Origin of the sequence: Streptomyces sp. NPDC003720 (assembly GCF_042875075.1) — a bacterium.
Classification (GTDB): domain Bacteria; phylum Actinomycetota; class Actinomycetes; order Streptomycetales; family Streptomycetaceae; genus Streptomyces.
Genome location: NZ_JBIANZ010000006.1, coordinates 1 through 55,954, shown reverse-complemented (window position 1 = coordinate 55,954; position 55,954 = coordinate 1). Strand labels below are relative to the sequence as shown.

Annotated in this window: 52 protein-coding genes and 1 pseudogene (1 of these 53 cut by a window edge); 32 read left to right on the top strand and 21 right to left on the bottom strand. The window is 73.0% G+C overall.

The features are described 5' to 3' along the window. The 10 genes from ACFYU0_RS17690 to ACFYU0_RS17645 form a co-directional block, all read right to left on the bottom strand. Positions 1–444, bottom strand: partial view of an alpha/beta fold hydrolase gene (locus ACFYU0_RS17690; RefSeq protein ID WP_351673508.1) — the 5' portion only. The gene continues 789 nt to the left of window position 1, outside the view; the window shows 444 of its 1,233 coding nt (coding positions 1–444); the start codon lies at positions 442–444; its stop codon lies off the left edge, out of view. 207 nt (positions 445–651) lie between these two features. Further along, positions 652–1,470, bottom strand: coding sequence for a CDP-diacylglycerol--serine O-phosphatidyltransferase (gene pssA, locus ACFYU0_RS17685; RefSeq protein WP_250400422.1), 819 nt, complete (start codon positions 1,468–1,470; stop codon positions 652–654). Positions 1,471–1,492: 22 nt separating this feature from the next. Next, the gene (locus ACFYU0_RS17680; protein WP_389302043.1) at positions 1,493–2,149 is read right to left on the bottom strand and encodes a phosphatidylserine decarboxylase; all 657 of its coding nucleotides are present in this window, start codon (positions 2,147–2,149) and stop codon (positions 1,493–1,495) included. A gap of 170 nt (positions 2,150–2,319) precedes the next feature. Continuing rightward, positions 2,320–3,525, bottom strand: coding sequence for an acyl-CoA dehydrogenase family protein (locus ACFYU0_RS17675; RefSeq protein ID WP_351669075.1), 1,206 nt, complete (start codon positions 3,523–3,525; stop codon positions 2,320–2,322). Positions 3,526–3,527: 2 nt separating this feature from the next. Beyond that, entirely contained in the window at positions 3,528–4,052 is a 525-nt protein-coding gene (locus ACFYU0_RS17670) for a MaoC family dehydratase (RefSeq protein WP_351669072.1), read from the bottom strand. 5 nt (positions 4,053–4,057) lie between these two features. Continuing rightward, on the bottom strand, positions 4,058–5,020 hold the full coding sequence (locus tag ACFYU0_RS17665) for a CoA ester lyase (protein ID WP_161291613.1): 963 nt from the start codon (positions 5,018–5,020) through the stop codon (positions 4,058–4,060). Then, positions 5,017–7,065 (bottom strand): protein meaA, encoded by a 2,049-nt coding sequence (locus ACFYU0_RS17660; RefSeq protein WP_351669069.1) that lies wholly within the window; start codon positions 7,063–7,065, stop codon positions 5,017–5,019. The genes ACFYU0_RS17665 and ACFYU0_RS17660 overlap by 4 nt, the downstream gene beginning before the upstream one ends. A gap of 16 nt (positions 7,066–7,081) precedes the next feature. Next, positions 7,082–8,419: a crotonyl-CoA carboxylase/reductase gene (gene ccrA / locus ACFYU0_RS17655; protein ID WP_351669093.1), complete on the bottom strand. Its 1,338-nt coding sequence runs from the start codon at positions 8,417–8,419 to the stop codon at positions 7,082–7,084. Positions 8,420–8,851: 432 nt separating this feature from the next. Further along, positions 8,852–9,673, bottom strand: a complete 822-nt coding sequence (locus ACFYU0_RS17650; RefSeq protein ID WP_351669067.1) for a TetR family transcriptional regulator — start codon at positions 9,671–9,673, stop codon at positions 8,852–8,854. Between the two features lie 136 nt (positions 9,674–9,809). Further along, positions 9,810–11,615, bottom strand: a complete 1,806-nt coding sequence (locus ACFYU0_RS17645; protein ID WP_351669065.1) for a 3-hydroxybutyryl-CoA dehydrogenase — start codon at positions 11,613–11,615, stop codon at positions 9,810–9,812. A gap of 375 nt (positions 11,616–11,990) precedes the next feature. Here ACFYU0_RS17645 and ACFYU0_RS17640 point away from each other — a divergent pair, with 375 nt between their 5' ends. Continuing rightward, on the top strand, positions 11,991–12,572 hold the full coding sequence (locus tag ACFYU0_RS17640; RefSeq protein WP_389302037.1) for an adenylosuccinate lyase: 582 nt from the start codon (positions 11,991–11,993) through the stop codon (positions 12,570–12,572). Positions 12,573–12,579: 7 nt separating this feature from the next. Here the strand turns inward: ACFYU0_RS17640 and ACFYU0_RS17635 are convergent, their stop codons facing one another. From ACFYU0_RS17635 to ACFYU0_RS17625, 3 genes are all read right to left on the bottom strand, one after another. Continuing rightward, positions 12,580–13,104 carry a GNAT family N-acetyltransferase gene (locus ACFYU0_RS17635; protein WP_389302034.1) on the bottom strand — a complete coding sequence of 175 codons (525 nt, stop codon included), beginning with the start codon at positions 13,102–13,104 and terminating at the stop codon, positions 12,580–12,582. A gap of 79 nt (positions 13,105–13,183) precedes the next feature. Continuing rightward, a complete protein-coding gene (locus ACFYU0_RS17630; protein WP_389302032.1) occupies positions 13,184–14,755 on the bottom strand; it encodes an alpha/beta hydrolase in 1,572 nt (523 codons plus the stop codon). Positions 14,756–14,942: 187 nt separating this feature from the next. Further along, positions 14,943–15,983 (bottom strand): Rv2578c family radical SAM protein, encoded by a 1,041-nt coding sequence (locus ACFYU0_RS17625; RefSeq protein WP_389302028.1) that lies wholly within the window; start codon positions 15,981–15,983, stop codon positions 14,943–14,945. Between the two features lie 134 nt (positions 15,984–16,117). On the opposite strand from ACFYU0_RS17625, the gene ACFYU0_RS17620 reads away from it, so the two are divergent. The 11 genes from ACFYU0_RS17620 (at position 16,118) to ACFYU0_RS17570 (ending at position 31,390) form a co-directional block, all read left to right on the top strand. Beyond that, positions 16,118–16,561, top strand: a complete 444-nt coding sequence (locus ACFYU0_RS17620) for an SRPBCC family protein (RefSeq protein ID WP_351669055.1) — start codon at positions 16,118–16,120, stop codon at positions 16,559–16,561. A gap of 217 nt (positions 16,562–16,778) precedes the next feature. Continuing rightward, positions 16,779–19,190, top strand: a complete 2,412-nt coding sequence (locus ACFYU0_RS17615; protein ID WP_389302024.1) for an MFS transporter — start codon at positions 16,779–16,781, stop codon at positions 19,188–19,190. A gap of 155 nt (positions 19,191–19,345) precedes the next feature. After that, entirely contained in the window at positions 19,346–21,811 is a 2,466-nt protein-coding gene (locus tag ACFYU0_RS17610; RefSeq protein ID WP_389302021.1) for a SpoIIE family protein phosphatase, read from the top strand. 140 nt (positions 21,812–21,951) lie between these two features. Then, positions 21,952–22,671 (top strand): class I SAM-dependent methyltransferase, encoded by a 720-nt coding sequence (locus tag ACFYU0_RS17605; protein WP_389302018.1) that lies wholly within the window; start codon positions 21,952–21,954, stop codon positions 22,669–22,671. Between the two features lie 75 nt (positions 22,672–22,746). After that, on the top strand, positions 22,747–23,580 hold the full coding sequence (locus ACFYU0_RS17600; RefSeq protein WP_389302015.1) for a M55 family metallopeptidase: 834 nt from the start codon (positions 22,747–22,749) through the stop codon (positions 23,578–23,580). Further along, positions 23,573–24,877, top strand: coding sequence for a M20/M25/M40 family metallo-hydrolase (locus tag ACFYU0_RS17595; protein ID WP_351669045.1), 1,305 nt, complete (start codon positions 23,573–23,575; stop codon positions 24,875–24,877). The genes ACFYU0_RS17600 and ACFYU0_RS17595 overlap by 8 nt, the downstream gene beginning before the upstream one ends. A gap of 3 nt (positions 24,878–24,880) precedes the next feature. Beyond that, complete coding sequence (locus ACFYU0_RS17590; protein ID WP_389302012.1) at positions 24,881–26,845, top strand: prolyl oligopeptidase family serine peptidase; 1,965 nt, start codon at positions 24,881–24,883, stop codon at positions 26,843–26,845. Positions 26,846–26,847: 2 nt separating this feature from the next. Next, positions 26,848–27,771 (top strand): LD-carboxypeptidase, encoded by a 924-nt coding sequence (locus ACFYU0_RS17585; RefSeq protein WP_389302774.1) that lies wholly within the window; start codon positions 26,848–26,850, stop codon positions 27,769–27,771. A 103-nt stretch (positions 27,772–27,874) separates the two neighbouring features. Further along, positions 27,875–28,426 carry a GNAT family N-acetyltransferase gene (locus tag ACFYU0_RS17580; RefSeq protein ID WP_351669040.1) on the top strand — a complete coding sequence of 184 codons (552 nt, stop codon included), beginning with the start codon at positions 27,875–27,877 and terminating at the stop codon, positions 28,424–28,426. A gap of 26 nt (positions 28,427–28,452) precedes the next feature. Next, the gene (locus tag ACFYU0_RS17575; protein WP_351669038.1) at positions 28,453–29,352 is read left to right on the top strand and encodes an arginase family protein; all 900 of its coding nucleotides are present in this window, start codon (positions 28,453–28,455) and stop codon (positions 29,350–29,352) included. A 40-nt stretch (positions 29,353–29,392) separates the two neighbouring features. Beyond that, positions 29,393–31,390 (top strand): DUF5107 domain-containing protein, encoded by a 1,998-nt coding sequence (locus tag ACFYU0_RS17570; protein WP_389302008.1) that lies wholly within the window; start codon positions 29,393–29,395, stop codon positions 31,388–31,390. A 9-nt stretch (positions 31,391–31,399) separates the two neighbouring features. Here the strand turns inward: ACFYU0_RS17570 and ACFYU0_RS17565 are convergent, their stop codons facing one another. Further along, a complete protein-coding gene (locus tag ACFYU0_RS17565) occupies positions 31,400–31,747 on the bottom strand; it encodes a VOC family protein (protein ID WP_389302004.1) in 348 nt (115 codons plus the stop codon). Between the two features lie 101 nt (positions 31,748–31,848). Here ACFYU0_RS17565 and ACFYU0_RS17560 point away from each other — a divergent pair, with 101 nt between their 5' ends. After that, positions 31,849–32,214, top strand: coding sequence for a phage holin family protein (locus tag ACFYU0_RS17560; protein ID WP_389302001.1), 366 nt, complete (start codon positions 31,849–31,851; stop codon positions 32,212–32,214). A gap of 180 nt (positions 32,215–32,394) precedes the next feature. On the opposite strand, the gene ACFYU0_RS17555 is transcribed toward ACFYU0_RS17560, so the two are convergent. After that, positions 32,395–33,348 carry an LLM class F420-dependent oxidoreductase gene (locus ACFYU0_RS17555; RefSeq protein ID WP_389301999.1) on the bottom strand — a complete coding sequence of 318 codons (954 nt, stop codon included), beginning with the start codon at positions 33,346–33,348 and terminating at the stop codon, positions 32,395–32,397. 194 nt (positions 33,349–33,542) lie between these two features. On the opposite strand from ACFYU0_RS17555, the gene ACFYU0_RS17550 reads away from it, so the two are divergent. The 13 genes from ACFYU0_RS17550 to ACFYU0_RS17490 all read left to right on the top strand — a co-directional run bounded on the left by ACFYU0_RS17550 (position 33,543) and on the right by ACFYU0_RS17490 (position 43,280). Then, positions 33,543–35,036 (top strand): NAD(P)/FAD-dependent oxidoreductase, encoded by a 1,494-nt coding sequence (locus ACFYU0_RS17550; protein WP_389301998.1) that lies wholly within the window; start codon positions 33,543–33,545, stop codon positions 35,034–35,036. After that, positions 35,033–36,880 (top strand): transketolase, encoded by a 1,848-nt coding sequence (locus ACFYU0_RS17545; RefSeq protein WP_351669027.1) that lies wholly within the window; start codon positions 35,033–35,035, stop codon positions 36,878–36,880. Before ACFYU0_RS17550 ends, ACFYU0_RS17545 begins: the two co-directional genes overlap by 4 nt. After that, positions 36,877–37,836 carry a non-homologous end-joining DNA ligase gene (gene ligD / locus ACFYU0_RS17540; protein ID WP_389301994.1) on the top strand — a complete coding sequence of 320 codons (960 nt, stop codon included), beginning with the start codon at positions 36,877–36,879 and terminating at the stop codon, positions 37,834–37,836. The genes ACFYU0_RS17545 and ligD overlap by 4 nt, the downstream gene beginning before the upstream one ends. Before the next feature lie 123 nt (positions 37,837–37,959). Then, entirely contained in the window at positions 37,960–38,334 is a 375-nt protein-coding gene (locus ACFYU0_RS17535; RefSeq protein ID WP_351669023.1) for a gas vesicle protein, read from the top strand. A gap of 71 nt (positions 38,335–38,405) precedes the next feature. After that, a complete protein-coding gene (locus ACFYU0_RS17530) occupies positions 38,406–38,837 on the top strand; it encodes a gas vesicle structural protein GvpA (RefSeq protein WP_389301991.1) in 432 nt (143 codons plus the stop codon). Continuing rightward, positions 38,834–39,604 (top strand): GvpL/GvpF family gas vesicle protein, encoded by a 771-nt coding sequence (locus ACFYU0_RS17525; RefSeq protein ID WP_351669019.1) that lies wholly within the window; start codon positions 38,834–38,836, stop codon positions 39,602–39,604. Before ACFYU0_RS17530 ends, ACFYU0_RS17525 begins: the two co-directional genes overlap by 4 nt. 34 nt (positions 39,605–39,638) lie before the next feature. Next, the gene (locus ACFYU0_RS17520; protein ID WP_351669017.1) at positions 39,639–39,899 is read left to right on the top strand and encodes a gas vesicle protein GvpG; all 261 of its coding nucleotides are present in this window, start codon (positions 39,639–39,641) and stop codon (positions 39,897–39,899) included. Continuing rightward, entirely contained in the window at positions 39,899–40,501 is a 603-nt protein-coding gene (locus ACFYU0_RS17515) for a DNA primase (RefSeq protein ID WP_389301988.1), read from the top strand. The genes ACFYU0_RS17520 and ACFYU0_RS17515 overlap by 1 nt, the downstream gene beginning before the upstream one ends. Further along, positions 40,498–41,715 (top strand): SRPBCC family protein, encoded by a 1,218-nt coding sequence (locus ACFYU0_RS17510; RefSeq protein WP_389301985.1) that lies wholly within the window; start codon positions 40,498–40,500, stop codon positions 41,713–41,715. Before ACFYU0_RS17515 ends, ACFYU0_RS17510 begins: the two co-directional genes overlap by 4 nt. Continuing rightward, positions 41,712–42,056, top strand: a complete 345-nt coding sequence (locus ACFYU0_RS17505) for a gas vesicle protein GvpJ (RefSeq protein ID WP_199212706.1) — start codon at positions 41,712–41,714, stop codon at positions 42,054–42,056. Before ACFYU0_RS17510 ends, ACFYU0_RS17505 begins: the two co-directional genes overlap by 4 nt. Further along, positions 42,053–42,811, top strand: coding sequence for a GvpL/GvpF family gas vesicle protein (locus tag ACFYU0_RS17500; protein WP_389301981.1), 759 nt, complete (start codon positions 42,053–42,055; stop codon positions 42,809–42,811). Before ACFYU0_RS17505 ends, ACFYU0_RS17500 begins: the two co-directional genes overlap by 4 nt. Beyond that, positions 42,808–42,996: a gas vesicle protein gene (locus ACFYU0_RS17495; RefSeq protein ID WP_143638825.1), complete on the top strand. Its 189-nt coding sequence runs from the start codon at positions 42,808–42,810 to the stop codon at positions 42,994–42,996. The genes ACFYU0_RS17500 and ACFYU0_RS17495 overlap by 4 nt, the downstream gene beginning before the upstream one ends. Next, a complete protein-coding gene (locus ACFYU0_RS17490) occupies positions 42,993–43,280 on the top strand; it encodes a gas vesicle protein K (protein ID WP_351669008.1) in 288 nt (95 codons plus the stop codon). The genes ACFYU0_RS17495 and ACFYU0_RS17490 overlap by 4 nt, the downstream gene beginning before the upstream one ends. A 34-nt stretch (positions 43,281–43,314) precedes the next feature. Here the strand turns inward: ACFYU0_RS17490 and ACFYU0_RS17485 are convergent, their stop codons facing one another. Both ACFYU0_RS17485 and ACFYU0_RS17480 read right to left on the bottom strand, forming a co-directional pair. After that, the gene (locus ACFYU0_RS17485) at positions 43,315–44,136 is read right to left on the bottom strand and encodes a class I SAM-dependent methyltransferase (protein ID WP_389301977.1); all 822 of its coding nucleotides are present in this window, start codon (positions 44,134–44,136) and stop codon (positions 43,315–43,317) included. 154 nt (positions 44,137–44,290) lie between these two features. After that, positions 44,291–45,775 carry a phosphatase PAP2 family protein gene (locus ACFYU0_RS17480; RefSeq protein WP_351669004.1) on the bottom strand — a complete coding sequence of 495 codons (1,485 nt, stop codon included), beginning with the start codon at positions 45,773–45,775 and terminating at the stop codon, positions 44,291–44,293. A 104-nt stretch (positions 45,776–45,879) separates the two neighbouring features. On the opposite strand from ACFYU0_RS17480, the gene ACFYU0_RS17475 reads away from it, so the two are divergent. From ACFYU0_RS17475 to ACFYU0_RS17465, 3 genes and pseudogenes are all read left to right on the top strand, one after another. Further along, entirely contained in the window at positions 45,880–46,533 is a 654-nt protein-coding gene (locus ACFYU0_RS17475) for a histidine phosphatase family protein (RefSeq protein WP_389301974.1), read from the top strand. 44 nt (positions 46,534–46,577) lie between these two features. Next, a pseudogene (locus ACFYU0_RS17470) lies at positions 46,578–48,195 on the top strand (ABC-F family ATP-binding cassette domain-containing protein). A 149-nt stretch (positions 48,196–48,344) separates the two neighbouring features. Next, positions 48,345–48,602: a DUF6158 family protein gene (locus ACFYU0_RS17465; protein WP_351669089.1), complete on the top strand. Its 258-nt coding sequence runs from the start codon at positions 48,345–48,347 to the stop codon at positions 48,600–48,602. Positions 48,603–48,671: 69 nt separating this feature from the next. Here ACFYU0_RS17465 and ACFYU0_RS17460 read toward each other — a convergent pair whose 3' ends face one another. The 4 genes from ACFYU0_RS17460 to ACFYU0_RS17445 form a co-directional block, all read right to left on the bottom strand. Next, positions 48,672–49,214 carry a type 1 glutamine amidotransferase domain-containing protein gene (locus tag ACFYU0_RS17460; protein ID WP_351668998.1) on the bottom strand — a complete coding sequence of 181 codons (543 nt, stop codon included), beginning with the start codon at positions 49,212–49,214 and terminating at the stop codon, positions 48,672–48,674. A 6-nt stretch (positions 49,215–49,220) separates the two neighbouring features. Further along, entirely contained in the window at positions 49,221–49,877 is a 657-nt protein-coding gene (locus tag ACFYU0_RS17455; RefSeq protein WP_389301971.1) for a diguanylate cyclase, read from the bottom strand. Then, on the bottom strand, positions 49,874–50,251 hold the full coding sequence (locus ACFYU0_RS17450; protein ID WP_351668994.1) for a DUF2795 domain-containing protein: 378 nt from the start codon (positions 50,249–50,251) through the stop codon (positions 49,874–49,876). The genes ACFYU0_RS17455 and ACFYU0_RS17450 overlap by 4 nt, the downstream gene beginning before the upstream one ends. Before the next feature lie 93 nt (positions 50,252–50,344). Then, a complete protein-coding gene (locus ACFYU0_RS17445; protein WP_351668992.1) occupies positions 50,345–52,138 on the bottom strand; it encodes a thiamine pyrophosphate-requiring protein in 1,794 nt (597 codons plus the stop codon). Between the two features lie 254 nt (positions 52,139–52,392). Between ACFYU0_RS17445 and ACFYU0_RS17440 the strand changes: the two genes are divergently transcribed. The 3 genes from ACFYU0_RS17440 (at position 52,393) to ACFYU0_RS17430 (ending at position 55,832) form a co-directional block, all read left to right on the top strand. Then, positions 52,393–53,085: a hypothetical protein gene (locus ACFYU0_RS17440; RefSeq protein ID WP_389301966.1), complete on the top strand. Its 693-nt coding sequence runs from the start codon at positions 52,393–52,395 to the stop codon at positions 53,083–53,085. 216 nt (positions 53,086–53,301) lie between these two features. After that, entirely contained in the window at positions 53,302–54,558 is a 1,257-nt protein-coding gene (locus tag ACFYU0_RS17435) for an aminotransferase class I/II-fold pyridoxal phosphate-dependent enzyme (protein WP_389301963.1), read from the top strand. Beyond that, positions 54,555–55,832 (top strand): MBL fold metallo-hydrolase, encoded by a 1,278-nt coding sequence (locus ACFYU0_RS17430; protein ID WP_389301960.1) that lies wholly within the window; start codon positions 54,555–54,557, stop codon positions 55,830–55,832. Before ACFYU0_RS17435 ends, ACFYU0_RS17430 begins: the two co-directional genes overlap by 4 nt. Positions 55,833–55,954 lie beyond the last annotated feature (122 nt).

Here is a 55,954-nt window from a genome sequence, read left to right as displayed (position 1 = left end):
CACCTTGTCCAGCTCCGCCCAGTCGCTCTCGGAGTTGCCCAGCTCGTGCGCGTAGGGCGGCGGGGGAGGGCACGGCTCCGTGAGGGGGTGCGGGACGAGGACCTGTTGCTGCTGGGCCGGGTTCGCGTTGCAGGCTTCGTCCATCACCTTGGGGCGGGTGGAACGTCCGGATCCCTGCAGGTCCATGATGAACACGTCGTAGCCGTCGTCTGCGAGTTCCTGCGCCCAGCTGTACCGGGTGGCGGAACCGCCGGGTACCGGCGCCAGGTCGAACCCCGGCAGCGCGGGCACGCTTCTGCCGTGCAGCATCAGCACGGGCAGGGGTGGTTTGTTGGTCTTGGTGCCGTTGTACTCCCGGACGAACAGCTCCACCGGGTCGCCGTAGTTCGCCGGGACCTTCGAGGCGAGCGGCACCTTGTACTCGTTGAGGGTGGGTGCGGGCATGGCCGTCTCCCTGGGCCAGTGAAATCAGACGTTTCAGGTAGAATGCTCCCTTTTCCACCCTCCTCTGCTGTCCGATCTGCTGCAACTCGGCCACGACAGCTGGTACTTGACGGGTCAACGGGTGAGCCGCTTCCTCCCTTGAAGCCGAAACGGGTGTGGCCCGAGTCCTCAGGACTCGGGCCACACCCGTCGATGCCGGCGAGGGCGTCAGGGCAGCTGGGCCGCCCGCGACTCGCGGCGGTTGTCGCGGAAGTTGTTCACCCGGCGGGCCGTGGCGAACAGCGGGATCACCGCGCCCATGACGAGCTGCAGCGCGCAGCCGGTCTGCAGCAGCAGCTGCCCGCTCGGGGCGTCGAACGCCCAGGCGGCCAGCAGGCCCATCGACAGGACGATCCACGAGAGCATCGCCCCGGCGAGGCGGCCGCGCGGCTTCGGGTACTCCACCCGGCTCACCATCAGCCACGCGGTGCCGAGGATCGCCAGCAGGGTGGCCACGAAGGGCAGCTCCAGCAGGACGATCGAGACGACCGTGAGCGCGCCGAACGGCGAGGGCATGCCCTGGAAGGTGCCGTCCTTCACCGTCACGCAGCTGAACCGCGCCAGCCTGAGCACCACCGCGAGGAGCACCACGATCGCCCCCAGCGCCGCCACTCTCTGGTGCGCGTCGTCCGCGACCATGCCGTAGACGAGGACGAAGTACGCGGGCGCCAGGCCGAAGCTGATCAGGTCCGACAGGTTGTCCAGCTCCGCGCCCATCGGGGAGGAGCGCAGCTTCCGCGCGACCAGGCCGTCGAACAGGTCGAAGACCGCCGCGCAGAGCATCAGGATGACCGCCGTGGCCGCGCTGTGGCGGGCCATGCCGGACTCCTGGCTGCCGGTGAGGTGCGGGATCAGGATGCCGGTGGTGGTGAAGTACACCGCCATGAAGCCGCACGTGGCGTTGCCCAGCGTCAGGGTGTCCGCTATCGACAGGCGGAGAGAAAGGGGCATCTCCTCCTCGTCGTCCACGTCGTCGGCCTCGGGCACCCAGCCCGCCTGGGTCTCCGGATCAATCACGGTCAATGCGAGTCACCCCAGCCACGGTCTTCTGTCCGACCTCGACCGCGACCTCCACGCCCTCGGGCAGGTAGAGGTCGACACGCGAGCCGAAGCGGATCAGACCGATGCGGTCGCCCTGCTCGACCTTCGTGCCCTCGGGGATGTACGGCACGATGCGGCGGGCCACCGCGCCGGCGATCTGGATCATCTCGATGTCGCCGAGTTCGGTGTCGAAATGCCAGACTACGCGCTCGTTGTTCTCGCTCTCCTTGTTGAACGCGGGAACGAAGCCGCCGGGGATGTGCTCGACCGACGTCACGGTGCCGGCGAGCGGCGCGCGGTTCACGTGCACGTTGAGCGGGCTCATGAAGATCGCGACGCGGGTGCGGCCGTCCTTCCAGGGCATGATGCTCTGCACCACGCCGTCGGCGGGCGAGATGACCCGGCCGGGGGCGATCTCGCGCTCGGGGTCGCGGAAGAACCACAGCATGCCCGCCGCGAGCGCGGTGGCGGGCACGGCGACGGCCTTGGCCGCGCCCGAGCGGCGGGCGCGGACCAGGCTGAGGGCTGCGGTGGCGACGGTCGGGAGAAGCCACGGCGATGCTCCGCGCGCGAGGCGTGCGCCTACCAGGCTGTCGCGGTGTGCAGAGGTTTGGCTGTGGGGCATGGATGACCTTCGTAGCGGATGATGCCGCGCTCTGACGGGGGACGGCGGCTTTCCCGGGATCGTACCGGTCGCAGGTCACAACTGGGCAAGCCAGGAAGCCGAGTCGGCGGCTGAGGGGTATCGACGGGGTGTGATCTTCTTCTCGAAGAAAACACCCCGTTTCCGGACAATCAGCCCTGGAATCGATACTCTTCGAGCAGCCTGCGCCCGATGATCATTTTCTGGATCTCGGCGGTACCCTCGCCGATCAGCAGCATCGGGGCCTCCCGGTAGAGGCGCTCGATCTCGTACTCCTTGGAGAAGCCGTAGCCGCCGTGGATCCGGAAGGCGTCCTCCACGACCTCCTTGCAGTACTCGGAGGCGAGGTACTTCGCCATGCCTGCCTCGAGGTCGTTTCGCTCCCCGGAGTCCTTTTTGCGTGCCGCGTTCACCATCATGGCATGCGCGGCCTCGACCTTGGTGGCCATTTCGGCCAGCTTGAACTGGATGGCCTGGTGCTGGGCGATGGGCCGGCCGAAGGTGTGCCGCTGCTGGGCGTACTGAACGCCCAGCTCGAAGGCGCGCTGCGCCACTCCGCAGCCGCGGGCCGCCACGTTCACGCGGCCGACCTCCACTCCGTCCATCATTTGGTAAAAACCTCGGCCGGTGACGCCGCCGAGCACCCGATCGGCCGGAACGCGCAGGCCGTCCATGATCAGCTCGGTGGTGTCGACGCCCTTGTAGCCCATCTTGTCGATCTTGCCCGGAATGGTCAGGCCGGGGCGGACCTCACCGAAGCCGGGCTCCTTCTCGACCAGGAAGGTGGTCATCGACTTGTGCGGGGCCGTGCCCTCGGGGTGACCTTCGTCACTTCGGACCAGAACGGCCACCAGCGACGAGGTTCCGCCGTTCGTGAGCCACATCTTCTGGCCGTTCAGGACGTACTCGTCGCCGTCCTTGACCGCCTTCGACGTGATCGCCGATACGTCGGAGCCGAGGCCCGGCTCCGACATCGAGAAGGCGCCGCGGATGTCGCCGGCCGCCATGCGGGGCAGGAAGTGCTCCTTCTGCTCCTGCGTGCCGTGCTGCTTGAGCATGTACGCGACGATGAAGTGCGTGTTGATGATGCCGGACACCGACATCCAGCCGCGGGCGATCTCCTCCACGCACAGCGCGTACGTCAGGAGCGACTCGCCCAGACCCCCGTACTCCTCGGGGATCATCAGACCGAACAGGCCGAGTTCCTTCAGGCCGTCCACGATCGCTTGCGGGTACTCGTCGCGGTGCTCCAGCCCGGTCGCGACCGGGATGATCTCCTTGTCCACGAAGTCGCGGACGGTGGAGAGGATCTCCTGCTGGACGTCGTTCAGACCGGCGGTCTGGGCGAGGCGCGCCATGGCTACTTCTCCGTCTTTTCCGAAGGGGCGTTCAGCTCCGGGCGGCCGGGCTGCTCGCCGCCGCGCTCCTTGATGTACGTCTCGGTGGGCACCATGACCTTGCGGCGGAAGACGCACACCAGGGTGCCGTCCTGCTTGTAGCCCTTGGTCTCCACGTAGACGATGCCGCGGTCGTCCTTCGACTTCGACGGCCACTTGTCCAGCACGGTCGTCTGGCCGTAGATCGTGTCGCCGTGGAACGTCGGCGCCACGTGCTTGAGCGACTCGATCTCCAGGTTGGCGATCGCCTTGCCGGAGACGTCCGGCACCGACATGCCGAGCAGCAGCGAGTAGATGTAGTTGCCCACCACGACGTTCTTGCCGAAGTCCGTCGTCTTCTCGGCGTAGTTGACGTCCATGTGGAGCGGGTGGTGGTTCATGGTGAGGAGACAGAACAGGTGGTCGTCGTACTCCGTGACCGTCTTGCCCGGCCAGTGCTTGTACGTCGCCCCGACCTCGAACTCCTCGTAGGTGCGTCCGAACTGCATCGCGCTCAGGCCTCCGGGATCTCGAACTTGCTGGTGCGCTGCATGCCGGCGGCGCGGCCCTTGCCCGAGATCACCAGGGCCATCTTGCGGCTGGCCTCGTCGATCATCTCGTCGCCGAGCATCGCGGAGCCCTTCTTGCCGCCCGCCTCGGACGTGTAGTAGTCGTACGCGTCCAGGATCAGCTCGGCGTGGTCGTAGTCCTCCTGCGACGGCGAGAAGATCTCGTTGGACGCCTCGACCTGGCCCGGGTGCAGCACCCACTTGCCGTCGAAGCCGAGGGCGGCGGCGCGCTGCGCGACCGCGCGGTAGCCCTCGACGTTGCGGATCTGCAGGTAGGGGCCGTCGATCGCCTGGAGGTTGTTGGCGCGGGCGGCCATCAGGATCTTCATCAGGATGTAGTGGTAGGCGTCCGCCGGGTAGCCGGGCGGCTGCTCGCCCACGACCAGCGACTTCATGTTGATGGAGGCCATGAAGTCGGCCGGGCCGAAGATGATCGTCTCCACGCGCGGGCTGGCCTGCGCGATCTCGTTGACGTTGTTCAGGCCCTGCGCGTTCTCGATCTGCGCCTCGATGCCGATCTTGCCGACCTCGAAGCCCATCGTCTTCTCGATCTGGGTCAGCAGCAGGTCGAGCGCCACGACCTGCTGGGCCGTCTGGACCTTCGGCAGCATGATGCAGTCGAGGTTCTGGCCGGCGCCCTCGACGACCGTGACGACGTCCCGGTACGTCCACTCGGTCGTCCAGTCGTTCACCCGTACGACGCGCGTCTTGCCCGTCCAGTCGCCCTCGTTGAGGAACTTGACGATGGTGTGCCGCGCCTCCGGCTTGGCGAGCGGCGCGCACGCGTCCTCCAGGTCGAGGAAGACCTGGTCGGCGGGGAGGCCCTGGGCCTTCTCCAGGAAGCGCGGGTTGCTTCCCGGTACCGCCAGGCAGGAGCGGCGGGGGCGAAGGCGGTTGACTGTCGTCATGCGGGGACCTCCAGGGGGTCGAGCTTGTTCGCTTTCCGGATCTCGTCGGCGATGCGGCCGATGATCCCGGTGATGTCGAAGTCCTTCGGGGTGAATACCGCGGCCACTCCGGCGGCCCGGAGATCCTCGGCGTCCCCGTTCGGGATGATGCCACCTGCGATCACCGGTATATCTGTGGCACCGGCCACACGCAGGCGCTCCAGCACGTCCGGCACGAGCTGGGCGTGCGAGCCGGACAGGATCGACAGGCCCACGGCGTGGACGTCCTCCGCCAGGGCGGCGTCCACTATCTGCTCGGGGGTGAGCCGGATGCCCTGGTAGACCACCTCGAAGCCGGCGTCGCGCGCGCGGACGGCGATCTGCTCGGCGCCGTTGGAGTGACCGTCGAGGCCGGGCTTGCCCACCAGGAAGCGGAGCTTGCCGACGCCCAGGTCGCGGGCGGTGGCGTCGACCTTGGCGCGGACCTCGGCCATGGCCGAGCCGGCCTCGGCGGTGACGGCCACCGGTGCGGAGGACACCCCGGTGGGCGCCCGGAACTCGCCGAACACCTCGCGCAGGGCGCCCGCCCACTCGCCGGTCGTGACCCCGGCGCGGGCGCACTCCAGCGTGGCCTCCATCAGGTTGCCGGTGCCCTTGGCGGCCTCCTTCAGCCGCTCCAGCGCCTTGCAGGGGCGCGGGTGGTTGAAGGGCGGCTGGTAGCGGGTGTCCCGCCAGGTCTCCAGCGAGGCGACGACCCGGGCCTCGACCGCCGGGTCGACCGTCATGATCGCGGTGTCCAGGTCGGCCGTGAGCGGGTTCGGCTCGGTCGTCTCGAAGATGTTGACGCCGACGATCTTCTCCTGGCCGGACTCGATCCGCGCCCGCCGCTCGGCGTGCGAGGAGACGAGCTGCGCCTTGAGGTAGCCGGACTCGACGGCGGCCATCGCGCCGCCCATCTCCTGGATCCGGTCCATCTCGGCGAGGGACTCCTCCACCAGGGCGTTCACCTTCGCCTCGACGACGTGCGAGCCCTCGAAGATGTCCTCGTACTCCAGCAGGTCGCTCTCGTGGGCGAGCACCTGCTGGATGCGCAGGCTCCACTGCTGGTCCCACGGCCGGGGCAGGCCCAGGGCCTCGTTCCAGGCGGGGAGCTGCACGGCACGCGCGCGGGCGTCCTTGGAGAGGGTGACCGCCAGCATCTCGAGCACGATCCGCTGGACGTTGTTCTCCGGCTGCGCCTCGGTCAGGCCGAGCGAGTTGACCTGGACGCCGTACCGGAAGCGGCGCTGCTTGGGGTTCTCGATGCCGTACCGCTCGCGGGTGACCTTGTCCCAGATGCGGCCGAACGCCCGCATCTTGCACATCTCCTCGACGAAGCGGACGCCCGCGTTGACGAAGAAGGAGATGCGGGCGACCACGTCGCCCATGCGCTCCTCGGGCACCTGGCCGGAGTCGCGCACGGCGTCGAGCACGGCGATCGCGGTGGACATCGCGTACGCGATCTCCTGCACCGGCGTGGCCCCGGCCTCCTGCAGGTGGTAGCTGCAGATGTTGATCGGGTTCCACTTCGGGATGTGGGAGACCGTGTACGCGATCATGTCCGTCGTCAGGCGGAGCGAGGGCCCGGGCGGGAAGACGTGCGTCCCGCGGGACAGGTACTCCTTGACGATGTCGTTCTGGGTCGTGCCCTGGAGCTTGGTGATGTCCGCGCCCTGCTCCTCGGCGACGACCTGGTAGAGCGCCAGCAGCCACATGGCGGTGGCGTTGATCGTCATCGAGGTGTTCATCTGCTCCAGGGGGATGTCCTGGAACAGCCGGCGCATGTCACCGAGGTGCGAGACGGGCACGCCGACCCGGCCGACCTCGCCGCGGGCGAGGATGTGGTCGGGGTCGTAGCCGGTCTGGGTCGGCAGGTCGAACGCCACCGACAGACCGGTCTGGCCCTTGGCGAGGTTGCGCCGGTACAGCTCGTTGGACGCCTCCGCCGTGGAGTGACCGGCGTACGTGCGCATGAGCCACGGCCGGTCCTTCTCCCTCCGCGATCCGGAGGGCTGACGCTCAGTCATCTGGACCTCCGGGTCCTCAGATGTTCCGGAAGCGGTTGATGGCGTCGATGTGCTTGGCGCGCATCTCCTCGTCGCGCACGCCCAGGCCCTCCTCGGGGGACAGGCACAGCACGCCGACCTTGCCCTGGTGCAGGTTGCGGTGCACGTCGTAGGCCGCCTGGCCGGTGTCCTCCAGGGAGTACACCTTCGACAGGGTGGGGTGGATCTTGCCCTTCGCGATGAGGCGGTTGGCCTCCCAGGCCTCGCGGTAGTTGGCGAAGTGCGAGCCGATGATCCGCTTGAGCGACATCCACAGGTAGCGGTTGTCGTACTCGTGCATGTAGCCCGAGGTCGAGGCGCAGGTGGTGATGGTGCCGCCCTTGCGGGTGACGAACACGGAGGCGCCGAAGGTCTCGCGGCCCGGGTGCTCGAAGACGATGTCGATGTCCTCGCCGCCGGTCAGCTCACGGATGCGCTTGCCGAAGCGCTTCCACTCCTTCGGGTCCTGGGTGTTCTCGTCCTTCCAGAACTTGTAGCCCTCGGCGTTGCGGTCGATGATCGACTCGGCGCCCATGGAGCGGCAGATCTCCGCCTTCTGCTCGCTGGAGACGACGCAGATCGGGTTGGCGCCGCCGGCGAGGGCGAACTGGGTGGCGTAGGAGCCGAGGCCGCCGCTGGCGCCCCAGATGAGGACGTTGTCGCCCTGCTTCATGCCGGCGCCGTTGCGGGAGACGAGCTGGCGGTAGGCGGTGGAGTTCACCAGGCCCGGGGCCGCCGCCTCCTCCCAGCTCAGGTGGTCCGGCTTCGGCATGAGCTGGTTGGACTTGACCAGCGCGATCTCGGCGAGGCCGCCGAAGTTGGTCTCGAAGCCCCAGATGCGCTGCTCGGGGTCGAGCATCGTGTCGTTGTGGCCGTCCGAGGACTCCAGCTCGACGGAGAGGCAGTGGGCGACGACCTCGTCACCGGGCTTCCAGGCGTTGACGCCTGGGCCGGTGCGCAGGACGACGCCGGCGAGGTCGGAGCCGATGATGTGGTACGGCAGGTCGTGGCGCTTGGCCAGCTCGTTGGTGCGGCCGTAGCGCTCCAGGAACCCGAAGGTGGACAGCGGCTCGAAGATCGAGGTCCACACCGAGTTGTAGTTGACCGAGGAGGCCATCACGGCCACCAGGGCCTCGCCCGGACCCAGTTCGGGCAGCGGCACGTCGTCCAGGTGGATCGACTTGCGCGGGTCCTTGTCGCGGGTCTGCAGGCCCGCGAACATCTCCGTCTCGTCCTTGTGGACGGTGATCGCGCGGTACGACTCGGGGAGCGGCAGGGCGGCGAAGTCGGCGGACGTGGCGTCCTTCGACTGGATCGCGTCCAGGATGTCCTTCACGGTCACGGTGTTGCCTCCGGCGGTGAGCGCCCTGAGGGAGGGGCGCTGGGGGATCGTCGGTGCTGCTGGGAGTGCTGCTGAGGGTTTTGAGGGTGTGCCGTCGGTTCGGCGGGGGTGGAGCTTCGGCAGCGCTTTGTGGCGCGGGAGGGTGCCTGTGACGCAGGCGTCCGGGCGCGCAGGCCGTCCGGCTTGCGGGGACAGCCGGCGCACGAATGGTCTCTGCGCGCCGGCCGCCCGGACTTCCTTCAACGTATGACACCGCGTGTCATGCCGCAAGGCACTGAGTGCCAGAAGCTGCTCTCAGATGAAATCTTTACGCAACATATGAGCGATGATCGATCGAACGGGCTCCGGAATGCCCCCGAAAAGGGCCCCTGACATGCCAAAACGGCCACCCCGAAGGGTGGCCGTCATCACAGGGCGCGTGGCGTCTCAGCGCTCCTTGAGCGCCTCCTCGATGGTGCGCATGACCTCGTCGAGCGGCGCGTCGGTGCGGGCGACCGTCACCAGGACCTCGCCGTGCGCGGAGACCGCCGCCGGCGCCATGGTGGCCGCCGGCCCGGGCGCCGGGCCGCGTCCGGCGCCGATCCCGGTGCCGAACGTCTTGCGCACGATGGCGAAGGCGTGGTCGAGCTGCGCCTCCACGTCGCCCTGCCCGCCGGCCCGCAGCCAGCGCCTGAGGACGTGGTTGTGGGCGGTGACGACGGCGGAGGCGGCCACCTCGGCGAGCAGCGGGTCGTCGTTGGCGTCGTCGGCGTGCGCGTGCTCGTCGAAGTGGCCGAGCAGGTAGCGGGTGAACAGGCGCTCGTAGCGGGCCACCGAGGCGATCTCGGCCTCGCGCAGGGTGGGCACCTCGCGCGTGAGCTTGTAGCGGGCGACCGAGATCTCCGGCCGGGCCGCGTACATCCTCATGACTTCCTTGATGCCGCGGCACACCGTGTCGAGCGGATGCTCGTGCGCGGGGGCGGCGTTGAGGACCGCCTCGGCGCGGATCAGCGTGTCGTCGTGGTCCGGGAAGATCGCCTCTTCCTTGGAGCGGAAGTGGCGGAAGAAGGTGCGGCGCGCGACCCCGGCCGCGGCCGCGATCTCGTCGACGGTGGTCGCCTCGTACCCCTTGGTCGCGAACAGCTCCATCGCTGCGGCCGCCAGTTCCCGGCGCATCTTCAGCCGCTGGGCGGCGGCGCGACTGCCTGCGGCACTTTCCGGCGCGTCGGGCGTGGCTGGTGTACGTGAGGACTTGGCGGGCTGGGGCATGACCCGAACGTACTGCATGTGCGCGGCAGAATGCGCAGGTCCGGGGGATCCCCCGCCCGCGAGGGGCGGGGGGCTGCCCGCCGGATCGAGCAGTCCGCCCCAGTCCGTCTCCGTGCGGGACCAGTCGCCGACGCCGTCAGCGGCGGGCATACTCGCGGAAGCCGCGGCCGGTCTTGCGGCCCAGGCAGCCCGCGGCCACCAGGTGCTCCAGCAGCGGCGCCGGGGCCAGGCCCGGGTCGCGGAACTCGCGGTGCAGCACCTTCTCGATCGCCAGCGAGACGTCCAGGCCCACCACGTCCAGCAGCTCGAACGGGCCCATCGGGTAGCCGCCGCCGAGCTTCATCGCCGCGTCGATGTCGTCCAGCGTCGCGTAGTGCTCCTGGACCATCTTGATCGCGTTGTTGAGGTACGGGAACAGCAGCGCGTTCACGATGAAGCCGGCCCGGTCGCCGCAGTCCACGGCGTGCTTGCGGATCCGCCCGCAGACCTCGCGGACGGTGGCGTGCACGTCGTCGGCCGTCAGGACCGTGCGCACGACCTCGACCAGCTTCATGGCCGGGGCCGGGTTGAAGAAGTGCATCCCGATCACGTCCTGCGGGCGCGAGGTGGCGCGGGCGCAGGCGACGACGGGCAGCGAGGAGGTGGTGGTGGCGAGCACCGCGCCCGGCTTGCAGACCTTGTCCAGCGCGGCGAAGAGCTGCCGCTTGACCTCCAGGTCCTCGGCGACCGCCTCGACCGCCAGGTCGACGTCGGCGAAGGCGTCGTAGGAACCCGCAGGGGTGATCCGGTCCAGGGTCTCGGCGGCCGCCTCGGCGGTCATCCGGCCCTTGTCGACAGAGCGCGAAAGCGACTTGCCGATACGGGCCTTCGCGGTCTGCGCCTTCTCCTCGCTGCGGGCGGCGAGGACGACCTCGTAGCCCGCCTTGGCGAACACCTCGGCGATACCGGAGGCCATCGTGCCCGAGCCCGCGACGCCCACGGACCGGACCGGGCGCCCCTCGGCCCCGGCGCCGCCGGCGGCCGGCGTCAGCGGGTCCGGCACGACCGCGGCGCTGCCCGGCGCCTCGTAGGTGTAGAAGCCGCGCCCGGACTTGCGGCCGGTCAGGCCCGCCTCGCTGAGCTGCTTGAGGATCGGGGCGGGGGCGTGCAGCCGGTCGCGGGACTCGGCGTACATGGCGTCCAGCACCGTGCGCGCGGTGTCGATGCCGATCAGGTCCAGCAGGGCGAGGGGGCCCATGGGCAGGCCGCAGCCGAGCCGCATCGCGGCGTCGATGTCCTCGCGGGAGGCGTACTTCGCCTCGTACATGGCGGCGGCCTGGTTGAGGTAGCCGAACAGCAGCCCGTCCGCGACGAACCCGGGGCGGTCGCCGACCGCGACCGGCTCCTTGCCCAGCTCGATCGCGAGGTCCGTGACCGCGGCGACCGCGGCCGGCGCGGTCAGCACCGAGGAGACGACCTCGACCAGCTTCATCGCCGGGGCCGGGTTGAAGAAGTGCAGGCCCAGCACCCGCTCGGGGCGCGCGGAGTCGGCGGCGAGCCGGGTGACGGACAGCGCGTTGGTGCCGGTCGCCAGGATGGTCTCCGGACGCACGATGCCGTCCAGCTCGCGGAAGATCTGGTGCTTGACCTCGTACGACTCCGGGACCACCTCGATGACCAGGTCGGCGTCGGCCGCCGCGCGCAGGTCGGTGGAGAGGCGGACCCGGGCCAGCAGGCCGGCGCGGTCCTCCTCGGTCAGCCGGCCGCGCTCGACGGCACGGGCGGCGGCGGACTCCAGGGCGGCGAGCGCCCGCGCGGTCTGGGCCTCGGCGACGTCGATGCCGATCACCTCGCGGCCCGCCTTCGCGAGAACCTCGGTGATGCCGGTGCCCATGGTGCCGAGACCGACGACGGCGATCGTCTTGAGCGGGGACAGATTGGTGTCGGACAGGGGAGTGGCCATCGCGGGACTCCAGGAATGAGGGTGACGACTGGGAACGCGCCGGGTGCGCCCGAAGGCGCACACCGGGGCGGGAAGGAGTGCGGGTGTTGCCGGGCTGCTGGCGCACACGCCCGGTGCCGGCACCGCGGGCGTGCACACGCCCGGGAGCGGCGGAATTCCGACCGGCTCTGTCCCGGAGCCGGGTCGTACTGCGGTACCGAGGTACCGAACCGACCGGCGCACGACGGCTGCGTCACCAAACCGTCGTGAGCGAACGCGAGTGGGTAACTCGCTCTTCTGAGCTTAACCGGCCGGTAACGAGCGCGCCAGCCCCGCGCCGAAGCCGACTTTGTGATGTAGCTCCCTCCACCCGGGAGACCCGCCTACGCTGGCACCGTGGACGAAGAGTTGCGATCGCTCACGGAACGCTTACGGCAGGAGTCGCACGGCTCACCCGGCTACGAGCGGCTGCTGACGACCGGGGACCACGACGAACTCGCCGAGGTGCTCACCGCGCCCGGACAGCCGCTGTGGGCCCGGGAACTGGCGGCGTTCCGGCTGGGCCGGGCCGGCGACCGGCGCGCCTTCGAGGCGCTCGTGCTGCTGCTCAACCACCGCGACCCGCCCCGCTGCGCCTCGGCCGCCCACGCCCTCGCCCGGCTCGGCGACCCGCGCACGGCCCGCGCCGCGGCGGCCCTCGCCACCAACGAACTGCGCGTCGCCTACGCCCTGCACCCGGTACGGCTCCTGGTCGAGCTGCGCGCCCCGGAGTCCGTGCCCACGCTGATCACCACCCTGGAGCGCCGGCTGCGCCCGCACGACCCCTACCGGCGGGTGGCCCTCGCCTGCGTGGACGGTCTCGGTGCGCTCGGCGACGCCCGCGCCCGGCGGGTGCTGGGCGAGGCCCTGGCGCACCCGGCGCTCGCCGAGGCGGCGGTACGCGCGCTGGCGCGCATCCCGCGCCAGGAGCGGAAGTGACGCCGGCTCAGCCGCCCAGCGCCCGCGCGTACCGCACCTCGGGCACGAGTTCGCCGCCCGCCTCGAAGGGCTCCTCGGCGCCGTCCCAGCGGAACCCGGCGCGCTCGTAGAAGCGGCGGGCCCGCGTGTTCTCCTTCAGCACCCACAGCAACATGCGCGGGTGCCCGGCGCACCGCTCGACCGACTCCGCGAGCAGCGCCCGGCCCACGCCCGTGCCCAGATGGTCCGGGTCGAGGTAGACGGCGTACAACTCGGCGTCCCCGGTGCGCACTTCACCGTCGCGGTACGGCCCGTACGCGGCCCAGCCGACCACCTCGCCGCCCCGCTCGGCGACCAGGTTCACCACCGCGCCGTTCCCCTGCTCGAACCAGGTACGGCGCCGCTCGGCGTCCCGCGCCACGCTCAGCGCGTCGAGATACGGCTGCGGCATGAGCCCGCGGTAGGCGTGCCGCCAGCCCCGGATCCGGATCTCCGAGACACGGTCGCAGTCGCCGAGGACCATCGGGCGGATGCGGAGGGAGGGGTCGTCCATGACCGCACCCTAGGGAACCGGTCCGCCCGGCGCCCCTGAATATCCGGCGGACCGGCCCTCGCGCGGCCGGGCCGGCCGGTCAGCGGCGGAAACCCAGCAGCTGGTGCAGCTCCGCGCCGCGCGAGGCCGTCGGGGCCGCCTTGCCGGACGGGGGTACGGGGTCCGGCGACCTCTGGCAGACCGCGTCGGCCGCCCCCGCCACGCCGGCCTGGCGCGGGAGTCTGCCGTCGGACAGGTAGTCGGCCAGGTAGCGGTCCAGGCACGCGTTGCCGCTGAGGCTGATGCCGTGGTTGCCGCCGCCCTGCTCGACCACGAGCCGGGAGCCCGCCAGCAGCCGGTGGGCCGTCGCCCCGCCCGCGTACGGCGTGGCCGCGTCGTCGGTCGCCTGGAACAGCAGTGCCGGGGGCAGCTTCCTGTTGGCGACGTCGACCGGCCGCAGCGTCCCGGTCGGCCAGAACGCGCACGGCGCGTTGTACCAGGCGTTGTTCCAGGCCATGAAGGGCGCCTTCGCGTACACCCCCCAGGTCTCCGTCCGCCAGCGGTTCCAGTCGCGCGGCCAGGACACGTCACGGCACTGCACCGCCGCGTAGACGCTGTACCCGTTGTCGCCCGGGCCGTCCACCGCGCCGTAGTCCTGGTACGCCTTCACCAGCGGCCCGGTCCTGCCCTCGTTGGCGTAGGCCGCGAACGCCGCCGCGAGGTGCGGCCAGTAGCCGTTGTAGTAGCCGCCGGGGATGAAGGCGTCCTCCAGTTCGGCGGCGCCCACCTTGCCGCCGGCCGGCTTCTTCGCCAGGGCCGCGCGCATCGCGTACCACCGGGCCTCGACCTTCGCCGGGTCCTTGCCGAGCCGGTACGTGGCGTCGTGCCGGGCGATCCACGCCATCAGGGCGCGATGGCGGGCGTCGAAGGCGTAGTCCTGGCCGATGTTGTCCTCGTACCAGACGCCCGTCGGGTCCACGACCGAGTCCAGCACCAGGCGCCGCACCCGCTCGGGGTAGAGCTTGGCGTACACCGCGCCCAGGTAGGTGCCGTACGAGTACCCGAAGTAGCTGATGCGCGGCGCGCCGAGGGCCCGGCGGACGGCGTCCATGTCCCGGACGGCGTCGACGGTGTCGATGTACGGCAGCACGTCCGCGTACTTGCGGCCGCAGGCGGCGGCGAAGGACAGGGCGCGCTCCAGGTTCGCCCGCTCCAGCGCGGGCGTCGCGGGCACGGTGTCGGGCCGCACCGGCTTGAAGCGGCCGGCCGAGCAGTCCAGCGCCGGCGTGCTCTTCCCGACGCCCCGCGGGTCGAAGCCGATGACGTCGTACTGGGCCGCCACCGCCTTCGGCAGCGCCGACGCGACGTAGCCGGCGAGCTTGAGACCGCTGCCGCCGGGGCCGCCGGGGTTGACCAGCAGCGGTCCCTGGGAGGCCGGGGCGGTGTGCGGGACGCGGGACAGGGCGAGCGTGATCTGCCGGCCGGCCGGCCGCGCGTGGTCCAGCGGCACCTTCAGCGACGCGCACTGCAGGGTCGGGTAGTCGTCGGTGCCGCACTTCTTCCAGACGAGCTTCGGCGCCGGAGCGGCGGGGGCCGCCTGCGCGGGGACGGCCGTGACCGAGCCCGCCACCATGGCGGCGGCTGCGCACAGCACGGCTGCGCGTGTCCTCATGGGTCCTCCCGGGACGGAGGGTGACGCGAACCGTGTGATCACGGTCCTCGCCGGATCGTCCCGGAATCAGCCCCCCGCAGAACCCTTTCTGCCCATACTTGACCCAATTGGTCCGAGGGATGCCCTCCAACGCTCCCAGCGGCGCTCCCGGAGTCGGGCGCGCTCGGAGCCGCTCCGATCCGGCGCCTCAGAGCAGGGTGAGCTGGGTCGGCTCGGCGGGAGCGGGCGCCTCGGCGGCTCCGGCCGGGCGGATCCGCCGGGCCGCTCCCGCGCGCGCGGGGCCGATGCCGTACTCCTGGGCCAGTTCGTGCACCTGACGGGTGATCCGGCGCTGGTACCACTTGGGCGCGTAGGCGCCCTCCGCGTACAGCCGCTCGTAGCGGCGCACCAGGTGCGGGTGGTGCTGCCCGAGCCAGGTCATGAACCACTCCCGCGCGCCCGGCCGCAGATGCAGCACCAGGGGTGTGACCGAGGTGGCCCCGGACGCCGCGATAGCCCGGACCGTCTCCCGGAGCCGGTCCGGGTGGTCGCTCAGGAAGGGGATGACCGGCGCCATCAGCACCCCGCAGCCGATGCCGTGCTCGCCGAGGACGCGGACCACGTCCAGCCGGCGCTCGGGCGCGGGCGTGCCCGGCTCCACGGTGCGCCACAGCGCGTTGTCCGTGAAGCCCACCGAGACCGAGATGCCGACGTCCGTCACCCGGGCGGCCCGGGTCAGCAGTTCCAGGTCGCGCAGAATCAGGGTGCCCTTGGTCAGGATGGAGAAGGGGTTCGCGCGCTCGGTGAGGGCCGAGATGATGCCCGGCATCAGCCGGTAGCGGCCCTCGGCGCGCTGGTAGCAGTCGACGTTGGTGCCCATCGCCACGTGGTCGCCCAGCCAGCGGCGCGAGGCGAGCTGGCGGCGCAGCAGCTCGGGTGCGTTCACCTTCACCACGATCTGGGTGTCGAAGCCGATGCCCGTGTCGAGGTCCAGATAGCCGTGCGTCTTGCGGGCGAAGCAGTAGACGCACGCGTGCGTGCAGCCGCGGTACGGGTTCACCGTCCACTCGAACGGCATCCGGGAGGCGCCCGGCACCCGGTTCAGGATCGAGCGCGCCCGGACCTCGTGGAAGGTCATCCCCGCGAACTCGGGCGTGTCGAAGGTGCGGGTGGTCACCGCGTCCGCGCCGAACAGGGCGGGGTCGGCCCGGCGGTGTTCGGTCTCGCCCGTGAGGTTCTCCCAGCGCATGACGCCTCCTCGGTAGCATTGCCGCACACAATAGAACATCTGTTCCCATGATCGTGCGACCCCGATTTGGGCGGCCGGGCGCCGGGGTGGTTGGCTTGAGCCCTCTTCGAGAAAACTGGTCCTGGAGGAACGCAATGGCGCAGGTCGAGGCCACTACGGAGCGGGTCGTCGCGGCGGACGCGGAGAAGGTGTTCGACGCCCTCGCCGACTACAGCGGCACGCGGCAGCGGCTGCTGCCCGAGCACTTCAGCGAGTACGAGGTCCGCGAGGGCGGCGACGGCGAGGGCACCCTCGTGCACTGGAAGCTCCAGGCCACCAGCAAGCGGGTGCGCGACTGCCTGCTGGAGGTCAGCGAGCCGACCGACGGCGAGCTGGTCGAGAAGGACCGCAACTCCTCCATGGTCACCACCTGGCGCGTCACCCCGGCCGGCGAGGGCGGCTCCCGGGTCGTCGTCACCACCACCTGGCAGGGCGCCGGCGGCGTCGGCGGCTTCTTCGAGCGGACCTTCGCGCCCAAGGGCCTCGGCCGGATCTACGACGCCGTCCTCGCCAACCTGGCGCGCGAGGTCGAGAAGTGACCGGGCGCGTCCGCGCCTGACCTCGGCCCGGCCTCCGTCTGAGCCGCGTCTGATCTCCGCCCGATCCCAAAGACCGCCCCGCGCCGGGGTGTTGTGCTCCTCACCGGTTCGAGTGGATTCGCATCCCGTCCGAGCTTGTGCCGTAACTCGCCGTACTTGTCCGCAGTTGTCGTCTTGCGCGGGAATTGTGTGACAGGTGCGACGAGGGGAGCGGTACGTGGGTGGGACGACTCTGGTGCGGGACGAGCCGGTCACGGCACCCCCCGGGACGGCCGCGCCCCCACTGCCCCGGACCGCCGAACTCGACGCGAGGCGCGTGCGGTTGGTGTTCCTCGGGCTCATGCTCGCGCTGCTGCTCGCCGCCCTGGAGCAGATGATCGTCGCCACCGCGCTGCCGAAGATCGTCGGCGAGCTGCACGGCCTGGACAAGATGTCCTGGGCGATCACCGCCTACCTGCTCACCGCCACCATCGGGCTGCCGCTGTACGGCAAGCTCGGCGACCTCTTCGGCCGCAAGGGCGTCTTCCAGTTCGCGATCGTCGTCTTCGTGGCCGGTTCCGCGCTCGCCGGGCGGGCACAGAGCATGGACCAGCTCATCGCCTTCCGCGCCGTCCAGGGCGTCGGCGCGGGCGGGCTGATGATCGGGGTGCAGGCGATCATCGCCGACATCGTGCCGCCCCGGCAGCGCGGCCGCTACATGGGCCTGATCGGCGCCGCGTTCGGCGTCGCCTCCGTCGCCGGCCCGCTGCTCGGCGGCTACTTCACCGACCACCTGTCCTGGCGCTGGTGCTTCTACATCAACGTCCCCTTCGGCCTGCTCACCCTCGTCGTCGTCTCGGCGGTGCTCAAACTGCCCAGGCCCCGCGTCCGCGCCCGCCTCGACGTGCCCGGCGCGCTGCTGCTCGCCGCCGCCTCCACCTGCCTGGTGCTGCTCACGAGCTGGGGCGGCACCGAGTACGCCTGGGGCTCGCGGGAGATCATCGGCCTCGGCGCGGGCGCCCTGGCGGCCACCGTCCTCTTCGTCGTCGCCGAGCGCTTCGCCGCCGAACCCCTCATCCCGCTCCGCCTGTTCCGGGACTCCGTCTTCAACGTCACCGGTCTGGTCGGCCTGGTGATCGGCGTGGCGCTGTTCGGCGCCGCCAGCTACCTGCCGACCTTCCTGCAGATGGTCGACGGGGCCAGCGCCACCGAGTCCGGGCTGCTGATGCTGCCCATGATGGGCGGCATCGTCGGCGCCTCGATCGCCGGCGGACAGCTCATCAGCCACACCGGGCGGTACAAGCTCTACCCCGTCCTCGGCGGCGCCCTGTCCGCCGTGGGCATGTGGCTGCTGTCCCGGCTCGAGGTGGCCACGCCCCGGCTGTACTACAGCGTCTGGATGGCCGTCCTCGGCGCCGGCATCGGCCTGGTGATGCCGGTCCTGGTGCTCGCCGTGCAGAACTCCGTGCGCCCCGCCGACCTCGGCACCGCCACCAGCGCCAACAACTACTTCCGGCAGATCGGCGGCAGCGTCGGCGCCGCCGTCTTCGGCACGCTGTTCGCCGGCCGGCTCACCGACGCCCTGCGGCGCGAACTGCCGCCGAGCGCGGGCGCCGGGCTGCCCGACCCCGAGTCCCTGACCCCGCAGCTCGTGCACGCGCTGCCACCGGCGCTGCGCGACGCCTACATCCGCGCCTACGCCGACGCGATGCCCCGGATCTTCCTCTACCTGGTCCCGGTGCTCGTCCTCGGCCTGATCATCGCCTTCTTCCTCAAGGAGAAACCGCTGGTGTCCCACAACGCCGCCGAAACCGAGCCCGTGTCCGCGACCAGCCCCATCCCGCAGGCCCGCCACCAGCCCCCGGCCGGGGCGCCGCGCTCGCCGTACGCGGCCGGGATTCCCGTCTGCGGCACGGTGCAGCACCCCGACGGGACCGTGGTGCCCCGCGCGGCGCTCACCCTCATCGACGTCGCCGGACAGCAGATCGGACGCGGTGCGAGCGGCGACGACGGGCGCTACGCGCTCGCCACGCCCGGCGTCGGCTCGTACGTGCTGATCGCCGCCGCCGGCGGCCACCAGCCGCAGGCCGTCTCCGTCACCGTCGGCGAGCGGCCCGTGGAGCTCGACGTCGTCCTCGGCGGCGCGGGACGCCTCGCCGGCAGCGTGCTCACCGCCGACGGCAGCCCCGTCCGGGACGCCACCGTCACCCTCACCAACGTGCACGGCGAGGTCGTCGCCAGCACCCGCAGCGGGCGGGAGGGCGGCTACGTCATCACCGAGCTGGTGGCGGGCGAGTACACCCTCGCGGCCAGCGCGCCCGCCTTCCGGCCCGCCGCGCTCCCGGTCACCGTGCAGGCCGCCCGGGAGACCCGGCAGGACGTCGAGCTCGCGGGCGGCGCCGTACTGCGGGGCACCGTCCGGGCGAGCGGCGGCCGCGCGGTGGAGGACGCCCGCGTCACGCTCCTGGACGCCGCCGGGAACGTGGTGGACACCCTCACCACCGGAGCCGACGGAGCGTTCCGGTTCGTGGACCTGTCCTCCGGCGAGTACACGGTGATCGCCGCAGGCTACCCGCCGGTCGCGACCGTCCTGCAGGTCGCGGGCGGCGGCCGCACGGAACGCGATCTGCAACTGGGGCACGAGGACTGACGGGACGGCGCCCGCAGGCCGACCGGCCGCGCGCCGGTGCGCGAGGCGGAGACCAATTCGGGGATTGCCGCACATCGCGCCCGGCCGCCGCCGTACCGTAGTGGCGGGCGGCACAGATCGTTTGCGAACAGCCGTGGGGAGAGAGGGCCTGGGCCATGGACCGTGGCAGCGAGCGGGACACACCTCCCGGCCGCGGCGCCGGCGAGGCCGCGGCGGGCCGGATTCCGCTTGCCGTGGTGGTCGTCGACCGCGACGGTCTCGTGTCCCACTGGAGCAGCGGCGCGGGCCGCCTGTTCGGCGTCGGGCGGCAGGAGGCGGTCGGGCGTCCCGCGGTGGATCTGCTGCCGGTCTCCGGCGCGCTCTCCGACGACCCGCATGACGACCCGATGCCGGACGCCTACGAGGCGTACGACGAGCTCGGTCCCGACCTGGAGGCCTCCCTCGGCGGCCGCACCGCCTACCCGACCGCCGGCCGGGCCCGCCAGTTCCCGCACAAGGAGGGGCGGTCCGGCGCCGGGGCGACCGACGACGAGCGGATCGACGTCCTCTGGTGGGCCTACCCGCTGGTCGGCCCCGGCCCGTTCCGGCTGCTGGTGCTCGCCGCCGACGCCGTCCGGCTGCGCGAGGAGCGCGGCTACGACGACGAGACGGCCGAGCACATCTCACCCGGCTTCGCCCGCCACACCGAACTCCCCGCCTCCGACGAACTGGAACGCCGGCTCCCCGAGATCCTGCCCAACATGGGCCCCGACCTCAGCGGCCGCATCGTCTCCCAGATCCTCGAACTCGGCTATCCCGTGCTGGAGTTCAGCCAGTTCGACCGGGTGCCCGTGACCCCGTACTGGGGTGTGCCGCGCCGCCCCGGCCGCAACCGCGCCGAGGCGGTCGTGCCGCAGCAGCGGACCGCGCCCGTGATCCCGGCCGGAGCGGAGCTGGACCTGGAGTACGCCGCCGTGCGCGAGCGGCTGGAGTTCCTCAACGAGGTCAGCTCCGGCATCGGCACCTCGCTCGACCTCGGCGAGACCATCCGCGAGGTCACCAGCGCCGCCGTGCCCCGCTTCGCGGACTTCGCCGGCACCCACCTGCGCTCGGCGGTGCTGGCGGGCGAGGGCTTCCCGGACGGCCCGCCGGACGCCAGCACGGTGATGCACCGGGTCTGGGTCGAGCACAACGACGAACCGGGCCGCTGGGACGACACCGTGCCGGTCGGCGAGACGTTCGCCTTCCCCGAGCACACCCCGTTCTACCGGTGCATGGTGACGGGCGAGCCGGTGCTGATCCCGAGGGTCACCGAGGAGCTGTCCAACCGCATCTCCGGCGAGTTCGAGAAGCGCGATCTCAGGCCGCTCATCGGCGGCCGCTCGCTGCTGATCGTGCCGCTCAAGGCGCGCAACGTCGTCCTCGGCTTCATGGTGCTGATGCGCCGCCCGGACCGCGCCGCGTTCGACGACATGGATCGCACCACGGGCGCCGAACTCGCCGCACGCGCGGGCCTGGTGCTCGACAACGCCCGTATGTACACCTACCAGGAGAACGTCGCCGACACCCTGCAGGACAGCATGCTGCCGCAGGTCACCCCGCGGATGGCCGGCTGCGACGTGGCGACCCGCTATCTGCCCGGCACCCGGCTCGGCCGGATCGGCGGCGACTGGTTCGACACCATCAAACTGCCCGGCTGCCGCACCGCCCTCGTCGTCGGTGACGTGATGGGCCACGGGCTGAACTCGGCCGCGATGATGGGCCAGTTGCGCACGGCCGTGCAGACCATGGCCACCATGGAGACGCCGCCCGCCCAACTGCTGCGCAACCTCGACGACCTCGCCCGCCGGCTCGGCGAGAACTACCTCGCCACCTGCCTCTACGCGGTCTACGACCCGATCCGCGGCGAACTGCACCTCGCCAACGCCGGGCACATCCCGCCCGTGCTGGTGCGGGCCGAGGACGGCCGCAGCGAACTGCTCGACCTGCCGACCGGCGCGCCCATAGGCGTGGGCGGTGTCCCCTTCGAGGCCACCGTCGTCCGGGTCGCGCCCGGCGACCGGCTGGTGCTGTGCACCGACGGCCTGGTCGAGGTGCGCGGCTCCGACATCGGCGAGGGCCTGGCCGCGCTCTGCGAGTCCGCCGCCCACCCCGCGGCCTCGATGGACGACGCCTGCGACACCATCATCCGGGCCCTCAACACCCACGGCGGCCGCAAGGACGACGTGGCCCTGCTCATGGCCCGGCTCAACGGCATCCCCGGCGACCACGTCGCCGAGTGGCACTTCGAAGCCGACCCGCGCGAGGTCGGCCGGGTCCGCGGCCTGGTGTGCGAGCGGCTGCTGGACTGGGACCTGCCGCAGGCCGTGGAGACGGCGCGGCTGCTGGTCAGCGAGGTCGTCACCAACGCCGTACGGCACGGCGGCGGCCGGGTCGGACTCCGGGTGGTCCGCACCGACGCCCTGCTGTTCGAGGTCACGGACGACGAGCCGGCCCTGCCCTCCATGCTCGCCGCGGGGCCGTACGACGAGGCCGGGCGCGGTCTGCGGGTGGTCAGCCGGCTGGCCCGCGAGTGGGGCGCCAGCGCCACCGGGCACCACAAGACCGTCTGGTTCGAACAGGGCCTCGCCGAAGGGCGCTGAGCCGGGGGCGCGCCGCCTGCTCAGCGCGCCCCCCGCGGTGGCCACGGCCCGTACATCCGGTGAAGGTGGCCTCCGGACCCTTGCCCCGCACACGGCGATCGCGATATCCCGATCACGCAACCGACCGTGGGGAGATCGCCGTGAACGTCTCGGACAACTATCGCGACAACTGGGAGAGTTACTGGCGGGAGACCGCCGACGGGACGGGAGAGGCGATCTGGGACTCCGACCCGTCCCTGAGTGCCGAGCCGCACAGCGCGCTGCTCCTGCCGTACGCGGACACCGGCCGCCCCATAGTGGACCTGGGCTGCGGCAACGGCACCCAGACCCGCTTCCTCGCCACCCGGTTCGCCCGCGCCGTCGGCGTCGACCTCTCGCACGCCGCAGTCGAGCACGCCCGGCGCGCGGCGAACGGCGGCCCGGTCGAGTTCCAGCAGCTCGACCTGACGGACGGCGGCGCCGTACGGGAACTGCACGAGCGGCTCGGCGACAGCAACGTGTACATGCGCGCCGTCATCCACCAGAGCGAGCCGCACGCCCGCGCCGCGGTGGCCGCCGCGGTCGCCGAGCTCCTCGGCTCCGAGGGGCGCGCGTTCGTCGTCGAGCTGACGTCCGGGTCCCGCGACGTCCTCAAGCAGGCCGCCGGCGGCCCCGAGGGGCCGGGGCCCAAGCTGCGCCGGGTCTTCGACCACGGCCTCAAGCCCGCCGACGCCGACGACGAGGAGATCCCGCGCCTGCTCGGCGAGGCCGGCCTGGAGATACTGGCCACCGGTGAGACCACCGTGCCGCAGACCGAGCACCTGGCCGACGGCACCCGCATCGACCTGCCCGCCCGCTGGTTCGTGCTCGCCCGCAGGTGACGGGGTCCCGGGGCCGGCGGTCACACGTACGGGGGTCGTAGCCGCCGCCCCGGGACACCGCGTAACGTGCGGTGCATGAAGATCCTCATCAGTGCGGACATGGAGGGTGCCACCGGCGTCACCTGGCCGGCCGACGTGCTCCCGGGGACACCGCAGTGGGAGCGGTGCCGTGCCATGTTCACCTCCGACGTGAACGCCGCGGTGCTCGGCTTCTTCGACGGCGGCGCCGACCAGGTGCTCGTCAACGAGGCCCACTGGACCATGCGCAACCTGCTCCTGGAGCGGCTCGACGAGCGGGTCGAGATGCTCACCGGGCGGCACAAGTCGCTCTCCATGGTGGAGGGCGTCCAGCACGGCGACGTCGACGGCATCGCGTTCATCGGCTACCACGCGGGCGCCGGCATGGAGGGCGTCCTCGCCCACACCTACCTCGCGAACCAGATCACCGGGGTGTGGGTGAACGACGTCCGCGCGAGCGAGGGTCTGCTCAACGCGCACGTCGTCGCCGAGTACGGCGTCCCCGTCGTGCTCGTCACCGGCGACGACCTGGCGTGCGAGGACGCCCTCGGGTACGCGCCCGAGGCGCGCAAGGTCGCGGTCAAGGACCATGTGTCCCGGTACGCGGCGGTGTGCCGCACTCCCACCCGCACCGCCGCCGACATCCGCGCCGCGGCCAAGGAGGCCGCCCAGCTCGCCGTCCGGTACGAGCCGGTCGCGGCCGGTCCGTTCACGGTCGCCGTCGAGTTCGACGCCGAGCATCTGGCGATGGCCGCGACCGTCGTGCCCGGCGTGGCACGCGTCGGCGAGCGCAAGGTGGCGTACACCAGCGGGACCATGTACGAGGGAATCCGGACCTTCAAGGCGGTCACCACGATCGTCTCGGCCGCAGTGGAGGAGCAGTATGGCTGACCAGCAGGCCCTGGACGAGGTGGTGGAGTTCACCTCCGGTCTGATCCGCATCGACACCACCAACCGGGGCGGCGGCGACTGCCAGGAGCGGCCGGCCGCCGAGTACGCGGCCGAGCGCCTCGCCGGGGCGGGCCTGGAACCCGTGATGCTGGAGCGGACCCGGGGGCGGACCAACGTCGTCGCCCGGATCGAGGGCACCGACCCGTCCGCCGACGCGCTGCTGGTGCACGGCCATCTCGACGTGGTGCCGGCCGAGGCCGCCGACTGGAGCGTCGACCCGTTCTCGGGCGAGATCCGCGACGGCGTGGTGTGGGGGCGCGGCGCCGTCGACATGAAGAACATGGACGCGATGATCCTCGCGGTCGTCCGCTCCTGGGCCCGGCAGGGCGTACGGCCCCGCCGGGACGTCGTCGTCGCGTTCACCGCCGACGAGGAGGCCAGCGCCGAGGACGGCTCCGGGTTCCTCGCCGACGAGCACCCGGAGCTGTTCGAGGGCTGCACCGAGGGCGTCAGCGAGTCGGGCGCCTTCACCTTCCACGACGGCTCCGGGCGGCAGCTCTACCCGATCGCCGCGGGGGAGCGGGGCACCGGCTGGCTGAAGCTGACCGCACGCGGCCGGGCCGGACACGGCTCCAAGGTGAACAAGGAGAACGCGGTCACCCGGCTCGCCGCCGCCGTCACCCGCATCGGCGAGCACGAGTGGCCGCTCAGGCTGACCCCGACCGTGCGGGCCGCGCTCGGCGAACTGGCCGCTTTGTACGGCGTCGACGCCGACTTCGAGGACGTGGACGGGCTGCTGAGGAAGCTGGGCCCGGCCGCCAAGCTGGTCGAGGCCACCGTCCGCAACAGCGCCAACCCGACGATGCTGGACGCCGGTTACAAGGTCAACGTCATCCCGGGGGAGGCCGTCGCCTACGTGGACGGGCGGTACCTCGCGGGCGGCGAGGAGGAGTTCCGCGACACCCTCGACCGGCTCACCGGACCGGACGTGGACTGGGAGTTCGCCCACCACGAGGTCGCCCTGCAGGCCCCCCTGGACTCGCCCACCTACGCGAGGATGCGGGCGGCCGTCGAGGAGTTCGCGCCCGAGGGGCACGTCGTGCCGTACTGCATGTCCGGCGGGACGGACGCCAAGCAGTTCTCGCGGCTCGGCATCACCGGCTACGGCTTCGCGCCGCTGAAGCTCCCCGAGGACCTCGACTACCAGGCGCTCTTCCACGGCGTCGACGAGCGGGTGCCCGTGGAGGCGCTGCACTTCGGCGTCCGGGTCCTCGACCGGTTCCTGCGGACGGCCTAGGCGATGGGGGAGAACATGCAGCAGCCGTACGGGTCCTGGCCCTCGCCGATCGACGCGGCGCTGGCGGCGGCGCACGACGGGCAGCCGGAGTGGGTGGGCTTCGTCGGCGACGAGGTCTGGTGGACCGAGCCCCGGCCCGCCGAGGGCGGCCGCCGGGCGCTGGTGCGGCGCACGGCCGAGGGCGCCGAGGAGTCGGTGCTGCCCGCGCCGTGGAACGTGCGCACCCGGGTCATCGAGTACGGCGGCCGGCCGTGGACCGGTACGGTCCAGGACGGCGCGCCGCTCGTGGTGTTCGCCAACTTCGCCGACCAGCGGCTGTACCGGTGGGAGCCCGGCACCGAACCCCGCCCGCTCACCCCGCTGTCACCGGTGGGGGGCGGACTGCGCTGGGCGGAGCCGCAGGTGGACCTCGCGCGCGGCGAGGTGTGGTGCGTGCTGGAGGAGTTCACCGGGGACGGCCCGGACGACGTACGGCGCGTCCCGGCCGCCGTCCCGCTGGACGGCTCGGCCGCCGCCGACCGGGCCGCCGTCCGCGAACTCGTGGAGCAGCGGCACCGGTTCGTCACCGGGCCCCGGCTCTCGCCCGACGGCCGCCGGGCCGCCTGGCTGGCCTGGGACCATCCGCGGATGCCGTGGGACGGCACCGAGCTGCTCGTCGGCGAGGTCGGTGACGACGGCACCCTGCACTCGGTCCGCACCGTCGCCGGCGGCCCCGAGGAGTCCGTCGCCCAGGTGGACTGGGCCGCCGACGGCGCCCTGCTGTACGCGAGCGACCGCGGCGGCTGGTGGAACCTCTACCGCGACGGCGCCCCGCTATGCCCGCGCGAGGAGGAGTTCGCCGGGCCGCTGTGGAAGCTCGGCCTGAACTGGTTCGCGCCGCTGGACAACGGCCTGATCGCGGTCGTGCACGGCCGCGGCGTCGCCGTGCTGGGGATACTCGACCCCGAGTCCGGCGAGGTCGTCGACGCCGCCGGGCCCTGGACCGAGTTCGGATCCACCCTCGCCGTCCACGGCGAGCGGGTCGTCGCGGTCGGGGCCGGTACGCGCACCGGGCCCGAGGTGGTGGAACTCGACACCCGGATCGGCCGCGCCCGGGCCATCGGCGCCCGCCACCGGGACGCCGTGGACCCCGCCTACTACCCGCGGCCGGAGACCCGGGTCTTCACCGGGCCCGGCGGCCGCGAGGTGCACGCCCACGTCTACCCGCCGCACCACCCCGGCCGCACCGCCCCCGACGGCGAACTGCCGCCGTACGTCATCTGGGCGCACGGCGGTCCCACCGGCCGGGTGCCGTGCGTACTCGACCTGGAGATCGCCTACTTCACCTCGCGCGGCATCGGAGTCGCCGAGGTCAACTACGGCGGCTCCACCGGATACGGCCGCGCCTACCGGGAGCGGCTGCGCGAGCAGTGGGGCGTGGTGGACGTCGAGGACTGCGCGGCCGTCGCCCGCGCCCTCGCCGACGAGGGCACCGCCGACCGCGGCCGGCTCGCCATCCGGGGCGGCAGCGCGGGCGGCTGGACCACGGCCGCCTCGCTGACCGGGACGGACGTGTACGCCTGCGGCACGATCATCTACCCCGTGCTGGACCTCGCCACCTGGGGGCCGGGGGAGACCCACGACTTCGAGTCGCGCTATCTCGAGTCGCTGATCGGCCCGCTCGCCGAGGTCCCCGAGCGGTACGCCGAGCGTTCGCCCACCACCCACGCCGACCGGCTCACCGCGCCGTTCCTGCTGCTCCAGGGCCTGGACGACGTGATCTGCCCGCCCGCCCAGAGCGAGCGCCTGCTCGCCGGCATCGAGGGCCGGGGCGTGCCGCACGCCTACCTCACCTTCGAGGGGGAGGGGCACGGCTTCCGGCGCGCCGACACCATGGTGCGCGCCCTTGAGGCCGAACTCTCCCTGTACTCCCAGGTGTTCGGCCTCGACCCGACACCGGCCGTGCCGAAGCTGGAGCTGGGCACATGACCATGAGGGAACTGCGCCGGCCGCACCGGCTGGCCCCCGGCGCGCGGGTGGCCGTCGTCGCCCCCAGCGGCCCGGTGCCCGAGGAACGCCTCCAGGCCGGTCTCGACGTGCTGCGCGGCTGGGACCTCGACCCGGTGGTCGCGCCCCATGTGCTGGACCGGCACAGGGAGCTGGGCTATCTGGCGGGCGCCGACGCCGACCGGGCGGCCGATCTGCAGCGCGCCTGGTGCGACCCCGCCGTGGACGCGGTGCTCTGCGCCCGCGGCGGGTACGGCGCCCAGCGCATGGCCGACCTCCTCGACTGGGAGGCGATGCGCGCCGCCGGGCCCAAGGTGTTCGCCGGTTTCAGCGACATCACCGTGCTGCACCAGGCGTTCGCCGCCCGGCTCGGCCTGGTCACCCTGCACGGGCCGGCCGCCGCGGGCGTCGACTTCATCAAGAACGCCCGGGCGCAGGAGCACCTGCGGGCCACCCTGTTCGCACCGGAGACGGTCCGCACCCTCGCCTCGGGCCGCCCCGCCCTGGCCGCGGGACGGGCCCGCGGAGTGACCCTCGGCGGCTGCCTCAGCATGCTCGCCAGTGACCTCGGCACACCCCTGGCCCACCCCGGCGCCCGAGGCGGACTGCTGCTGCTGGAGGACGTGGGAGAGCAGCCGTACCGCGTGGACCGGCTGCTGACCCAGCTCCTGCGCTCCGGCTGGCTCGACGGCGTCGCCGGGATCGGGCTCGGCTCCTGGCGGGACTGCGGCCCGTACGGCGAACTCCGCGCCGTCCTCGCCGACCGGCTCGGCGGGCTCGGGGTGCCGGTCGTCGAGGACATCGGATTCGGGCACTGCGACGGGGCGCTGACGGTGCCGTTCGGAGTGACGGCCGAACTCGACGCCGACGCGGGAACCCTGACGCTGGACGAGCCCGCGCTGCGCTGACCCGCGGCCCCGGCCGGCCCCGGCCCGGCTCGCCGCGCCGGGGCCGGCCGGGGCCGGGAAAACACGGTGGGGTGCCCGGGCCGGTGACGCGTAGGCTGGCCGGATGCCGCACACCGCAGCCCACTACCTCGCCACCGGCCCCCGGGTGGGCATCCGCGCCTTCACCCCCGGGGACGGCCCCGAGTTCACCGCCCGGGCCAGGGAGAGCAAGGACCTGCACCGGCCCTGGCTGTTCCCGCCGGACGACGACGAGGGGTACGCGAGCTACGCCGGGGCGCTCATCAAGGACCCGGCCCGGGCCGGGTTCCTCGTGTGCGAGAAGGACACCGGCGGCATCGCCGGCTTCATCAACATCAACAATATCGTCCGGGGCGGCTTCCAATGCGGCGCCCTCGGCTACGGCGTCTTCGCCCACGCGGCCGGCCGGGGGCTGATGCGCGAGGGCCTCGACCTGGTGATCGGGTACGCGTTCGGGCCGCTCGGACTGCACCGGCTGGAGATCAACGTCCAGCCGGACAACGCCGCCTCGGTCGCCCTGGCCCGCGGCGCCGGCTTCCGGCTGGAGGGCTTCTCACCGGCCATGATCTTCATCGACGGCGCCTGGCGCGACCACGAACGCTGGGCGCTGACCGCCGAGATGCGCACCGCCGACTGAACCTCCGTCCGGCCGAAGGAGAGCCCATGCGAACGCTCGTCGTGCTCGACGCCCCCTCGAACCTGGGTCTGCGCCCGCCGGCCCCCGGCACCGTCCCGGGCTGCTACAAGCTCGCGGGAGCCCTCCGGGAGCAGGGCCTGCCGCGGCGGCTCGGCGCGCGGGAGGGCGGAGTCGTCGTACCGCCCCGCTACGACCGCGGCGACTGGCGGGAGGGCGACGGGGTGTTCAACGCGGCCGCCCTCGCCGGGTACACCGTGCGGCTCGCCGACCGCGTCGAACGCCACCTGCGGGCCGGGGAGTTCCCCGTCGTGCTCGGCGGCGACTGCTCCATCCAGCTCGGCGCCTCCCTCGCCATGCGCCGCCTCGGCCGGTACGGGCTCGCCGCGGTGGACGCCTCGCCCGACTTCCGGCACCCCGGGAACTCCGGCCGGATCGGCGCCGCGGGCGGTGAGGAGGTCGCGCTCGGCACCGGACGCGGCCAGGCGGACCTGACGGACATAGAGGGGCTCCGTCCCTATCTCAGGGACGAGGACGTGCGGTTCTTCGGCATCCGCGACGCATGCACGGACGACCTGGCCGAACTCGCCTCGCTGAAGATGCCGGCCGCCACCGTCGCCGGTATCCGCGCCGAGGGCCCCGGGCCGGTCGCCCGTGCCGCCGCCGAGGCCTTCCGGGCACCCGGACTCGACGGCTTCTGGGTCCACCTGGACGCCGACGTACTGGACCCGTCCGTGATGCCGGCCGTCGACAGCCCCGACCCCGACGGCCTGCTGCCGGCCGAACTGGAGGAGCTGCTCCGCCCGTTGCTCGCCTCCCCGCGCTGCGTGGGCCTCAACGTCACCATCTACGACCCCGACCTCGACCCCGAGGGCACGGCGGCAGCCCTGCTGGCGGACCTGGTCGTGGCCGCCTTTGCGCAATCCTGACCGGCAGATCCCCTGGCCGACTCGGCGCACGCCGGGTTCCATGGTCATCGTGACGAGGATCCGACGTGAGGTCATCACCCTGCCCGCCGCGCGGTTGGGCCCCGACAACCCCCTGCCCCCGCTCCGCCCCCTCGACGAGATGCACCGCGTCGACGACCGGGACCGCGGGGACATGCCCCGGGACATGACCCGGCAGCTCGACTACGAGCCGCTGCGCAGCCTCCTGCCGGTGCGGGTGCGCGACGGGTACGGCAGAACCCGCGAACCCCGCGCCCTGCAGGCCCTGGTGATCGAGAACGACCGGCTGCGCGCCACCGTGCTGCCCGGCCTCGGCGGCCGCATCGCCTCCCTGGTCCACCTGCCCACCGGACGCGAACTCCTCTACCGCAACCCGGTGTTCCAGCCCGCCAACTTCGCGCTCAACGGCGCCTGGTACTCCGGCGGCATCGAGTGGAACATCGGCGCCACCGGCCACACCACCCTGTCCTGCGCACCTCTGCACGCCGCCCCCGTCCCCGCTCCCGACGGCGGCGCCATGCTGCGCCTGTGGGAGTGGGAGCGGCTGCGCGACCTGCCGTTCCAGGTCGACCTGTGGCTCCCGCCGGGCTCCGACTTCCTGTACGTGGGCGTCCGTGTCCGCAACCCGCACGAGCACCCGGCGCCCGTCTACTGGTGGTCCAACATCGCCGTCCCCGAGGACCGCCGGGTCCTCGCCCCCGCCGACGAGGCCTGGCAGTTCGGCTACGAGCGCCGGCTCCGCCGGGTGCCGGTCCCCAGCCATGACGGCGTCGACCGCACCCACCCCCTCAACAGCCCTTACGCCGCCGACTACTTCTACGAGGTCCCGGACGGCCGGCGCCGCTGGATCGCCGCGCTGGACACCGACGGGCACGGCCTCGTGCAGACCTCCACCGACGCGCTGCGCGGCCGGAAGCTGTTCGTGTGGGGCAGCGGCCCCGGCGGCCGGCGCTGGCAGGAGTGGCTGACCGAGCCCGGCACCGCCGGCTACTGCGAGATCCAGGCCGGTCTCGCCCGCACCCAGCTCGAGCACGTCCGGCTGGAACCCGGGAGCGAGCTGTCCTGGCTGGAGGCGTACGGCCCGCTGGACGCCGACCCCGACGGCCCCTCGTGGTCCGCGGTCGTGCGGGGCGCCGAGGACCGGCTGGCGGCGGTCCTGCCGCGGGCCCGCGTCGAGCAGGCGTACGCGGACTGGCAGCCGTACGCCGACACCGAACCCGGCGAGCGGCTGGCCACCGGCTCCGGCTGGGGCGCGCTCGAGGTCCGGCGCGCCGGCTGGAAACTGCCCGGCACGCCGTTCCCCGAGTCGACCCTCGGCGAGGCGCAGGAGCCCTGGCTGGAGCTGCTGCGCACCGGATCGCTGCCGGAACCGCGCCGGGTCCGCCCGCCCGGCGAGACGCTGGTCGCCCCGCACTGGCGGGACATGCTGGAGACCGCGCCCGCCACCCCGCACACCGAGTACCACCTCGGCGTCGCCCAGTGGCACGCCGGCGACCGCGCCCAGGCGGTACGGAGCTGGGAGCGGGCCCTGCCGCTCGCCCCTTCCCAGTGGCCGCTGCTGCGCTGCCTGGCCGTCGCCGACCAGGAGTCCGGCCACCACGAGCGGGCCGCCGACCGGTACGCGGAGGCCTTCGACGACCTGTGCCGCGAACGGCTCCCCCACTGCCTGAACGGCGTGGGAGGTGCCCCCACCGACGGCGAGGCCTGGACCGCCGCCGTGGCCGCGCTCGGCCGGGAGGCGCTCGACGCGCTGCTGCGGGCCGGGCGCACGGCGCAGGCCCGCGCGGTGTGGGACCGGCTGCTGCCCGCCGTGCGGAGCCGCGGCGCGTTCCGGCTGCTGGAGGCCGGGCTGCTGCTCGCCGAGGGGCGGCGGGCGGACGCCCGGGCCGTCCTCGACGACGGCTTCGAGGTGGCGGACCTGCGGGAGGGCGCGGACGTGATCGAGCGGCTGTGGGCCCGGGTCACCGACGAGCCGCTGCCAGCCCGCCTCGACTTCCGGATGCGGCCGGACGCCGGCTGAGCGGGCGGCTCAGCCGCTCTGGTCCACGTACTCGAAGACCGAGCCGTCCGGGTGCATCGCCAGCAGGTTCCGGCCCGCCGGGGTCGGCACCGGCCCGGCGATGACCCGGGCGCCCAGGTCGGTCAGCAGCCGGTGCGCCTCGGTCACGTCCTTGACGGCGATCGTCGCCGTCACCTTGCGCAGCACCTCCAGCTCCGCCTCCGGGCCGCTCATCAGGAGGAAGGAGCCGATCGCGGCCACCTCGACCCCGCCGCGCTCGAACCGGAGCGCCCGGCCGCCCGCCAGCCGCTCGTAGAAGGGGACCGCGGTGTCGAGGTCGTCGACGCAGATGCGCAGTGTGGCGCCCAGAATCTCCATGCGCACGAGCCTAGTTGGGACGTCGGGGCCGGCGCAGGCGAGTCCCGGGCGGGCGCCGGGCGACGCCGTTACCGCGCGAGGCCGGCGGGTAGGCGTAGGACATGGACCGTTTGGATCACCTGGAACATCTGGACAAGCACCTCGTCGAAGAGCTGGCACAGGTGGCACGCGAGACGGTACGCGACGAACTGCGCGAGCAGAGCCGCAAGCAGCGCCGCACCGCCATGCTCTACGCCGCCTCGGGCGCCGTCGCCCTGTACGCGGGCGGCGCCCTGGCGCTCGCGGTGGGCCTCGCCCTGGCCGTGGGCCTGCCGGGCTGGGCGGCGGCACTGATCACCGCCGCGATCCTGGGCGCCCTCGCCTACGTGCTGCGCGGCGCCGCCCACCCGAAACCCGGCCACGCCCCCACCCCCTACCCCCCGATGCCCACCGTCCCCCCGGACGAAGTCCCCCACCGCAGGGCCTGACCCCACCCCCGCGCCCATCAGGGGCGCGGGGAACTGCGCGACCAGCCACAACAGACCCGCACCCGACAACGCACCACGCCGCCCCCGACACCGGAGCCGAATAAGCAAGCGGCAACCAGGTCAGGGGCGCGGGGAACCGCGCACCCAGCCAAAACGCACCCGCACCGGAAAACGCACCGCTCACCCGAGCCGCGGCAGCACCTTCGTGCGGTAGAAGTCGAAGAACCCCTTCTGATCAGCCCCGATCTGGTTCACGTACACCCGGTCGAACCCCGCGTCACCGAACGCCCGCAGCGCCGCGACATGCTCGTCGACGTCGTCCCCGCACACCGACTTCTCCCGCACCATGTCCTCGGTGACCAGCTCCGCGAGCTGCTCGAAGTGCCGCGGCGAGGGCAGCACCTGCCCCATCTCGCCCGGCAGCAGCTCGTTGTACCAGAGCCTGCGCACCGTCCGCACGCACTCGTCGCGGTCGGTCCCGTAACAGACCTTCGTACCGCCGCTGACCGGCTTGGCCCCGCCGCCGCCCTTGCGGAACTGGGTGACCATCTCCTCGTCCGGCATCATCGTGATGTAGCCGTCGCCCACCCGCGCGGCCAGTGAGGTGGCCTTCGGGCCGAAGCCGGAGATGTCGATCGGGACGGGCTCGTCCGGGATCGTGTACAGCCGGGCGTTCTCCACCGTGTAGTGCGTGCCGTGGTGGTTGACCTCCTCGCCGGTGAACAGCCGGCGCATCACCTGGATCGACTCCTCCAGCATCTCCAGCCGCACATGCGCCGGGGGCCAGCGATCGCCGAGGATGTGCTCGTTCAGCGCCTCGCCGGTGCCGACCCCGAGCCGGAAGCGGCCGCCGGTCAGCACCGCGCTGGTCGCCGCGGCCTGCGCCAGCACCGCGGGGTGGATCCGTACCGTCGGGCAGGTCACGGCCGTCTCGATGGGCAGCGAAACGGCCTCCGACAGCGCGCCGATCATCGACCAGACGAACGGGCTCTGGCCCTGCTCGCCGTTCCACGGGTGGTAGTGGTCGGAGATCCACAGCGCCTGGAATCCGGCCTGCTCGGCCATGCGGGCCTGTTCGATCAGCTCGGCCGGCCCGTGCTCCTCGCAGGCCAGGAAATAACCGTATTCGGGCATGACGGACACCTCCGCGCGACCGGACGGCCGGATTCGCGACTGGTGGGGGGCTTCGGGACCCGGGCCGGGTAACCGCCGCCGTCCGGGCGAAACGCGGGCGCGACCGGCGTCCGGGTGAGCCGGGCGGCGTTTGGGTGCGACGGCCCCGGCTACGCGGAATGCCTGGAGGGAGCCACACCGCCGGAAGGACACCCGTGAGTCGACCACGTGTCGTGATCGTCGGCGCCGGCTTCGCCGGGTACCGGGCTGCCCGCACCCTCGCCCGGATCACCCGCGGCCGCGCCCTGATCACCCTGCTCAACCCGACCGACTACTTCCTGTACCTGCCGCTGCTGCCCCAGGTGTCCGCCGGGATCCTGGACGCCCGCAGGGTCACCGTCTCGCTGCCCGGCACCCTGCGCGGGGTGCGTCTGGTGCTCGGCGAGGCCGGCCGGGTCGACTTCGACCGGCGCACCGTCCACTACCGGGACCCCGAGGACCGCGCCGGGACCCTCGGCTACGACCGGCTGGTGCTGGCCGTGGGCAGCGTCAACAAGCTGTTGCCGATCCCCGGCGTCGCCGAGCACGCGCACGGGTTCCGCGGGCTGCCCGAGGCCCTGTACCTGCGCGACCACGTCACCCGGCAGGTGGAACTCGCCGCGACGGAGGACGACCCGGAGGTCCGCGCCGCGCGGTGCACCTTCGTCGTGGTCGGCGCCGGCTACACCGGCACCGAGGTGGCCGCGCAGATGCGGATGCTCACCGACCACCTGGCCCGCCGCGACCTGCCCGGTGGGGCCCGGCCCCGCTGGATCCTGCTGGACACCGCGCCGCGCGTGCTGCCGGAGATGGACGAACGGCTCTCCCGCACCGCGGACCGGGTGCTGCGGGCGCGCGGCGTGGACGTCCGCACGGGCACCTCCGTGAAGGAGGCCACGCACGACGGCGTCCTGCTCACCGACGGCGAGTTCGTGCCGTCGCGGACCCTGGTCTGGTGCGTCGGGGTCCGGCCCGATCCGCTGATCGAGGACGTCGGGCAGCCGCTGGAGCGGGGCCGGCTCATCGTCGATCCGTACCTCCAGGTGCCGGGCCGCACCGAGGTGTTCGCCTGCGGTGACGCGGCGGCCGTGCCGGACCTGGAGCGTCCCGGCGAGTTCACCCCGATGACCGCCCAGCACGCCTGGCGGCAGGGCAGGGTGGCCGGCGAGAACGTGGCCGCCTCGCTCGGCCTCGGCCGCCGCCGGCGCGCCTACCGCCACCGCGACCTCGGCTTCGCCGTGGACCTCGGCGGCGTACGGGCCGCGGCGAACCCGTTCGGCGTCCCGCTGTCCGGCCCGCCGGCCGCCGCGGTCACCCGCGGCTACCACCTGGCCGCACTGCCCGGCAACCGCCTGCGCGTCGCCGCCGACTGGCTGCTGGACTCCGTACTTCCGCGCCAGACCGTGCAGTTGGGTCTCGTGCGGTCCTGGTCGGTCCCCCTCGACACGGCATCCCCCGAGCTGGCCCGGGTACCCGGCGGCCCCGGACGTCCGGGCGGCGGCGCACACGGCGACGACGGCGAACCGTCCGCCGGCCGGCAGGCGGACCCCCGCGCGGCGGACCGGCCCGCATCCGCACCGCCCACCGGCCGTCCCGCCCCCGGTCCCGTCCGGCGCACCGACTCCGCGGCCCCCGCGGACCCACCCGAAGCAGCAGAAGGAGATTCATGAACACCGCCGAACTCGCCGAACTCGGCCAGCAGTTGCGCGTGGACAGCGTGCGGGCCGCCGCCGCGGCGGGATCCGGGCATCCCACCTCGTCGATGTCCGCAGCCGACCTGATGGCCGTGCTGCTCGCCAACCACCTGCGCTACGACTTCGAGCGCCCCGAGCACCCCGCCAACGACCGCTTCGTGCTCTCCAAGGGCCATGCCTCGCCGCTGCTGTACGCCGCCTACAAGGCGGCCGGCGCCATCGAGGACGGCGAGCTGCTGACCTTCCGCAAGCTCGGCAGCCGCCTGGAGGGGCACCCGACCCCGCGCCGGCTGCCCTGGGTGGAGACCGCCACCGGCTCGCTCGGCCAGGGCCTGCCCGTCGGCGTGGGCATCGCGCTCGCCGGACAGCGGCTGGACCGCACCGGCTACCGCGTGTGGGTGCTGTGCGGGGACAGCGAACTGGCCGAGGGCTCCGTCTGGGAGGCCGCCGAGCACGCCGCGTACGAGAACCTGGACAACCTCGTGGCCGTCGTGGACGTCAACCGGCTGGGCCAGCGCGGCCCGACCCGGCACGGCCACGACCTGGACGCCTACGCCCGCCGTTTCCAGGCCTTCGGCTGGCACACCGTCGAGATCGACGGCCATGACGTCGACGCCATCGACCGCGCGTACGGCGAGGCACTGTCGACGACCGGACAGCCCACCGTGATCCTCGCCCGCACCCTCAAGGGCAAGGGCGTCGCCGCCGTCGAGGACCGCGAGGGCCTGCACGGCAAGCCGCTGCCCGAGGCCGAGGAGGCCATCGCCGAGCTGGGCGGACCGCGCGAGCTGAAGGTCCGGGTCAGCGAGCCGGCCGCCGCGGCCGCCCTCCGCTCCCTCAGCACCGACGCGGTCCGGCTGCCGCAGTACGACAAGGGCGAGGAGGTGGCCACCCGGGACGCCTTCGGCAAGGCCCTCGCCGCGCTCGGCGCCGCCCGCGGCGACGTAGTCGCGCTGGACGGCGAGGTGGGCGACTCCACCCGTACCGAGGTGTTCGCGAAGGAGCACCCCGACCGCTTCTTCGAGTGCTACATCGCCGAACAGCAGCTCGTCGCCACCGCCGTCGGCATGGCGGCCCGCGGCTGGGTGCCGTACGCCTCGACGTTCGCGGCCTTCCTCAGCCGCGCCCACGACTTCGTCCGCATGGCCTCCATCAGCGGCAGCGGGATCAACCTGGTCGGCTCGCACGCCGGCGTGGCGATCGGGCAGGACGGGCCCTCGCAGATGGGCCTGGAGGACCTGGCGCTGTTCCGGTCCGTGTACGGCTCGACCGTGCTGTACCCGTGCGACGCCAACCAGACGGCCAGGCTGATCGCCACCATGGCCGGCCTCGACGGCGTCCGCTACCTGCGCACCTCGCGTGGCAAGAGCCCGGTGATCTACGGCCCCGAGGAGGAGTTCCCGGTCGGCGGCAGCAAGGTGCTGCGCTCCGGTGAGCAGGACCGGCTGACCGTCGTCGCGGCCGGCGTCACCGTGCACGAGGCCCTGGCGGCCGCCGACCGGCTCGCCCAGGACGGCATCCAGATCCGCGTGATCGACCTGTACTCCGTCAAGCCCGTCGACGGCGAGACCCTGCGCCGGGCCGGCGAGGAGACCGGCTGCCTGCTCACCGTCGAGGACCACCACGAGGAGGGCGGTCTCGGCGACGCCGTCGCCGAGGCGTTCGCCGACGGGCGGCCCGTGCCCCGCCTGGTCCGGCTCGCGGTGCGCACCATGCCGGGCTCGGCCGCGCCCGACGAGCAGCTGCACGCCGCCGGCATCGACGCCACGGGCATCGCGGCCGCGGCCAAGCTGCTGGTCGAGGAGGCGGTCGTGGGATGAGCGACGACGACACGCGGACGATACGGGTGGGCGGCCGCACGGTGCGCGTCCGGCGGCCCGGGAAGGTCCTCCTCCCGGGCGGCGCCGAGGGCTTCACCAAGAACGATCTCGCCGAGTACCTCCGGTCTGTCGCGCCGTATCTGCTGCCGCACCTGCGGGGCCGTCCGCTGATGCTGGAACGGTATCCGGACGGCCTCGACGGCCCCCGCTTCATGCAGAAGAACACCCCCGACCACTACCCGGACTGGATCACCCGGGCCGAGGTCGCCAAGGAGGGCGGCACGGTGACGCACGTCGTCTGCGACGACACCGCCACCCTGCTGTACCTCGCCGACCAGGCCTGCCTCACCCTGCACCGCTGGCTCTCCCGCACCGACCGGGCCGGCGGTCCGGACCACCCCGACCGGCTGGTCTTCGACCTCGACCCGGCCCCGGCACCCGCGGGGACCAGCGCCGCCCCCGAGGAGACCTTCGCCCCGGTCCGGGAGGCGGCCGGCGTGCTCCGTGAGCTGCTGGACGAGCTGGGTCTGCCCGCGGCGCCGATGACCACGGGCTCGCGGGGGCTGCACCTGGTCGTCCCGCTCGACGGCCGCCACGACTTCGACGAGGTACGCCGGTTCGCCCATGACGTGGCCGAGTTCGCGGCAGCCGAGCACCCCGGCCGGCTCACCACCGCCGCCCGCAAGCGCGACCGAGGCGATCGCCTCTACCTGGACGTGCAGCGCAACGGCTACGCGCAGACCGCCGTGGCCCCCTACACCGTCCGCGCTCTGCCCGGCGCGCCCGTCGCGGTGCCCCTAAGCTGGGAACAGGTGGCCGATCCGGGCGTACACGCCCGCCGCTGGACCATCGCCGACGCCGCCGACCAGGCCCGCACGGACCCGTGGGCCGCACTGCCGGGCCGGGGACGCGCACTCGGGCCCGCCCAGCGCCGCCTCGCGGGACTGAAGGGCTGACGACGGCCGGTCCTGACCGGTTCCGGGCCCGCGTTCACCGTCTGTCACCTGCGGCTTCGAGAACCCGCGTCCCCGGAATGTTTGGCCAAGGGATGAGCGGCCACACGCAGGGGAGAGGTGGCCATGACGAACACAAAGAACACTCAACAGTCACAGGACTCACAGGATTCACAGGAAAAGCAGAACTCGTCCCAGACGGACGACGACGCGCCGCAGGGCGCGGCCACCGGCCGGCGGCCGCGTCCCATGGAAGTGCTGCGCGAGGCACGCGCCCAGCTCGCCGAGCTGACCGGGCTCCAGCCGGAGTCGGTGTCCTCCTTCGAGCAGACCGAGGACGGATGGTCGCTCGACGTGGAGGTCCTGGAGCTCGAGCGGGTCCCGGACACCATGAGCCTGATGGCGAGTTACCAGGTGGAGCTGGACGCGGAGGGGCAGCTCACGGGCTATCGCCGCGTCCGCCGCTACGAACGCGGACGGGCGGACGCGCGCGGCCGCTGAGCCCCCGTCCTCCGCGCCCGGCACCACCGGCGCACCGCTTGTCCGATCACCGAGAAGGAGGAATGGCCGGCATGACCGTTGTACCGGCACAACAGAGCGGCGGCGGAGGCGGCAGCAGCGGCCTCTACGACGTGCTGGAACTGGTTCTGGACAGGGGGCTCGTGATCGACGCGTTCGTCCGTGTCTCCCTGGTCGGCATCGAGATCCTGAAGATCGACGTCCGCGTCGTCGTGGCCAGCGTCGACACGTACCTGCGCTTCGCCGAGGCGTGCAACCGCCTCGACCTGGAGTCGGGTCCGAACAAGAGCCCCGGCCTGCCCGAGATCGTCGGCGAGGTCACCGAGTCCGGTGCCCGCGGCAAGAGCAAGGGCGCCCTGTCCGGCGCCGCCGAGACCATATCCGGCGCCTTCCAGCAGGCCCGTGACGAGGGCCAGGAGGGGCAGCGGGAGTCCCGGCCGCGCGCCCGCAAGACCGCGACCCGGCGTAAGGAGGAGTCGGAGTGAGCACCTACGTCTACGGCATCACCGCCCGTTCGCACCCGGCGCTCCCCGAAGGCATGTCCGGCGTGGGCGAGCCGCCGATGCCGGTGCGCGTGCTGACGGCCGGCGACCTGGCGGCCGTGGTGAGCGACGCGCCCGAGGGGCTGCGGCCCAAGCGCAGGGACCTGCTCGCGCACCAGAACGTGCTCGCCGAGACCGGCGCGGCCGGCTGCATCCTGCCGATGCGGTTCGGCAGCGTCGCCCCCGACGACGACTCCGTCACCCAGGTGCTGGGCGAGCGCGCGCAGCACTACCAGGAGCGGCTGCGGGAGCTGGACGGCAAGGTCGAGTACAACGTCAAGGCCACGCACGTCGAAGAGGCGGTACTGCACCGCGTGATGGCCGAGAACGCTGAGGTGCGTTCCCTGGCCGAGGCCAACCGGCAGTCCGGCGGCGGTAGTTACGACGACAAGATCCGGCTCGGCGAGATGGTCGCGGCGGCGGTCAAGGACAAGGAGGCCGAGGACGCGGCCGAGGTGCGCGCCGCCCTCGAAACGGCCGGCTCCGCACTGAGCGTGGGCCCCGAGTCCACCGGCTGGCTGGTCAACCTGTCGTTCCTGGTGCCCCGGGACACGGCCGAGGAGTTCCTGGCCGCGGTCGAGCAGGTCCGCACCAGCCACCCCCATCTCGATCTGCGGGTCAACGGACCACTCCCGCCGTACAGCTTCGTGGAGCCCGGCCCCGCCGCGCCCGCGGACAGCACGGCCGGCGCCGACGCGGGAGCGCAGTAACGGCGGCTCGGCCCGAACGGAAAGGAGGGACATCGTGGGACTGATCAGCGAGGTGCTGCTGCTGCCGTTCGCACCGGTCCGCGGCGCCGGATGGGCGATCGAGCAGGTGTACCGCGAGGCGGAGCGCATCTACTACGACCCCGCCACCGTACGGGCCGAACTCGCCCGCCTGGAGGAGCAACTGGAGGCAGGCGAGATCAGCGAGGAGGAGTTCGACCGCCGCGAGGACGAACTGCTCGACCGGCTGGAGACCGCCCTGCGCTCCGGCGAAACCACTGGCAACGGGACGACGTGATGAATCGAACGGGACTCGGCCTCGCGATAGGGGCCGGCTACATGCTGGGACGCACCAAGAAGCTCAAACTGGCTCTCGCCGTCGGCTCCGTGGTGGCCGGGAAGAAGCTGAACCTCACTCCGCGGGCCGTGGCGGACCTGCTGAGCCAGCAGCTTCGTGACAACCCGCAGTTCAAGGAGATCGGGGACCAGCTCCGGCAGGATCTACGCGGCGTCGGCAAGGCCGCCACCGGAGCCATGGCCGAGCGGCAGATGAACGCCCTCGCCGACCGGCTGCACGGCCGTACCAACGCGGTGCGCGACCAGCTCTCCGGCGTGGTGCCCGGCAAGGGCTCCGAGCGGGAGGAGCCGGAGGAGAACGAGGAGGAGGACGAGGGGGGCCCCGAGGACTCCGCCGAGCAGGAGGACGAGCGGCCCCGCCGCGAGGCGCCCGCGAAGAAGGCCGCCAAGAAGGCGCCGGCCAAGAAGGCGCCCGCGAAGAAGGCCGCGGCGAAGAGCACGGCCGCCAAGAAGGCGGGCGCTGCCCGCAGAACGGCCACGAAGAAGACGGCCTCGGCCGGCGGCGGCCGGTCCGGGCAGTCGAAGGGCGGCGATGACCGATGACCGAGACCGTCGGCAAGGCCGCGGGCGGAGCGGCCAAGAGCAACCCGCTGTCCGATCTGGCACACAGCGAGGCGGCGGACCGCCTCAAGGAGGAGGTCCAGGAATACCTGGGCGCCCAGGCGCAGAAGCTGCTGACCGGCTTCGGCCGCAAGCTGGGCGAGACCACGGGGAAGCTCAACGACATCGCCGAGGGCAACAGTCCGGGCTTCGCCAAGCTCGCCCTGGACGCCGGCCGCAAGGTCACCGAGGGCAAGGGCCCGCTGCGCTCCGCGCTGGAACTCGGGGCCTCGCACGCCAAGGACACCGTCATGGGCAAGCTGAAGGGCCTCGGGGGCGGCAAGAGCAAGGGCAAGAAGGGCGGGGGCAACAAGCCCACCGTCATCATCGAGTCCGTCGACGTCGGCGTGCCGGTGCGCACCGCCTACGACCAGTGGACCCAGTACCAGGACTTCAGCACCTTCGCCAAGGGCGTGAAGAGCGCGAGCCGCGCCGACGACACGCACTCCGACTGGCAGGCCAAGATCTTCTGGTCCAGCCGGAGCTGGAAGGCGCACACCGTCGAGCAGGTCCCTGACTACAAGATCCAGTGGTCGTCGGAGGGCGCCAAGGGCACCACCAAGGGCGTCGTCACCTTCCACCGGCTCGACGAGAACCTCACCCGCATCCTCCTGGTCATGGAGTACTACCCGAGCGGCCTCTTCGAGAAGACGGGCAACATCTGGCGCGCCCAGGGCCGCCGGGTCCGGCTCGACTTCAAGAACTTCGCCCGTCACATCACGCTCAAGGGCGAGGCGGAGGACGGCTGGCGCGGGGAGATCCGCGACGGCGAGGTCGTCCGCAGCCACGAGGACGCGGTGGAAGAGGAGGAGTCCGAGCAGGAGGAGAACGGGCAGGAGGAGCCCGAGGAGGGCGAGGAGCCCGAGGAGTCCGCGGAGTCCGAGGAGGAAGAGGGCGAAGAGGGCGAGGAGCAGGAGCCCGCCGCCGAGGACGAGGAGGACGAAGAGGGCGAGGAGGGGCAGGAGCCCGCCGCCGAGGACGAGGAGGGCGAAGAGCCCTACGAGGACGAGGCCGAGGGCGAGCCCGAGGAGGAGGGGTACGAGGACGAGCAGGAGGGCCCGTACGAGGACGAGTACGAGGAGGAGCCCGAGGAGGAGGAGCCCGAAGAGGAGCCCGAGGAGGAGCCTGAGTACTCCGGAGGCAGGAGCCGTCGATGACGACTGCCAGCCGGTTCCCCGAGCCCTACGGCCAGAGCGGCGGCGGGGCCAACCTCGCCGACATCCTGGAACGGGTGCTCGACAAGGGTGTCGTCATCGCCGGCGACATCAAGATCAACCTGCTCGACATCGAACTCCTCACCATCAAGCTCCGGCTGGTCGTGGCCTCGGTCGACAAGGCCAAGGAGATGGGCATCGACTGGTGGGAGACCGATCCCGCGCTGTCGTCCCGCGCCCGCCAGAACGAGCTGGCGAAGGAGAACGCCGAGCTCAGGGAGCGGCTCGAACGACTCCAGGAACTGGCGCCCGGCAGCGTGCCGACGGAGGAAGAGGCCCCATGAGCGCACTGCGCTACGTCTACGCGGTCTGCCGCCCGCTCGACGCGCCCCTGCAGGCCGAGCTGACCGGCATCGGGGGCGCACCGCCGGCGCTGCTGCACCACCACGGGCTGGTCGCGGTCGTCAGCTCGGTGCCGGAGGCGGACTTCGACGAGCAGGGGCTGCGGGCCCGTCTGGAGGACCTGGACTGGCTGAGCGCCACCGCCCGCGCCCACCAGGGCGTGATCGCCGCGCTCAGCACGGTCACCACCCCGCTGCCTCTGCGTCTCGCGACCGTGTTCCGGGACGACAGCGGCATCCGGGCGATGATCGAGGCCCGCGAGGACGACTTCCGGCGCGCCCTCGACCGGCTCGAGGGCCGGGTGGAGTGGGGCGTGAAGGTGTTCGTGGAGTCCGAGCCCGCCGAGTCCGCCGCCGCGCCGGCGGCGAAACCGGCCAGCGGCCGCGACTACCTGCGCAGCCGCCGGCGGCACAGCGAGGCGCACGAGGAGAGGTGGCAGCGGGCGGAGTCGTTCGCGCAGTCCCTGCACGAGCGCCTCAGCCGGCAGTCCGAGGACTTCCGGATGCATCCCGCGCAGAACTCCGCGCTGTCGGGCGCGTCGGGTCAGAACGTGCTCAACGCGGCCTACCTGGTGCCCCGCGAGAGCTGCGAGGAGTTCGTGGAGCTGGTGGACCGGACCAAGGACGAGACGCCCGGCATCCGGGTGGAGCTCACCGGTCCCTGGGCCGCGTACTCGTTCAGTGGGGAGGAAGCGTGACCGTCGTGGAGCGACGTGAGATCGCACTGGTGGACCTGCTGGACCGGCTGCTCGCCGGCGGGGTCGTCATCACCGGGGACCTGACGCTGCGGATCGCCGACGTCGACCTCGTCCGCATCGATCTCAACGCGCTGATCAGCTCCGTGAACGAGACGGTGCCCTCACCCTTCGAGGAGTTGCTGTGACCGCCCCCGCCCGCAAGCGGCTCGACCTGGAGCCCGACACGGTCGAACGCGACCTGGTCAAACTGGTGCTGACCGTGGTGGAACTGCTGCGCCAGCTCATGGAGCGGCAGGCGGTGCGCCGCTTCGACACCGGCGAGCTGACCGAGGACCAGGAGGAGCGCATCGGGCTCACCCTGATGCTCCTGGAGGAGCGGATGGCCGAGCTCCGGGACCGCTACGGGCTGCGGCCCGAGGACCTGAACCTGGACCTCGGGCCGCTGGGCCCGCTGCTGCCCCGGCACTGATCCGCGCGGCCCCGGGATCGCCCGGGGCCGCGGTTCAGGCCGCCTTGCGGCAGAGGATCTCGCCGTGCAGGACGCCGAACCAGGCGTCCTCCCGCCGGCCCCAGTCCCGCCAGGCCGCCGCCGCGGCGCGCAGCCGCTCCGGGGTGGCGTGCCCGCCCCGCACGGCCCGGTCGGCGTAGTCCGAGTCCACCGTGCGGTCGGCCCACAGCCCGCTCCACCAGTTCCGTTCCTCCGGCGTGGCGAACGTCCAGGTGCTCGAGGTCGCCGTGACGTCCGTCAGGCCGGCTGCCAGCGCCCAGGCCCGCAGCCGCCGGCCGGCGTCCGGCTCCCCGCCGTTGGCCCGGGCCACCGCCTCGTACAGGTCGAGCCAGTCGTCCAGGCCGGGCAGCGCGGGGTACCAGGTCATCGCCGCGTAGTCGGCGTCGCGCACCGCGATGTACCCGCCGGGCTTCGTCACCCGGTGCATCTCGCGCAGCGCCGCCACCGGATCGCCCACGTGCTGGAGCACCTGGTGGGCGTGGACCACGCAGAACGTGTCGTCGGGGAAGTCCAGGGCGTGGACGTCGGCGACCGTGAAGTCCACGTTGGCCAGACCGCGCGCCTCGGCGGTCGCCCGGGCCCTCTCCAGGATCGCGGGGGCCCGGTCGGCGCCGGTGACATGGCCCTCGGGAACCAGCGCGGCCAGGTCGGCGGTGATGGTGCCGGGGCCGCAGCCGATGTCCAGGACCCGCATATGGGGTCTGAGCACGCCGAGCAGGTAGGCGGCGGAGTTGGCGGCGGTCCGCCAGGTGTGCGACCGCAGCACCGACTCGTGGTGCCCGTGCGTGTAGACGGCGGTGTCCTGCGCTTCCGGCATGGCTTTGCCCCTTCGCCCCTCGACGACGTCACCGGCGGCGGGCCCGAGACCCCGTCGCGCGGTACGCCGAACGGTACGCGCCCGTGCCGAATGATGAGACCCGTGTTTCACCATACGGACCAGCCCGTGCGGCGTCACCGGCCCGGGCCGGCGGTCAGGACAGCGGCCGGTACACCGTCAGCGCCTCGGGCAGCTTCTCCACCAGCACGTCCCCGCCCACCTCGATCACCTCGCCGTCGTACGCCAGGGGCGTCCCGGGGGCGAGGCCGGTCAGCCGCAGCCGGTTCACCTGGACCGCCGCGTGCGCCGGGGACCGGGTGAGGGGGCCGGCGGCGGCCGCCGCCAGCAGACGCAGCGCGGGCCTGCGGGTGCCGTGCACCACCCGCACGTCCAGCAGCCCGTCCGCCAGGTCGGTCCGGCGTCCGGGGGCGAGACCCATCCGGTGGTAGACGCCGTTGCCGACGAACAGCAGCCACAGGGGGTGGCGCTTGCCGCGCAGTTCCACCGTCAGCGGGTGCCGGTCGGCGCGCAGCACCTTCATCGCGCCGAGCATTCCGGCCGGCCAGCCGCCGATCCGGGACGACCAGCGCTCCCGCTCCCGCACCAGCTCCGGGTAGACGCCCAGGCTGAAGGTGTTCAGGAACAGCCCCTCGTGATCGCCCGCCACGAACCGGCCGACGTCCACCCGCACGGCCTCGCCCGCCCGGACGGCGTCGGCCAGGGTCCGCTCGTCCTCCACCCCGAGGTCGTACGCGAAGTGGTTGAGCGTGCCGCCGGGCAGCACCGCCAGCGGCAGACCGCGCCGCAGGGCCACCCCGGCCGCCGTGTTCACCGTCCCGTCGCCCCCGCACACCCCGAGCACCCGCGCCCGCGCGGCGGCCTTCTCCAGCTCCGCCTTCACGTCCTCCGGCGCGCACTCCACGATCTCCGCCCCGGGCAGCGCCTCGTGCAGCACCCGCACCCGGTCGGAGGTGCCCGAGGCGCGGTTGGCGACCAGCACCAGGCCTTCGCCGTCGATCAGCGCCGGCGCCTCGGTCCGGGGCCGCGGCGGGGGCGCCACCTGGGTCCGGGTCGGGACCAGGCCCCGTACGGCCAGCGCGGCGCCCGCGCCCAGCGCCGCCCCCGCCAGCACGTCGCTCGGATAGTGCACGCCCGTGTAGACCCGGGACATGGCCACGGAGAACGCCAGCGGCGCCACCGCCGCACCCCACCGCGGCGACTCCAGCGCGACGCCGGTGGCGAAGGCGGCCGCCGATGCGGCGTGACCGGACGGGAAGGAGGTGGTGATCGGCTGCCGCTTGAGCTGCCGCGACAGCGGCACCGAGTCCAGCACCGGCCGGGCCCGGCGCACCGACCGCTTGCCGAGGGTGTTGATGGCCAGCGAGGCCACGCTCAGCGAGGCCACGCCCCGGGTGGCGGCCCGCCGGGCCCGCGGCGACCGGCTCGCCGCGATCGCCGCGGCCGTCGCGAACCACAGCACCCCGTGGTTGGCGCTCCGGCTCAGCCGGGGCAGCACCCGCTCGGCGCCGGGCCAGTGCCGGCTGGCCGCCAGCTCGAACAGCCGGCAGTCGTACTCGAGCAGCTTGGACAGGGTGCGGAGGCGGGGCCTCGGGACAGTGAGGTCGACGTCTGGGCTCATACGGGTCCGGTTACCCTGAAGTGCCCGCTTCTTGTGCCCGGACACGCCGGTCACCGGCCCGCTGTCACCGGTCCGTCCGACGGGCGCGTGAGGAGACGACCCGGATGCGCCTGCTCCTGGTTCGCCACGGCCAGACCCCGTCCAACGTGGACCGGCTGCTGGACACCGCCGTACCCGGCCCGGGGCTCACCCCGCTCGGCGAGCGGCAGGCCGCCGAACTGCCCCGGGCGCTCGCGGACGAGGACATCGAGGCCGTCTACGTCTCCACCCTGCTGCGCACCCGGCTGACCGCGGCCCCGCTGGCCGCCGCCCGGGGCCTGGAGCCGATCGTCCGGGACGGCATCCGCGAGGTGACCGCCGGCGACCTGGAGATGCTGCCGGGCGACTCCCCGCTGGGCGCCCGCTACCTGCGCACGGTGTTCGCCTGGGCCGCCGGGGACACCGCGCCGCGCATCCCCGGCGGGGAGAACGGCGAGGAGACCCTCGCCCGGTACGACGCCGTGGTCGCCGAGGCTGCCGCCGGCGGCGCGGCGACCGTCGCCATGATCAGCCACGGCGCCGCGATCCGCCTGTGGACCGCGGCCCGGGCCGGCAACGTGGACGTCGCGTACGCGGCGGCCCGCCCCCTGCGCAACACCGGCGTCGTCGTCCTGGAGGGTTCGCCGTCCGACGGGTGGAAGGCGCTGGCCTGGGAGGGCGCGGCGGTGGAACCGGCCGGGGAGGGCGGCCCGGCGGGCGAACCGGTGGACGCCGGATAAAACGGTTTGCCCCGGCCCCCGGGCGGCCCACAGAATGCCTCCTCATGGGACATCTGGAAGCCGCGCACCTCGAGTACCACCTCCCCGACGGCAGGACGCTGCTCGGCGATGTCTCCTTCCGGGTCGGCGAGGGGGCGGCCGTCGCCCTGGTCGGCCCCAACGGCGCCGGCAAGACGACGCTGCTCCGGCTGATCTCCGGAGAGCTGAAACCGCACGGCGGCACGGTGACCGTCAGCGGCGGCCTCGGCGTGATGCGCCAGTTCGTCGGCTCCGTACGGGACGAGACGACCGTGCGCGACCTGCTCGTCTCCGTCGCCCCGCCCCGTATCCGCGAGGTGGCGCGGGCCGTCGACCGGGCCGAGCACGCCATCATGACCGTCGACGACGAGGCCGCCCAGCTCGGCTACGCGCAGGCCCTCCGACTGGGCCGAGGCACGCGGCTACGAGGCCGAGACGCTGTGGGACATGTGCACCACCGCGGCCCTCGGCATGCCGTACGAGCGGGCCCAGTGGCGGCAGGTGCGCACCCTCTCCGGCGGCGAGCAGAAACGCCTCGTCCTGGAGGCGCTGCTGCGCGGCACCGACGAGGTGCTGCTGCTGGACGAGCCGGACAACTACCTCGACGTGCCCGGCAAGCGCTGGCTTGAGGAGCAGCTGCGGGAGACCCGCAAGACGGTGCTGTTCGTCTCCCACGACCGGGAACTCCTCGCCCGCGCCGCCGAGCGGATCGTCTCCGTGGAACCGGGCCCGGCCGGCGCCGACGCCTGGGTGCACGGCGGCGGCTTCGCCACCTACCACGACGCGCGCCGCGAGCGCTTCGCCCGCTTCGAGGAGCTGCGCCGCCGCTGGGACGAGAAGCACGCCCAGCTCAAGAAGCTCGTGATCAACCTCCGCCAGGCCGCCTCCGTCAGCCACGAGATGGCCTCCCGCTACCAGGCCGCGCAGACCAGGCTGCGCAAGTTCGAGGAGGCCGGACCGCCGCCCGAGCCGCCGCGCGAACAGGACATCAGGATGCGCCTGAAGGGCGGCCGTACCGGCGTGCGCGCCGTCACCTGCGCCGGTCTCGAACTGACCGGCCTGATGAAGCCCTTCGACCTGGAGGTCTTCTACGGCGAGCGGGTCGCCGTGCTCGGCTCCAACGGCTCCGGCAAGTCGCACTTCCTGCGGCTCCTGGCCGGCCAGGAGGTGGCCCACACGGGTCAGTGGAAGCTCGGCGCCCGGGTGGTGCCCGGCCACTTCGCGCAGACCCACGCCCACCCCGAACTCGCCGGCCGCACCCTGCTGGACATCCTCTGGAAGGAGCACGCCCAGGACCGGGGCGCCGCCATGTCACGGCTGCGCCGCTACGAGCTGACCGGCCAGGCGGAGCAGTCCTTCGACCGGCTCTCCGGCGGCCAGCAGGCCCGCTTCCAGATCCTGCTGCTGGAACTGGAGGGTGTTACCGCCCTGCTGCTGGACGAGCCCACCGACAACCTCGACCTGGAGTCCGCCGAGGCGCTCCAGGAAGGCCTGGAGGCGTTCGAGGGCACCGTCCTCGCGGTCACCCACGACCGCTGGTTCGCCCGCTCCTTCGACCGGTTCCTGGTGTTCGGCAGCGACGGCCGCGTCCGCGAGACCTCCGAGCCGGTCTGGGACGAGCGCCGGGTGGAGCGCGCCCGCTGAGGACGTATGCGACAGGCCCGGCGGCCGGGATGTTCGTACAGTGGAGGCAGGAACGCCGGATCCCCGGCTTCCTCCCGGAAACCCCGGGTGCGGCGCGTCCGGACGGGTACCCGGACCGCAGAGACGACCACGACGAGCGGGGCACCACCATGACCGGAGTCGAGCCCAGCCGACTGGACGACCAGCAGCTCATGAAAGAGCTGGAGACGATCCACCGCACGCGCCACGACACCCTGCTGTACGGCTCCAACGACGCGCTGCGGGCCCACAACGAGCGGATGGCGCAGCTCGAGGGCGAGTACCTGCGCCGCAACCCGCGCCGCCTGGTGAGCGCGGGCCGCACCCGCGAGGGCGCCCGTGAGCGCTGCTGCGGCGAGACGGTGACCCCGGGCGCCTCCGGCACCTGATCCTCACGACCGCGTGGGAGGGCCGGCCCGTACGGGCCGGCCCTCCCACGTTCCGGGCGGGTGACGGGCTCAGCCCGCCTCACCGGCGAACACGTGCAGGAACGCGTCGCAGAACGCCTTCAGGTCGTCCGGCTTGCGGCTGGTCACCAGCTTGTTGGAGCCGTGGTCGCAGATCTTGACCTGCTCGTCGACCCAGGTGCCGCCCGCGTTGCGGATGTCGGTCCGCAGGCTGGGCCACGAGGTCAGCTCCCGGCCCCGCACGACGTCCGCCTCGACCAGCGTCCACGGCGCGTGGCAGATCGCGGCGACCGGCTTGCCCTGCTCGAAGAACTCCTTGACGAACCCGACGGCCTTGTCGTCCATCCGCAGGAAGTCCGGGTTGGCGACCCCGCCGGGCAGCACGAGCGCGCCGAACCCGTTGGCCGACGTCTCGCCGACCACCTCGTCCACGGGGAACGTGTCGGCCTTGTCCAGATGGTTGAACGCCTGGATCTTGCCGGACGCGGTCGACACCAGCACCGGCTCGTGCCCGCCGTCGGAGGCGGCCTTCCACGGCTCGGTCAGCTCGACCTGCTCGACACCCTCGGGAGCCACCAGAAACGCGATACGCATCTTGCCTCACTTTCCTTCCGTAACACCGAAAACGGCCTTCTCGGCCCGGGCGCGCCGCTTCCTCGCCCCGGCCGCCCGCCGGCAGCGCAGCAGTTCCTCGCCGTACGGCAGCAGCACGCACGCGCCGACCGCGAGGCCGACGCCGGCCAGATAGCCCGCCGACAGCGGGCGCCGGCGCCGCACCAGACGCCAGGCGTCCGGGTCGCCGCGGCCGCGCCGCAGCAGCGAGCGCACCTGGTCGGCGTGCAGGCACATCAGCGAGGTCAGCGCGCCGAACGGGAGCGACTCCAGGAAGCTGTGGATGTGCTGCTCGACGGGCCTGACCTCGCGGTCGCTGTCCACCGCCGTACGGACGTCCCACAGCGCGGTCGCCTCGTGCACCGCCGCCGCGCCCAGTTGCAGGGACAGCAGCAGCGGGTTGATCTCGTAGCGCAGGGTCAGCACGATGGGCATGCCGATCTCCGCCATCATCAGCGAATGGATCAGGGACTCCTTCGTCCCCGCGGTGTCCTCGATCCGGGTGCGCCGGTGCATCGCCCAGTCGGCCAGTCCCGGCACGAACCAGCCGGGCAGCAGCCCGTACAGCAGGAACCGCGTCGTGGCGTCGCCGACGTCGCCGGTGGCGCCACTCGCGGCGATCTCGGCCGCCTGGCCCTGGCTCATGCGCCGCCCACCAGCGCCTCGGCCAGTTGCTGCACGTTCTCGTAGCGGTTCGAGCGGCTCAGTCCCGCCACCGCGTCGATCATCGCCCCGGGGGCGTTGCCGCGGCGCAGCGCCCGCGCCAGCTCACCCGCGCTGGCCGGGAAGGCGTGCCGTCCCAGGTGCCGCGCCAGCTCAAGCCGCACCTTCTCCAGCGACGCGCCCGACTGCCCCGGCGCCACGGGCCCGGCCCACACCTCCGGGTCGTCGTCCGCGGTGGGCTCCGGGTCGTGCCACTCCTCGGTGCGCGTCGGGCGCCCGGACCTGAGCAGGCCCTGCAGCTCGTGTTTCATCTCGTCGTCCCGGTGGACGCTCAGTCGGTCACTGCCTCGCTGCATGTTCTCCCTCCAGAGGGTCGAAGGTCCGCACCGCGTACCCGCCGGCCGCCGGCCGACACGGGCTTCCCGGCACTTCGTGACCGTCTGTCCCGGTCACTTCTTGTCACCCGGCAGGAACTCCTGCACCTTTGCCTTCAGCCCCCGCTTGATCATCGATCCCCGGTCGGCGTCCCCCTTCAGGATCGACTTGGCCGTCGCCTCCATCTGCTCCCACGAGGCGTGCGGCGGGATGGGCGGTACGGCGGGGTCGGTGACGAACTCGACCACGGCCGGACCGTCGGCCTCCAGCGCCGCGCGCCAGGCCGACTCGACCTCCTCGGGCTTCTCCACCCGGATCCCGGTCAGGCCGAGGGTGCGGGCGAACGCCGCGTACTGCACGTCGGGGATCTCCTGCGACGGAAGGAACGACGGGGAGCCCTCCATCGCGCGCATCTCCCACGTCACCTGGTTCAGGTCGCGGTTGTTCCAGACGCCCACCACCAGCCGCGGATCGGACCAGCGGTCGCGGTACTTGGCAGCGGTGATCATCTCCGCCAGCCCGTTCATCTGCATCGCGCCGTCACCGACCAGCGCGACCACCGGCCGGTCCGGATGGGCGAACTTGGCGCCGATCGCGTAGGGCACGCCCGGGCCCATCGTCGCGAGCGTCCCGGACAGCGAACCGCGCATGCCCGGCCGCATCGTGATGTGCCGCGCGTACCAGTTGGCGACCGAACCGGAGTCCGACGTGAGGATCACGTCGTCCGGCAGCAGCGGGTCGAGCGCCCGCGCCACGTACTCGGGGTTGATCGGGTCGGCCGTCAGACCGGCCCGCCGCTCCATCGTGTCGTGCCAGCGCTTGACGTTGTCGCACACGGTGTCGTGCCACTCGCGTCCGCCCCGGTCGGTTTCCAGCAGCGGGATCAGCCGCCGCAGCGTGGCCCGGGCGTCGCCCACGAGGTTCACCTCGTACGGGTAACGCATGCCGACCATGTGCGGGTCGATGTCGATCTGCACCCCGCGCGCCTTGCCGAACTCCGGCATGAACTGCGTGTACGGGAACGAGGAACCGATGGTCAGCAGCGTGTCGCAGTCCCGCATCAGCTCGTACGACGGCCTGCTGCCCAGCAGCCCGATCGGCCCGGTGACGTACGGCAGCTCGTCGCTGAGGACGTCCTTGCCGAGCAGCGCCTTGGCCACGCCCGCGCCGAGCAGTTCGGCGATCTCCCGCACCTCCGCGACCGCGCCGGCGGCGCCCTGCCCGATCAGGATCGCCGGCTTGTCGCCGGCGTTCAGGACGTCCGCCGCCCGGCGCAGCGCGTCGTCCGTCGGGGTCGAGGTGTAGTCGCTCATCCCCAGGCTGGACGGCACCATCTTGAACTCGTGCGTCGGCGGCGAGTAGTCCAGTTCCTGCACGTCGCCCGGGATGATGATCGCCGTGGGGCAGCGCCGGGCGTAGGCGGTGCGGATCGCCCGGTCCAGCACGTTCGGCAGCTGCTCGGGCACCATCACCGTCTCGACGAACTCCGAGGCGACGTCCTTGTACAGCGTGTGCAGATCGACTTCCTGCTGGTAGGAGCCGCCGATCGCGGTCCGGTTGGTCTGGCCGACGATCGCCAGCACCGGGACGTGGTCCAGCTTGGCGTCGTACAGGCCGTTCAGCAGGTGGATCGCGCCGGGCCCCGAGGTGGCCGCGCACACCCCGATCCGGCCGCTGAACTTGGCGTACCCGACCGCCTCGAAGGCGGACATCTCCTCGTGGCGGGACTGGATGAAGCGGGGCCGGTCCTCCGCCCGGCCCCAGGCGGCGAGCAGCCCGTTGATGCCGTCTCCGGGATAGCCGAAGACCTGTTCCACGCCCCAGGCGCGCAGCCGCTCGAGGATGTGGTCGGAGACCTTGCTGCTCATGGAGGGGTCCTCCCGGTGCGGTTGGTGACGGACATCCGTTCACTACCTGCCGAGTGACCTGCGGCGGGTGCCGAAAACCTGTCGCGGGCGCGGGCTTGGGGGCCGGCGGGAAGCGTCACCCGCCCGGCCCTCCGGGGTCCTGCGAATGGGGTCCGGCCGCGCGCGGTACGGCGCCGGGCGGGCTCTGATGGCAGTCGAGGGCACCAGCCGTGCCCCGCCGACCGCCGACCCCGTTTCGCCGAGGAGCCCGTCCCATGCGCCGCACCGCCCGTGCCCTGTCCGTCGCCGTCCTGGCCGGCGCCGCGCTCGTCATGACCGGGCCGGCCGCGTCCGCGGATTCCGGGGCCGTCGAGAGCCCCGGACCCGTGCGGTCCGAGGCCCCGCTCACCGTGCCCGGTCCGGTGACGGTGCCCGCGCCCTGCGTCGGCGGCACCGGCGCGGGCGCCGTCCCCGGAGGGGTGTGCCCCTCGGTGGACGGGCGGCAGACCCCGGCGCCGCAGCAGGAGTTCGGCCAGACCCTGGTACCGGGGGAGGCGGACCCGGACGGAGAGGCGCTGGGGGAGGACCAGGGGCTGGCGGACCAGCAGCAGGGGCTGAGCACGGCAGACGGACTGTGGCAGGGACAGGAGCAAGGCGACGGACAGGTCGAGGGCGAGGGGCAGGGTCAGAGCCAGGGTCAGGGTCAGGGTCAGAGTCAGGGGCAGGGGCAGGGCCAGGGGTGCGATAAGGCGGAGGCGTGTGAGGACGGCGGCTCGGACGGCTGCCGGGCGTCCGGCGGGAACGACGACTGCCCGCCGGCGCAGGTGGAGCACGGGGTGCAGGCGGGACAGGGAGGCGCCTTCGGCGACTCGGTACCGGCCCTGGTCGCGGGCGGTGTGCTGATCGCCGCCGCCTGCGCCGGCGCGGGCTACCGGCTCCTGGGCCGCCGACGGACGGCGGGCGGCTGACGCCGGGCCGGCCCGGCACTGTGACGGGAACGACCGCGATCACCCGTCATGGCGGGCCGTCCGGCGGGTACACACCCAGCCGAGGGCACCGTCCGCGGGCCCCGGACGCCCGGCCCGCCCCACCGGAGCCGCCGGAGAGCCGGTGGTGACGGCCGGCGGAGGAGAGCACGGACCGTACGGACCGGCGGACGGCACCACGACAGCGCGGAGGCGGACATGCGGCGCACGGACCCGGAGGGGCACGGTCCCGTCCGCTACGGGCCCCCACTGCCCGGCGACGGCCTGCCCGTGCTGCCGGAACTCGCCGCCGTCCTCGCCGCCGCGGCGGGCCGCGCCGAGGCCCAGCCGGTCGGCGGTTCCCCCGCCCTGCTGGAGGCGGCCTGCGGCTACTGGACCCGGCGCGGCCTGGCCTGCGTTCCCGACCGGGTGGCCGCGGGCCCCGGCGCCCCCGCCCTGCTGCTCGCCGTGACCGCCGCGCTCGCCGGGGACGGCGGCGACGTGCTGGTGCCCCGCCCCTGCGCCGCCTGGTGGGCGCCCTACGCCCGGCTGCTCGGCAGACCCGTGTTCCACGTGCCCACCCCGGCCGAGAGCGGCGGCGTCCCCGACCTCTACGCCCTGCTGGAGACCGTGCGCCGGGTCCGCGCCGAGGGCGGCGATCCCCGGCTGCTGGTGCTGTCCGTCGCCGACGACCCCACCGCCACCGTCGCCCCGCCCGAACTGCTGCACGAGACCGTCGAGGCGGCCGTCGCCGAGGGCCTGCACCTGGTCAGCGACGAGACCTGGCGCGACACGCTGCACGACCCGCACGGCACCGTCCTGCTCAGCCCGGCCGAGATGCTGCCCGACCGGGTCACCGTCGTCACCGACCTGGCCGGCGCCCTGCTGCCGCCCGGCTGGCCCGCCGCCGTCGCGCGCGTGCCCTCCGGAGCGGCGGGGGAGCGGCTCCACGCGCGCGTGCTCGACATCCTCACCGCCCTCGACGCCCGGGTCGCCGCGCCCGTCGCCGCCGCGGCCGGATACGCCCTGGACGAGCCCGCGCCCGTCACAGAGCGCCGCGAGGCCGCCGTACGCCTGCACGCGCGCGTGGCCGCCGCCGCGCACGCCGCGGTCGTCTCGGCCGGCGCGCTCGCCCGGCCACCGCAGGCCGGCCGCCACCTGTACGCCGACCTCGCGCCGCTCGGCGACGCGCTCGCCCGCCGGGGCGTGACGGACGCACAGGAACTCGAGGACTTCCTCACCGCCCGGCTCGGCATGCCCGCGCCCGGCGGCCACCGCTTCGGCGACGCCCTCGGCGAGCTGCGGGTGCGGCTCGCCACGGGGCCCCTGCTGGGCGGCGCGGACGAGGAACGCACGGAATCCCTCACGTCACCCTCACCGTTGGAACTGCCACACGTGCACCAGGCGTTGATCTCCTTGAGGTCGGCCTTCGACGGCCTCCGCGACGACGCTCAGCGACGGGAGCCTCCTCGATGACGCAGCAGACGCATGAGCCCGGGTCCACCGCCACGACGTCCCTGACGGCCTCCGCCGGCACGGCGACCGCCACGCCCTCCGCAACCTCCGCCGGCACGGCGACCGCCACGCCCTCGGCGGCCCCCGCCGACCCGGCGACCGCCACGCCCTCCGTAACCTCTGCCGACACGGCGACCGCCACGCCCTCCGCAACCTCCGCCGGCACGGCTGCCGCCACGCCCACCAGAACCGCCCCGGCCGCGGCGGACCCGGCGGGGCGCGCGACCGGCGCCCGCGCGCCCCGCACCCCGCTCGCGCCCCCGTTCCCGCCGCTCGCCGAGCCCCGGCCGCTGGGCGAGCGCCGGGTGTGGCCGCGTACCTTCCACGACCGGCTCACCGCGCCCCTGCCCGGCCTCAAGGCGCTCGCCCGCTTCGCCCGCGAGGGCTCCGTGCGCCCCGGGCCCGAGGGCCTCGCCGACGTCCGCCGTGTCCCGTACGCCCCCGGCCCGCTGCCGAGCGTGGGCGCCGGCACCCTCGCCGTCACCTGGGCGGGGCACGCGAGCTGGATCGTCCGGGCCGGCGGGCTGACCGTCCTGACCGACCCGGTGTGGTCCCGGCGCATCCTCGGCACCCCGGCCCGCATCACGCCGGTCGGCGTCCCCTGGGAGGACCTGCGGCGCGTCGACGCGGTCGTCATCAGCCACAACCACTACGACCACCTGGACGCCCCCACCCTGAGCCGTCTCCCGCGCGACGTCCCGGTGTTCGTGCCCGCCGGTCTCGGCCGCTGGTTCCAGCGGCGCCGGTTCACCCGCGTCACCGAGCTGGACTGGTGGGAGGGCGCCGAACTGTCCGGCGTCCGCTTCGACTTCGTGCCCGCGCACCACTGGTCCAAGCGCACCCTCACCGACACCTGCCACAGCCTCTGGGGCGGCTGGGTCCTCACCGACCCGGACGGACAGCGCCTCTACTTCGCCGGCGACACCGGTTACGGCCACTGGTTCTCCCGCATAGGCCGCCGCTACCCGGGGATCGACCTCGCCCTGATGCCCATCGGCGCCTACGACCCCCGCTGGTGGCTCAGCGACGTCCACTGCGACCCGGAGGAGGCGGTACGGGCCACCCTGGACCTGGGGGCGCGCAGAATGGCCCCGATGCACTGGGGCACGTTCGTGCTGTCGGCCGAGCCGGTCCTGGAGCCGCTGACCCGGGTGCGCGCGGCCTGGGAGAAGGCGGGTCTGGAGCGCGAGGACCTGTGGGACCTCCCGGTGGGGGGTTCGCGCGTGCTCGAGTGAGCCCGGCCCGCCCGTGGCCGGCGCCCGCCGGCTAGGTCGTGTCCGCAAAGTCGCGTCGTTCGCCCGCAGGGCGGGCGTCGCGGCGTCCGGTGCGTGCTCTGGGGGTCCCCCCGGCCGAAGGC

Coding starts and splice junctions, on each gene's coding strand:
- ACFYU0_RS17680 (WP_389302043.1), bottom strand. CDS start 2,149: ATGCCCCACAGCCAAACCTCTGCACACCGCGACAGCCTGGTAGGCGCA.
- ACFYU0_RS17675 (WP_351669075.1), bottom strand. CDS start 3,525: ATGGCGCGCCTCGCCCAGACCGCCGGTCTGAACGACGTCCAGCAGGAG.
- ACFYU0_RS17670 (WP_351669072.1), bottom strand. CDS start 4,052: ATGCAGTTCGGACGCACCTACGAGGAGTTCGAGGTCGGGGCGACGTAC.
- ACFYU0_RS17665 (WP_161291613.1), bottom strand. CDS start 5,020: ATGACGACAGTCAACCGCCTTCGCCCCCGCCGCTCCTGCCTGGCGGTA.
- ACFYU0_RS17660 (WP_351669069.1), bottom strand. CDS start 7,065: ATGACTGAGCGTCAGCCCTCCGGATCGCGGAGGGAGAAGGACCGGCCG.
- ACFYU0_RS17650 (WP_351669067.1), bottom strand. CDS start 9,673: ATGCCCCAGCCCGCCAAGTCCTCACGTACACCAGCCACGCCCGACGCG.
- ACFYU0_RS17645 (WP_351669065.1), bottom strand. CDS start 11,615: ATGGCCACTCCCCTGTCCGACACCAATCTGTCCCCGCTCAAGACGATC.
- ACFYU0_RS17635 (WP_389302034.1), bottom strand. CDS start 13,104: ATGGACGACCCCTCCCTCCGCATCCGCCCGATGGTCCTCGGCGACTGC.
- ACFYU0_RS17630 (WP_389302032.1), bottom strand. CDS start 14,755: ATGAGGACACGCGCAGCCGTGCTGTGCGCAGCCGCCGCCATGGTGGCG.
- ACFYU0_RS17625 (WP_389302028.1), bottom strand. CDS start 15,983: ATGCGCTGGGAGAACCTCACGGGCGAGACCGAACACCGCCGGGCCGAC.
- ACFYU0_RS17620 (WP_351669055.1), top strand. CDS start 16,118: ATGGCGCAGGTCGAGGCCACTACGGAGCGGGTCGTCGCGGCGGACGCG.
- ACFYU0_RS17610 (WP_389302021.1), top strand. CDS start 19,346: ATGGACCGTGGCAGCGAGCGGGACACACCTCCCGGCCGCGGCGCCGGC.
- ACFYU0_RS17600 (WP_389302015.1), top strand. CDS start 22,747: ATGAAGATCCTCATCAGTGCGGACATGGAGGGTGCCACCGGCGTCACC.
- ACFYU0_RS17595 (WP_351669045.1), top strand. CDS start 23,573: ATGGCTGACCAGCAGGCCCTGGACGAGGTGGTGGAGTTCACCTCCGGT.
- ACFYU0_RS17590 (WP_389302012.1), top strand. CDS start 24,881: ATGGGGGAGAACATGCAGCAGCCGTACGGGTCCTGGCCCTCGCCGATC.
- ACFYU0_RS17585 (WP_389302774.1), top strand. CDS start 26,848: ATGAGGGAACTGCGCCGGCCGCACCGGCTGGCCCCCGGCGCGCGGGTG.
- ACFYU0_RS17580 (WP_351669040.1), top strand. CDS start 27,875: ATGCCGCACACCGCAGCCCACTACCTCGCCACCGGCCCCCGGGTGGGC.
- ACFYU0_RS17575 (WP_351669038.1), top strand. CDS start 28,453: ATGCGAACGCTCGTCGTGCTCGACGCCCCCTCGAACCTGGGTCTGCGC.
- ACFYU0_RS17570 (WP_389302008.1), top strand. CDS start 29,393: ATGGTCATCGTGACGAGGATCCGACGTGAGGTCATCACCCTGCCCGCC.
- ACFYU0_RS17565 (WP_389302004.1), bottom strand. CDS start 31,747: ATGGAGATTCTGGGCGCCACACTGCGCATCTGCGTCGACGACCTCGAC.
- ACFYU0_RS17560 (WP_389302001.1), top strand. CDS start 31,849: ATGGACCGTTTGGATCACCTGGAACATCTGGACAAGCACCTCGTCGAA.
- ACFYU0_RS17555 (WP_389301999.1), bottom strand. CDS start 33,348: ATGCCCGAATACGGTTATTTCCTGGCCTGCGAGGAGCACGGGCCGGCC.
- ACFYU0_RS17545 (WP_351669027.1), top strand. CDS start 35,033: ATGAACACCGCCGAACTCGCCGAACTCGGCCAGCAGTTGCGCGTGGAC.
- ligD (WP_389301994.1), top strand. CDS start 36,877: ATGAGCGACGACGACACGCGGACGATACGGGTGGGCGGCCGCACGGTG.
- ACFYU0_RS17535 (WP_351669023.1), top strand. CDS start 37,960: ATGACGAACACAAAGAACACTCAACAGTCACAGGACTCACAGGATTCA.
- ACFYU0_RS17530 (WP_389301991.1), top strand. CDS start 38,406: ATGACCGTTGTACCGGCACAACAGAGCGGCGGCGGAGGCGGCAGCAGC.
- ACFYU0_RS17515 (WP_389301988.1), top strand. CDS start 39,899: ATGAATCGAACGGGACTCGGCCTCGCGATAGGGGCCGGCTACATGCTG.
- ACFYU0_RS17510 (WP_389301985.1), top strand. CDS start 40,498: ATGACCGAGACCGTCGGCAAGGCCGCGGGCGGAGCGGCCAAGAGCAAC.
- ACFYU0_RS17505 (WP_199212706.1), top strand. CDS start 41,712: ATGACGACTGCCAGCCGGTTCCCCGAGCCCTACGGCCAGAGCGGCGGC.
- ACFYU0_RS17500 (WP_389301981.1), top strand. CDS start 42,053: ATGAGCGCACTGCGCTACGTCTACGCGGTCTGCCGCCCGCTCGACGCG.
- ACFYU0_RS17485 (WP_389301977.1), bottom strand. CDS start 44,136: ATGCCGGAAGCGCAGGACACCGCCGTCTACACGCACGGGCACCACGAG.
- ACFYU0_RS17480 (WP_351669004.1), bottom strand. CDS start 45,775: ATGAGCCCAGACGTCGACCTCACTGTCCCGAGGCCCCGCCTCCGCACC.
- ACFYU0_RS17475 (WP_389301974.1), top strand. CDS start 45,880: ATGCGCCTGCTCCTGGTTCGCCACGGCCAGACCCCGTCCAACGTGGAC.
- ACFYU0_RS17465 (WP_351669089.1), top strand. CDS start 48,345: ATGACCGGAGTCGAGCCCAGCCGACTGGACGACCAGCAGCTCATGAAA.
- ACFYU0_RS17460 (WP_351668998.1), bottom strand. CDS start 49,214: ATGCGTATCGCGTTTCTGGTGGCTCCCGAGGGTGTCGAGCAGGTCGAG.
- ACFYU0_RS17455 (WP_389301971.1), bottom strand. CDS start 49,877: ATGAGCCAGGGCCAGGCGGCCGAGATCGCCGCGAGTGGCGCCACCGGC.
- ACFYU0_RS17450 (WP_351668994.1), bottom strand. CDS start 50,251: ATGCAGCGAGGCAGTGACCGACTGAGCGTCCACCGGGACGACGAGATG.
- ACFYU0_RS17445 (WP_351668992.1), bottom strand. CDS start 52,138: ATGAGCAGCAAGGTCTCCGACCACATCCTCGAGCGGCTGCGCGCCTGG.
- ACFYU0_RS17440 (WP_389301966.1), top strand. CDS start 52,393: ATGCGCCGCACCGCCCGTGCCCTGTCCGTCGCCGTCCTGGCCGGCGCC.
- ACFYU0_RS17435 (WP_389301963.1), top strand. CDS start 53,302: ATGCGGCGCACGGACCCGGAGGGGCACGGTCCCGTCCGCTACGGGCCC.
- ACFYU0_RS17430 (WP_389301960.1), top strand. CDS start 54,555: ATGACGCAGCAGACGCATGAGCCCGGGTCCACCGCCACGACGTCCCTG.